Raw genomic sequence first — 57671 nt, 5'->3', positions numbered from 1 at the left:
TCAGAGAAAAATTAAAAGCTGCTGCTTACGGACAGACACAAATTACAGATGCTTCTCAAATATTTATTTTCGCAAACGACTTAAATTTAGGAGCAGATTCTGTTGATGCTTACATCAACAACATCAGTGAAACAAGAGGTGTTCCTGCTGACGCTTTAGGCGGATTCAGTGACATGATGAAAGGTACTATTTCAAATCTTTCTGTTGAAGCTAAAAATATCTGGACAGCAAAACAAACTTATATCGCTTTAGGTACTTTATTGACTGCCGCTTCTGAATTAAAAATCGATGCAACTCCAATGGAAGGGTTTAATGCTGCTGCATTTAATGAAATTTTAGGTTTTGACAAATTAGGCCTAAACGCTTCTGTTATTGCAACTGTAGGTTACAGACATGATGAGGACGAAACTCAACACTACAAAAAAGTTAGAAAATCACACGAGAATTTATTTATCACTATATAATTATTATTAATCAAAATCAATTTTAACAAAATGAAAAATTTAAAGACAATTGCAATAGCATTATTCGTAGCAGTAGCTGGACTTTCAGTAAACGCACAAACTAAAAAAATCGACGTAAAAGCAAGTACTATCAAATGGGTAGGTAAAAAAGTAACCGGAGAGCACTCAGGAACTGTAAACTTCAAAGAAGGAGCTGTAGTTTTCAAAGGAAAAAAATTAACAGGTGGTAACTTCACTGTTGATATGACTTCATTAACAGCAACAGATTTGACAGGAGAGTACCAAGGAAAATTAAACGGTCACTTAAAAGCTGACGATTTCTTTGGAACTGAGAAATTCCCAACTGCAAAATTAGTTTTCAAAACTATCGGAGCAAAATCTACTGATGTTTACACAGTAACTGCTGATTTAACTATAAAAGGAATCACTAAACCTGTAACTTTTGATATCGCTGTGAAAGGAAATACTGCTACAACAGCTTTCAAAGTGGACAGAACTAAATACGATATCAAATACAACTCTGGTAACTTCTTCCAAAACTTAGGAGACAAAACTATCAATGACGAATTTGAATTGACTGTAGCTTTAAAATTCTAATAGCATAAAAAACAGCAATTCTTATTATTATAAGAAAAACCCCAATAGTTTAACACTATTGGGGTTTATTTTTACATTTTTCCCAAAAAAATAACATTCATAATATTCCCCTAACGCTTTCGTAATACCATACTGGGCTTTGATTAACATTGGCCTTCTACTTTTGAACTTATTAAAAATCAAAAACTAGAAATCAAAATCATAGTTATGAAAGCAAAAATACATCTTATAGTTGTCACGGTTCTTAGTACTTTTTTTCTACAGGCACAACAACAGCCTAAAGGTATTATTGGTACCTCAAACTGGATGAACAACTGGACCAATTTTAAACCTGCCAATACCGAATATAGTGAAGCCACAAACATTATTGCAGGTACCATTAACAAAGACACCAAACTCCTTAAACGCAATACGTATCAATTAGTTGGGGTAGTTTACGTTACCAACAATGCCGTATTATCTATCGAACCGGGAACTGTAATAAGAGGCGACGATAAAACATGTGGAACTCTGGTCATTACAAACGGATCAAAAATTGTAGCCGAAGGTTTAGAAACAGATCCTATTGTTTTTACTTCTAATAAAGAAACGACCCAAAGAAAACCGGGAGACTGGGGTGGAATTATCATTTTGGGAAAAGCACCAATCAACACCCTTGGAGGAGTACATACTTTACCTTTTGATCTAGAACCAATGCTAAACCACTACGGCGGTCAGGATGCCGAAGACAACTCGGGAGTTTTAAAATATGTACGAATTGAATATTCCGGACGAAAACTAAGTGCTGCCAAAGAACTTAACGGACTTTCGCTTGCCGGAGTGGGGAAAAAAACTATTTTAAGCAATATTCAGATTAGTTACTCTAATGATGACTCTTTCGAATGTTACGGAGGAGATTTAAACCTGAACAATTTGGTTTCTTATCGCACCACCGATGATGATTTTGATTTCACTCAGGGCGCACAAATCAACATCAATAACAGTATTGCCATTCGTCATCCTTTTTCATCGGATATTTCGGGCTCAAGATGTTTTGAAGTTGATTCTTATGACAAAATTGGAAATACAGACATGAGCAAAAAATTGACTAAAATTAATGCCAGTAATATTACGCTTATAAATCTGGAAGAAAACAATCAGGGACTCGTGAGAGAATCTGTTTACATCAGAGAGAACACTTTTTTTAATTTTACGAACAGTATTGTTTCCGGATTTACACCTTTTGTTCTGCTGGAAGGAAACATTGGAAACGGCGAGGTTAACTTGGGGAAAATTACCTTCAAAAACTTAATCGTAAATAATTGTAATGGTGGAATCACAAGTGAAGCCGGCGGAGCAAATGCTGCAATTGAAAGTTATTACAACAATCCAATTTTTGACATTAACTTTACTAAAATCAAAAACAGCGAATTGTTTACAACACCAAATATCAAAGGAAGTCCGGACTTTAGGATGAACGTAAACAACACCATAGCCATTGGTAACTAAGGCCTTAAAACAACCTCGCAGCAACAAAATTTAACAAATTTTAAAATTTAGAAAAGTTTTTTTTGACTTTTTATGTCTTCTAATTCAAATTACATTTATATATTTGTGAAATCAAAATAAGATATGAAAACAATAATGAACAATACTTGGTGGTGGAAGAATTTACGTCAAACGTCGTGAACAAAGCTTCCTATGGTATTGTAAAACTATAAATATAAAAGGCTTGTCATCACGACAAGCCTTTTTTTTTGGTCTAAACTCTGATAAGAAAATCTATTAAAAATAAAAAAACGAAATACTTTGAAACCATTTACACTCAACACACACTACAAACAAATTCTGGCAGACACCATTACACCAGTAAGTGTTTACTTTAAAATCCGGGACAAATTCCCAAATAGCTTACTATTGGAAAGCAGTGATTATCACGGAAATGACAACAGTTTCTCTTACATCTGCTGCAATCCCATTGCAACCATTAAAATTGAGAACGAAACTATTTCAAAAACTTTTCCTGACGGAACTAAAGAACGAATCTCTATCGACAGTTCAACGAATATTCCGGAAATTATTCAGGAATTTTCAAGCCAATTCCAATCAGAGAAAAATGATTTTAAATTTATCAATAATGGTTTATTTGGATATATCTCTTACGATGCCGTTCGTTATTTTGAAAAAGTTTCGATTGCCAAAAAAGACAGAGCTACTTTAATTCCGGATGTGTTTTATGCTGTTTATCAAAATATCATTGCCATCAATCACTTTAAAAATGAAGCGTACATTTTTTGTCATAGTGTTGATGGAAGAAATAATATTTCGGAGATAGAACAATTGTTACAATCCAGAAATATAGCCTCTTATAAATTCACCAAGGAAGGTGAAGGTTTCTCTAATTTAACCGATGAAGAATTCAAACACAATGTAGCTTTAGCCAAAAAACACTGTTTCCGTGGAGATGTTTTTCAACTGGTACTTTCACGTCGTTTTACACAAGGTTTCAAAGGCGATGAATTCAACGTATATCGTGCCTTACGAAGCATAAATCCTTCTCCGTACTTATTCTTCTTCGATTATGGCGATTTCAAAATATTCGGATCTTCACCTGAGGCACAAATAATTGTAAAAAATAGAAAAGCCGAAATTCATCCTATAGCGGGAACTTTTAAAAGAACCGGAAATGACGAACAGGACGCTGTTTTAGCCAAACAACTTTCAGAAGATAAAAAGGAAAACAGCGAACACGTGATGCTTGTCGATTTGGCCAGAAATGATTTAAGCCGAAATGGACATGATGTAAATGTTGAAAAATACAGAGAAGTTCAGTTTTTCTCGCATGTAATTCATTTGGTTTCAAAAGTAACAGGTTATCTACATGAAAAAGCAACCACTATGCAGGTGGTAGCCGATACTTTCCCGGCAGGAACTTTAAGCGGAGCTCCAAAACACAGAGCCATGCAACTGATCGAAGATTATGAAAAAACAAATCGTAATTTCTATGGAGGAGCCATTGGGTTCATGGATTTTGAAGGTAATTTCAATCACGCTATTATGATTCGAACCTTCCTGAGTAAAAATCATCAATTACACTGCCAGGCTGGTGCCGGAATTGTTGCCAGTTCTGATGAAGAAAGCGAGATGCAGGAAGTTTACAACAAACTAAGAGCCTTGAATACAGCCTTAGAGATGGCGGAGAAAATATAAGTCATTTTGTTTCAGGTTTGCCTGCGTTACAACAACCTGAAACTTGAAACTTGAAACAAAAAGAACCTGAAACTTGAAACAAAACTAAAAAACAACCATAAACACAACCTAAAAAACGATGAAGAACATTATTCCATTTTTGATTGCCATTGTATTATTTACTTCCTGCGAAGTTAAAAAAGAATCGAACACACTTCCTTTAAGCGGAACCTGGCGGTTGATATCAGCTGAAACCACCGAAAAAGATTCTACGTTCTCGACTTTCAATCCAAAAACAAAAATGATTAAAATTATAAATGATAGCCATTTTGCTTTTTTCAATCATGATTTAAATAACGGTAAGGATTCAACGAATGCAGTATTCTTTGGCGGAGGTGGAAAATATACTTTAAAAGACAGTATTTATACCGAAAATCTGGAATACTTCAATAACCGTCAATGGGAAAACAATAAGTTTGAGTTTGTTGTAAAAATTAAAAACGATACGCTGATTCAAAAGGGAATCGAAAAATTAGAAAAATTAGGAATCGATCGAATTATCACTGAAAAGTACGTTCGGGAAAAATAAAAATTAGTTTCAGGTTTTCTTTGTTTCAGGTTTCAAGTTGTTGAAACCTGAAACCTGAAACCTGAGACTTGAAACAAAAAACACAATGAAAAAAATATTAGTTATAGACAATTACGATAGTTTCACTTATAATTTAGTACACTATCTGGAAGATTTGAACTGTGAAGTTACCGTATACAGAAACGATGAATTTGATATTGATGAAATCGCCTCTTTTGATAAAATATTACTTTCTCCGGGTCCGGGAATTCCGGATGAAGCGGGATTATTGAAAGCCGTGATTCAAAAATACGCTCCAACAAAAAGTATTTTAGGCGTTTGCTTAGGACAACAGGCTATTGGAGAAGTTTTCGGAGGAACACTTTCAAACCTGGACAAGGTATACCATGGTGTCGCTACAAATGTAAAAACAGTTGTTTCAGACGAAATTTTGTTCGAAGGTTTAGGCAATGAATTTGAGGTCGGTCGATACCATTCCTGGGTTGTTGATGCCAACTTACCAGATGTTCTTGAAGCCACTTCAGTTGATGAAAACGGACAAATCATGTCGTTAAGACACAAAACTTTTGATGTTCGCGGAGTACAATTCCATCCGGAAAGTGTTCTGACACCAAAAGGAAAACTAATTTTAGAGAATTGGATTAAAAGCTAGTAAAAAATAGTTTCAAGTTTCAAGTTTTAGGTTATTGGAACGTTAAACCTGAAACTTGAAACAAACTCAAAATTCTCTACAACTTAGAACCTTAGCAACTTAAAAAAAATGAAAAACATACTAAATAAATTAATCAATCACGAAGTGCTTTCGAAAGAAGAAGCCAAAGACGTGTTGATCAACATTTCAAGCGGGGCTTACAACCCAAGTCAGATTTCGGCATTTTTGACTGTATTTATGATGCGAAGCATTACCATTGATGAGCTTTCCGGATTCCGCGAAGCTTTATTAGAATTGTGTATTCGTGTGGATTTATCGGCCTACAACGCTATTGATTTGTGCGGAACGGGTGGTGACGGAAAAGATACTTTCAACATTTCGACTTTAGCTTCATTCGTAGCTGCCGGAGCAGGAATAAAGGTAGCAAAACATGGAAATTATGGGGTCTCCTCTATTTCGGGATCAAGCAACGTGATGGAAAAAATGGGAATAAAATTCAGCAACGATCCGTCATTTTTAGAAAAATGTATCGATCAGGCAGGAATTTGTGTTTTACACGCTCCTTTATTTCACCCTGCCATGAAAAATGTGGGACCAATCCGAAAAGAGCTGGCTGTAAAAACATTTTTTAACATGTTAGGTCCAATGGTAAACCCATCTTTCCCTAAAAATCAATTAGTTGGTGTTTTCAATTTAGAATTGGCGAGAATGTATGCTTATTTATATCAAAACACTGATGTTAACTTTACCATCCTTCATTCGCTTGACGGTTACGATGAAATCTCATTAACCGGTCCGACAAAAATCATTACAAGCGATATGGAAGGCATGTTGAAACCAGAGGATTTCAACGTTCGTCTTTTATCACAAAGAGAAATTGAGGGAGGAAGAACCATCGAAGAATCAGCCGATATGTTTGTCAGTATTATTTCCGGAAAAGGAAGTGAGGCTCAGAATAATGTGGTTTGTGCAAATGCCGGAATGGCCATTTCAACCGTAACCAAATGCTCACCTCAGGAAGGTTTTAAGCAGGCCAAAGAAAGTTTGTTTTCCGGAAAAGGACATCAAGTGCTTAAAAAATTACAAGAACTAAGTAAGTAAAAAATATAGTTTCAAGTCTTTTTTGTTTCAGGTTTCAAGTTGTTGAAACCGGGAACTTGAAACCTGAAACCTGAAACCAATAAAACAATGAACATTTTAGATAAAATAATTGTAGATAAAAAACGAGAAGTCGTCCTTAAAAAATCAATCATTCCCGTTTCACAATTGGAAGCTTCTGTGTTTTTTGGAAGAGAAACGATTTCTCTAAGTCAAAAACTGAAGACAAGTTCGACAGGAATAATTGCGGAGCACAAACGCCGTTCACCGTCTAAATCTGTAATCAACCATAGCTTCACAGTAGAAGAAGTTGTTAAAGGTTATGAGAATGCTGGCGCCTGTGGAATTTCAGTTTTAACCGACGGGAAATATTTTGGCGGTTCATTAGACGATTTACTTCTGGCAAGAGCAACTGTAAATATTCCGCTTTTGCGAAAAGAGTTTAACGTCGATGAATATCAGATTTTAGAAGCCAAAGCGTACGGAGCCGATTTAATTTTACTGATTGCAGCCGTTTTAACCCGCGAAGAAATCAAATCGTTATCGGAATTTGCCAAGCAATTAGGGTTAGAAGTTTTACTGGAAGTACACAATCAGGAAGAATTAGAGAAATCTATAATGCCAAGTTTAGATATGATTGGCGTGAATAACAGAAATCTGAAAACCTTTGAAGTAAGTCTGGATTTCAGCAAACAGCTGGCCGCTCAAATCCCGAATGATTTTGTAAAAGTTTCAGAAAGCGGAATTTCATCTATTGAAGCCATTTCAGAATTAAGACCTTATGGTTACAGTGGTTTCCTAATCGGAGAAAACTTTATGAAAACAGACAATGCCGGTCAGGCAGCAACTGAATTTATTAGACAGCTGTAGGCTGTAAGCTTTAAGCCGTAAGCTGAAAACCGAAAAACTTTCTTAACATTACTAATTTAGCCTAAAGCTTATTGCCTAAAGCTTAAAGCATAAAAATAAAAAAAAATGAAACTAAAAATATGCGGTATGAAATATCCCGACAATATACTCGAAACAGGAGCACTCCTGCCCGACTATATGGGATTTATTTTCTGGAAAAAATCCGCACGTTATTTTGACGGAACAATTCCGGAATTGATTCATACCATCAAGAAAACCGGTGTTTTTGTAGATGAAACGGTTGATAACGTACTATCAACAGCAGACAAATATCATTTACAGGCCGTTCAGTTACACGGAAAAGAAACCGTAGAATTTTGCCAGGAACTGAGAGCTAAGATCGATGCCAAAATTGATGTGACTATCGAAATCATAAAAACATTCTCGATAGATGAAAATTTTGATTTTGAAGTTCTGACACCTTTTGAAAAGGTTTGCGATTATTTCCTGTTTGATACAAAAGGAAAATTACCGGGCGGAAACGGAACCACTTTTGACTGGAAAATATTAGAAAATTATAAATCTGAGAAGCCAATCTTTTTGAGTGGTGGCATCGGAATTGAAGAAATACCTGCAATAAAAAACCTCAAAGTGCCTATTTATGCTATCGACGTAAATAGTAAATTTGAGACAGAACCAGGATTAAAGAATACAAGTCTATTAAGAAAGTTTCAGAAAAATCTAAAACCTGCTACTTTAAACCCAAAACAACTATACAATGAATTATAATGTTAACGAAAAAGGATATTACGGAGAGTTTGGAGGAGCCTACATTCCCGAAATGCTTTATCCGAATGTAGAAGAATTACGTCAGAATTATCTAAAAATAACAAGCGAACCAGATTTTAAAGCAGAATTTGACCAATTACTTAGAGATTATGTAGGTCGTCCTAGTCCGCTTTATTTCGCAAAACGTTTGTCAGAGAAGTACAATACCAAAATTTATCTAAAAAGAGAAGATTTAAATCATACTGGAGCACACAAAGTCAATAATACTATTGGACAAATTCTGGTTGCCAAACGTCTGGGTAAAAAAAGAATTATCGCCGAAACCGGTGCCGGTCAGCATGGTGTGGCGAGCGCTACGGTATGCGCTTTAATGGGACTGGAATGTATCGTGTATATGGGTGAAATTGACATCGCACGCCAGGCACCAAACGTGGCGCGTATGAAAATGTTAGGCGCAGAAGTACGTCCGGCACTTTCAGGTTCCAAAACATTAAAAGATGCTACCAATGAAGCTATTCGTGATTGGATTAACAATCCCGTAGATACACATTATATCATAGGCTCAGCAATTGGACCACACCCCTATCCTGACATGGTTACACGTTTTCAAAGTGTTATTTCAGAAGAAATCAAATGGCAGTTAAAAGCAAAAGAAGGACGTGAAAATCCTGATTATGTAGTGGCTTGTATTGGTGGAGGAAGTAATGCGGCCGGAACTTATTATCACTTTCTGCATGAACCTGAAGTGGGGATTATTGCCGTAGAAGCTGCCGGAAAAGGTGTAGACAGCGGTCACAGCGCCGCTACCAGTAAATTAGGAAAAATGGGGATTATTCACGGTTGTAAAACCCTCTTAATGCAAACTCCGGACGGACAAATCACCGAACCGTATTCTATTTCTGCCGGTCTTGATTATCCCGGAGTTGGTCCTATGCATGCACATCTGGCGCAAACCGGTCGCGGGGAATTCTTTTCTGTAACTGATGATGATGCAATGAATGCAGGTTTACAGCTGACCAAACTGGAAGGAATTATTCCGGCAATTGAAAGTGCACATGCCTTTGCTGTTTTAGATCAGAAGAAATTCAAACCAAGCGATATTGTAGTGATCAGTCTTTCCGGTCGCGGAGATAAGGATTTAGATAATTATATTGAATATTTTAAATTGTAATAAAATAGCAACTATGGAAAAGTTATTCTCTTACGGAACATTGCGATCAAAAGAAATTCAGATGCGTCTTTTTAATAAGGTGTTAACCGGAACCCGAGATCAGCTTCACGGTCACAAACTAAAAAGTCTGCAAATCGAAGAAGAATTTGGAATGGCGGACTATGTTGTAGTCGTACCAAGCGCAACCTCTACGGATCCTATACATGGTGTTGTTTTTGACGTCACAAATGCCGATTTGGCTAAAGTAGATCTATTCGAATCTAATGCATATAAAAGAGTTCAGGTAACCTTGAATTCCGGAACAGTTGCCTGGATTTATATCGAAAACAAATAATTCTATACCATGATTCTGGCAGCAGCACAAACAAAACCATTCCGCGAGGATATTGATTCCAACTTATTAGAGCACTATCGTCTTATCGAACTAGCCGTTCAGAATGGAGCAAAATTAATTGCATTTCCTGAAATGTCAATCACAGGTTATGAAAGAGCATACGCTCAAAAACTGGCCTTTCAAAAGGACGATTCGAGATTAGATCATTTAAGAAAATTAGCTTTAAAAAACAATATCGTCATCATTGCAGGAGCGCCAATCCAAATTGAATCAGAATTATTTATCGGCGAATTTATTATTACTCCGGACAATTCTGTTTCGATATACACTAAGCAATTTTTGCATGAAGGAGAAGACGATTTTTTTCAATCTTCGTTTGATTATAATCCGATGATTGAAATTGAAAATCAGAAAATTTCATTTGCTATTTGTGCTGATATCGACAATCCACTGCATCCACAAAATGCATGTAATAGAGAAGCAAGTATTTATATTGCCAGTATTTTCTTTTCGCCAAACGGGATTCCAAATGCTTACAGGCATTTACAAAGTTATGCCGGGAAACACCAATTAAATGTGCTGATGTCTAATTTCAGCGGCGAATCGTGGGGATCACCATCAGCCGGACAAAGTGCTTTCTGGAATAATAAAGGTGAACTTATTGGGCAGATGAACGATACAGATACCGGACTTTTATTGGTAGAATATCAAAACGAAAACTGGACCAGTAAAGTTGTAAAAAATTAGTACAAATCCCTTAATCCGGGAGAAGATAAATTTAAACCTATCTAACTTTTGTTAGGAGAAAAAATAAAAACAATGAACAGAATAACTCAAAAATTACAAGAAGATAAAAAGATTCTTTCTATTTATTTCTCAGCGGGATATCCCAATTTGAATGATACCGTTCCCATCATTCAGGATTTAGAAAAAAATGGTGTTGATTTAATCGAAATTGGCTTGCCTTTTAGTGATCCTTTGGCTGATGGCCCAACGATTCAGGCGAGTTCAACACAGGCACTTCACAATGGAATGACGACTCAAATTCTCTTTGACCAGTTGAAAAACATCCGCGAAAGCGTAAAAATTCCGTTGATTATTATGGGATATTTCAACCCAATGCTGCAATACGGAATCGAAGAATTTTGTAAAAAATGTGCCGAAATTGGTATCGATGGCTTAATTATTCCGGATTTACCAGTTGATGTTTACGCAGCCGAATACAAAGCAATTTTCGAAAAATACGGTTTAATCAATGTCTTTTTGATTACCCCTCAAACGTCAGAAGAACGTATACGTTTTATTGACAGCGTTTCAAATGGATTCATTTATATGGTGAGTTCTGCCAGCGTAACGGGTTCTCAGGCCGGTTTCGGAAATACTCAGGAAAGTTATTTCGAAAGAATTGCCCAAATGGATCTTAAAAACCCACAAATCGTAGGTTTTGGAATTTCAAATAAAGAAACATTCAATCAGGCTACCAAATATGCCAAAGGTGCTATTATCGGAAGTGCTTTCATCAAACATTTAAGCGAAAACGGTTCTGAAAAAATTGAAGAATTTGTTAGCGAGATAAGATAATTAATTTTTCTACTAAATATAGTAATACCGTCTGGTTTGTCATTTCTACGAAGGAGACACGAGCGATAGCGACTGACAAAGTAAATCACACTCGTAATTCGACAAAGATTGACTCTTATGCATCAGGATTTCTTATATGATTTCTCCCTTCGGTCGAAATGACAAAAAAACATTAAAAGCTGAAAACAGTACTGTTTTCAGCTTTTTTTTTGCACAAAATTATCAAACTTATACAATGTTAATATTTTGTTAAAACAAAATTAAACAACTGTTTAAATTAAACGGTTGTTTAATTTTGTACCCGATTAGAAACATTACCATGTCAAACTTCGAATTAAACGATAAAAAAAATTCAAATTCTGGAAGTTGCAGAAAAGCTATTTTCTGAAAAAGGATTTGAAGGAACTTCGATACGGGATATCTCAAAACATGCCAAGATTAACATTGCTATGGTTTCGTATTATTTTGGTTCAAAAGAAAGACTACTTGAAGCCTTAATCATTTACAAGACATCTGATTTAAAGTTGAAGCTCGAAAATTTATTACTGGAAAATATCGAACCTATCGATAAAGTCAATAAATTAATCGAAATTTACATCACCAGAATAAGCTGTAATAAAGGGATTTTCAGAGTTTTACATTTTGAAATCAATGCAAAAAAAAGGGAAAAAAGTTTTATTGCCTTCACAGAACTAAAAAAGGGAAATCTAAAATCTGTTGAAAGTATTATTAAACAAGGTCAGGAAAAAGGGGTTTTCAGAAAAGATGTTATCATTCCGCTCATCACTCCAACAATTATCGGAACCTTTTTTCACTTTCATATGAACAAACCTTTCTTTGAAGAATTATTAAACTTAAATACCGAAGAATTGTATAATAATTATATAAAAACCAGTCTTACAAAGCACATTCAACAAACTATAAAAGCGCTACTTGTTTATGAAAATTAGTCAATTAATGCTCTTTGGGGTTTTCTTCATCGGAATTTCGTCAATAGAAGCACAAGAGAAAACAAGTTTAACCTTAGGCGAGGCCGTACAAATGGCCTGGGAAAAAAGTAACGAAGTTACACTTGCCAACTCTAAGGTAAACACAAAAAAATACGAATTAAAAAGCGTAAAAGACAATCAATATCCGGATATTAAAATTTCCGGTCAATACCAACGTCTTACGAAGGCATCGATTAGTATGCCAAATCAAAGTGAAAATGCCTCTATTGCATCTCCGGACAGAGCAATGTTTGGAATGGCAACTTTGAGCCTTCCTTTATTTTCAGGATTCAAAATTCAGAATAGTATTGAGGCCTACGATAACTTATACGAAGCGGAAAATGCTACAGCTGCCAAAACAAAAGAGGATGTTGCTTTAAAAGTAATTACCTATTACACTGCTTTGTATAAAGCTCAAAAAACATTAGATGTTTTAAATGAAAATCAAAAAAGTGCGAAACAACGTGTTACTGATTTCACAGAATTGGAGAAGAATGGAATTATTCCAAGAAATGATTTATTAAAGTCTCAATTACTGGTTTCAAAAACGCAATTATCTATTGATGAAGCGACTAACAATCTTAACAATATCAACTTCTATCTAACCACTTTATTAAAGTTAGACCCTAACACGAAACTGCAGGTTAATGAAGCTGATTTTTTCAACTTAAAAACAAGCAATGCGCCAACATCAGATGCAATAGCTCTTGAAAACAGAAAAGATTTGGAAGCAATTCGTTTGCAGCAAAAAGCTACTGAGTCAAATATAAAAGTAGCAAAAGCAGCCTATTATCCTACATTAGCCTTACTGGGCGGTTATACAGCTCTGGACCTTAAAGACATTATAACGGTAAGATATGCTATGAACTTTGGATTAGGTTTAACTTATGACTTATCCGGAATTTACAAAAACAGTGCTCATGTACGAGTAGCGGAAAGCAAAGCTCTGGAAGTTAAAAATAGTGAAGCTGTAATGACGGACCGTATTAAAGTTGAAGTTCAAAAATCAATTGAAGATTATGATCTGGCTATAAATCAAAGTGTGGTTTACGATGAAGCTCTTCAACAAGCAAGTGAAAATTACAGACTTGTAAAAGATAAGTTTGACAATGGTTTATCAGATACTAATGATTTGGTTGAAGCTGACGTTGAACAATTAAGCGCTAAAATAAATACAGCACTATCAAAAGCTACTATCATTCAAAAATATTACGAATTACTTTCGGTATCCGGACAATTATCACAATCATTCAATCTTTCTAAAATATAATCGACAGCTCTCATGGAAAAGAAAAAAACAAATACTAAATTCATCATTATACTAGCCGTTTTGGTTTTAGTGGGCGGAACTTACGGAATAACTAAGTACATGCACTCTTTAGCTCACGAAGAAACGGACGATGCTCAAATCGAGAAAAAAATGAATCCGATTATTCCAAGAGTATCGGGATATATTAGTAAAGTATACGTAAAAGATAATGATTTTGTAAAAAAAGGGGATACTTTGTTTACGATTGATAAAAGAGATTACCAGTTAAAAATCGATGAGGCTAATGCTGCTTTATTAGGTGCTGAAGGACAATACGAAGCTGCAAAAGCTGATATCGGAAGCGCCAATGCAAGCATCTCTGTATCGGATGCGCAAATGAAATCTGCAACAGGTTCTATCGAAAGCGCAAAAATCAGATTAAGACAAATTACAAACGACTACAACCGTTACAATAATTTGTACAAAACACATACGATTACAAAACAACAATATGAACAGGCTCTATCTGCAAAAGAAGAAGCTGAAAACCAGGTACGTGTTTTGCAAGATCAACAACGAGCTAGTTCTTACCAGAAATCAGTAATTCAATCGAAATCAAAAGTTTCTGACAAACAAACTGAAGTAGCTTCCGCTAATATCAAAAAAGCGAAAACAATGTTAGACGTTGCTCATTTAAACCTTAGCTATACGGTTGTAACTGCTGCAATTGACGGTCAGGTTTCTAAAGTAGATATTCAACCGGGACAATTAGTTCAACCGGGACAATCTTTATTTTACATCATCAACAACAATGAAGCTTGGGTTGTGGCTAACTTTAAAGAAACACAATTGAACAAAATGGTTGCCGGACAAAAAGTAAGTCTAAAAGTTGACGCTTATCCAAACTATGAATTTAAAGGAACGGTAACTTCTTTTTCTCCTGCAACGGGATCACGTTTTTCTTTATTACCTCCTGATAATGCAACAGGTAACTTCGTAAAAACAATTCAGAGATTACCAGTAAAAATTAGTTTAGACGAATCAAACGATCCGAAGAAAGTAAAATTACTAAGACCAGGGATGAATGTTGATGTAGATGTACATTTAAAATAAAATAATGGCAGCAGTACAAGCAGACGAAGATTTAGTAGAATACGGATACAGACGTGTCATCATTACGATTACGGCAGTACTTTGTGCCTTGCTTGAAATTGTAGATACGACAATTGTAAACGTAGCACTAACAGACATGCGAGGTAGCCTTGGCGCTACTTTAACTGATGTGGCCTGGGTAATTACAGCATACGCCATTGCGAATGTGATTGTAATTCCGATGACGAGCTGGCTTTCGCAACAATTTGGAAGACGTAATTATTTTGTGGCTTCTATCATAATATTTACGGTCTGTTCCTTTTTATGCGGAAACGCCACCAATATTTGGGAACTGGTAGCTTTTAGATTTGTTCAGGGTATGGGTGGAGGTGCCTTGCTGGTAACAGCACAGACCATTATCACCGAAAGTTATCCTGTAGCAAAACGTGGAATGGCTCAGGCTATTTACGGAATGGGAGTAATTGTTGGACCAACTTTAGGACCGCCATTAGGAGGATATTTAGTAGACAACTACTCCTGGCCTTATATTTTTTACATTAATATTCCATTGGGGATCATTGCTACTATTTTAGCGTTAACGTTCGTAAGAAGTCCTAAATATGGAGAAAAATTAAAAGCCAATCAGGTTGACTGGTGGGGAATTATATTACTTGCAGCCTTTATCGGGTCTTTACAATTCGTTCTGGAGCACGGGCAACAAGACGATTGGTTCAACGATTCAACTATCATAACTTTAAGTGTGGTTACGGTTTTAGGATTGGTCTTATTTATCTGGAGAGAACTCACTTATAAACATCCAATCGTAAACTTAAGTGTTCTAAAGGACGGAAATCTTAGAATAGGAACCGTAATGTGTTTCATTCTTGGTTTCGGTCTGTACGGATCTACTTTAATTATCCCAATCTACACGCAGTCTATTTTAGGATGGACCGCAACAGATGCCGGATTATTATTGATTCCAGGGTCTATTACCACAGCAATCATGATGCCTTTTGTGGGGAATATGATTCAGAGAGGAGTTCCTCAGGGATATATGGTTGGAGTTGGATTTTTGGTATTCTTTTTCTTTACCTTTATGATGCAGACCCGTATGACTCCTGATACCGGAGTTGAACATATGTACTGGCCTTTAATTCTAAGAGGAATTGGTTTAGGATTACTTTTTGTACCTATTACTACACTCTCTCTATCTACTTTAAAAGGAAAACATATTGGTGAAGGAGCTGCTTTTACCGGAATGATGAGACAATTAGGAGGTTCGTTTGGTATTGCCATTATCACCACGTTTATTACTCGTTTAGGACAGGAACACCGAGTGAACTTACTAACCAATTTAGATCCTGCAAAATATGAAGTACAGCAGCGTATTGCAGGAATGCAAAGAGCTTTTATGTCTAAAGGATATAGTGCAGACGTTGCATTGAAAAAAGCTTACCAAGCCATTGAATATTCTGTAATGAAACAAAGTACTGTAATGGCTTATATGGATATCTTCATGTATTTGGGAATTATGTTCTTATGCTGTATTCCAATTATTCTTTTAATCAAAAAAGGAAAAAACAAGATTAATCCTGCTGATGCAATGCATTAATAATAATTGATTTATAATACGTAAAAACGCCGAATTCAAAAATCGAATTCGGCGTTTTTCTTTTAAATATATTTGATCCATCATAAAGGGATTAAAATCCCTCCCTACAATATGATTCGAGCCTACTGCTCTTCAAAAAATCTCAGAAACTTAGCATCTTAGTCACTTAGAACCTTAAAAAAAACTATCTGGTAAACACCAAATGATTTCCCTTCGAAAGATTACCATCAAACTGATACCCTTCATAATTAAATCCTTTTAAGTCTTCAATAGTTTCAGCATTAGTATCAATAATATAACGCACCATCATCCCCCTTGCCTTTTTGGCAAAGAAACTGATCATTTTGAGTTTTCCGTCTTTATAATCTTTAAAGTCCGGTGTAATCACAGGAACTTTTAAAGCTTTCACATCTACTGCAGAGAAATACTCATTACTGGCTAAATTGACGAACAGCTCTCCCTTAGACAACTCTTTATTTAATGCTTTTGTCACAGTTGGTTTCCAAAACTCGTGCAGATTTTTATACTCCCCAACTGGCAATTTTGTTCCCATTTCCAGACGGTAAGCCTGCATTAAATCTAATGGTTTCAAAACTCCGTAAAGTCCCGACAGAATTCGAAGTTTGCTTTGAAGAACGTCCAGTTTCTCCACAGGAATAGTATAAGCATCTAAACCAGTATAAACGTCTCCATCAAAAGTATAGACCGCCGGACGGGCATTTTCAGGTGTAAATGGTGTTTTCCAATCCTGATTTCTTTTCCAGTTCAAATCTGATAGCTTAGCTGAAATCGACATTAATTCAGATAACTCAGCAGGTTTTTTAGTCTTTAAGATTTTATGAACTACACGTGCTTCTTTTAAAAAATGAGGTTCTGTATATTGAGTAGTAGGTAATTCTTTTTCGAAATTCAATGACTTTGCAGGCGATATAACAATTTTCATGTGTACATTTTTATATACTCCAAAAATACAAATTGAAATTTTAAAAATAACAGATCTGAATTGATTTGTTCGATCGCATTATAAAGGTTCCTTTTCGTCACAGATTAAAAGGATTTTTTGCAGTTTTTTAATCCTTCTAATCCTTTTAATCTGTGCCGAAATAAAATCGCAAAATTCGCGAAATTCGTGACAAACCAGTTTTCCTCTTTTCCATTTCAACAAAAATTGATGCTTAAAACCACGAATTTCTTCAAAAAAGTGAGCAATAGATTGTATTAGGCATTTTCTATGTTGTAAATTTGCAGTCGTTCATTCTCTTCTTGAATAAACAGATATTTAAAATTAGTGAATTCGTGGCTATACAAACAAATTATAAAACTGCTTTACAACATAAAATCTTCGATATCATTTCGAAGGCATCCCGGGAACTCAACGTTGACAGTTACGTCATCGGAGGTTTTGTTCGGGATTTACTTTTAAACAGAGGTTCTAAAAAAGATATTGATGTTGTTGCTGTAGGCAGCGGTATCGAATTGGCACTTAAAGTTTCTGATTTACTTCCTAATAAACCAAAAGTTCAGGTTTTTAAAACTTATGGAACTGCCATGCTTCGTTTTGAAGATACCGATATTGAATTTGTCGGAGCAAGAAAAGAATCTTACAGTTCAGACAGCCGAAATCCAGTAGTGGAGAACGGAACCCTGGAAGACGATCAAAACCGTCGTGATTTTACGATTAATGCTTTGGCTTTATCATTAAATGAAGAAAACTTCGGAGATCTTTCTGATCCTTTTAATGGTTTGTCTGATTTAGAAAACAAAATCATCAAGACTCCTTTAGATCCGGACATCACTTATTCTGATGATCCACTGCGCATGCTGCGTGCGATTCGCTTTGCCACACAATTGAATTTCGAAATAGAAGAAAATTCATTAAATGCCATCACAAAAAATGCCGATCGCATTAAAATTATTTCAGGTGAGAGAATTGTTGACGAATTAAACAAAATCCTCTCCACTCCTAAACCTTCAACCGGCTTTTTACTATTATACAAAACGGGACTTTTAGATTTAATTTTACCCGAATTAACAGCATTAAATCAGGTAGAAGAAATTGAAGGTCATACCCATAAAAACAACTTTTATCACACATTGGAAGTGGTCGACAATATTTGCCCAAATACAGACGATGTATGGTTACGCTGGGCAGCTTTATTGCACGATATTGGAAAAGCACCCACAAAACGTTTCAATAAAAAACAAGGCTGGACTTTTCACGGGCATGAGTTTTTAGGTGGAAAGATGACTAAAAAGATTTTCGAACGTCTGCACATGCCGTTGAACCACAAAATGAAATTTGTGCAAAAAATGGTTATCATGAGTTCACGTCCTATTGTTTTGGCTGACGACATCGTAACCGATAGTGCAGTACGTCGTTTGGTTTTTGATGCCGGTGAGGATGTCGAAAATCTAATGACTTTGTGTGAGGCAGATATCACCACCAAAAATCCGTCAAAGTTTAAAAAATACCATAAAAACTTCGAGCTCGTCCGCAAGAAAATCGTTGAAGTCGAAGAACGCGATCATGTTCGTAATTTTCAACCGCCCATTTCGGGTGAAGAAATTATGGAAATCTTTGATTTGAAGCCTTCAAGAGAAATTGGAATTTTGAAAGAAGCCGTAAAAGAAGCAATTCTTGAAGGTGACATTCCAAATGAATATCAGGCTGCTTATGATTTTGTGATTAAAAGAGCTGAAAAATTAGGCTTAAAAAAAGTATAAAGAATTAAGTATTATTTTATAAAATGAAAAAAGAAAATAAATCAGTAATCATCTGGTTGCTATCAGGTTGTGTTTTGCTATTTTTAATGGTTGTCGTTGGCGGAATTACCCGTCTGACCAATTCAGGTTTATCCATGACCGACTGGCATTTGGTAACAGATACTTTTCCTCCATTGACAGAAGCAAAATGGAATGAAGCATTTGAACAATACAAGAAATTTCCGGAGTACCAAAAAATTAATATTCACAACGATTTTCAGCTTTCAGATTATAAATTCATCTATTTCTGGGAATGGTTTCACCGCTTTATCGGTCGTATTATCGGACTGGTTTTCTTTCTTCCTTTTGTGTATTTCCTAATTCGAAAAAAACTCGATCGTCCAACCATAAACAAATGTATCGTCCTTTTGGCAATGGGAGGTTTTCAGGGGTTCTTAGGCTGGTTTATGGTTCGCAGCGGATTAATCGACAATCCGGATGTTAGTCATTTCAGACTTTCTCTTCATCTTACTTTTGCTTTTATTACTTTTGCTTATACACTTTGGGTTGCCTTAGATTTAATTTATCCGGAACGCAATGTTTATAAAATAATTCCGCTTCGTAATATCGCAAGAATAGCTCTTGTCGCTTTCCTGATTCAAATTATTTACGGCGGATTTGTAGCCGGTCTTAATGCCGGTTTAATACACAATCACTGGCCTTTAATGAGTGACGGACAATTTATTCACGATTCGGTTTTTATTGAACAGCCTACTTTGGTTAAAAACTTAATCGAAGGAAAAAGCGGAGTTCAGTTTGTACACAGAACTTTTGCTTATGTAGTAGTGGCTCTTATCCTTTTCTTATATTACAAAGGAACTCAATTTTCTCTAACCAGAAATCAGTCTAAGGGAATCAACGTTCTTCTTGTCTTTGTTTTTATTCAGTTCTTACTGGGCGTTTTTACACTTTTATACAGTGTTCCTCTAGCACTAGGATTAATTCATCAAATTATGGCTTTTTTCCTTTTGAGTGCCATGACCTACACTTTGCACCGATTGAGTAAATAATAACTTAAATTATATAGAAAGAGCTGGAAAATTCCAGCTCTTTTTTATTTAAGGATATCGCCCGAGCCCACGGCTCTCCATATTTGATAAACTTTTTTTTAAGCGGATTAAAATCCGCTCCTACAAAATGCGTCGAGCCAATGGCTCTCTCTTAATCATTAAAACCGCTCAAACACATTATAATTTAGAATATGGCCCAAGCCTACGGCTCTCCATATTGATAACCTATTTTTTAAAGCGAATTAAAATCCGCTTTAAAAAATGCGTCGAGCCAATGGCTCTCTCTTAATCATTGAAGCTGTTCAGGCACATTATAAAATTCCGAAGGAATGACAAATATTGTAGCAATGGATTTTGATCCATTGAAAAATAAATTCAACCCGCAAAAAAGTTCCGTAGGAACGATACATTTATTAAATAAGTTTACCCCAGCCAGTTTTTAAAGTCCTGCACTTTCTCACGGCTCACAATTACCTCATCCTCTTTATAAGTTGGCAAAATTACCTTTAACCGTGAATTGGTATAAACCTGAATTTCTTTTATCGCCGTAAGTGGAACAATGAATTTTCGGCTAACGCGAAAGAAATCTTTTTTATCGATTTCCTGCTCCAGGATTTCTAAAGTCGAATCAATTAAATAATTTCTATTATCAAAAGTATGAATGTAGGTTCCTTTATTTTCACTAAAGAAACACTCAATTTCGTCTGTTGTAATGACCTTTAAATGCTGTCCGATTTTAACTGTAAATCGTTTTTTATAATTCTTTTCAAAGGGATTTGACAACATTTGACGAATTTGTTCAAAATCAAGTTGCAAATTTGAATTTTCTGAACTTGTTTTGGGTAATCTGGTTTTGAATTTCGCAACAGCAACCTCCAGATCATCTTCATCAATGGGTTTTAAAAGATAATCGATACTGTTTAATTTAAAGGCTTTTAAGGCATATTCATCATAAGCTGTGGTAAAAATAATGGCGCTCTGAATATTTATTTTTTCGAAAATTTCAAACGACAAACCATCAGACAATTGAATATCCAGAAATATGAGATCCGGATGTTCATTATTTTCAAACCAATAAACGGATTCTTCAACAGAATGCAACATGGTCTTTACAGCAATATCTAACTTTTCGAGTTTTCGTTGTAGTAATCTTGCTGCCGGTTTTTCGTCTTCTATAATTAATGTGGTCATTTCGTAAGATGCAAAATTTAAAAATTCAGTTTAAAATTACTTCCATTTATTTTTATTTTCAGCCTCTTTCTTCATTATTTTTTGAATTTTCTTTTGCTCCCAATCTCTATTGAAAAAAACATCAGGGCCAAAAACAGAAATTCCATGAATCACTAAAGCAATTCCCCAAAAAAATGCAGTCGAATAAATTTCCCAATCACGGAATCCTCTAATGACAAAATGATCTCCTATATAACTTTGATTCAGACTTGAAACAATGATGATAATGTTCACCAATATATAAACTCTTAAATGCGAATAAAAGCCTTTAATTCTCTTTACTTTTTTGTATGCCAAATTGAAACTTTCGTCTGTACTAAACTCATGTGAATACTCTTCGTACATCTGTCTTCTAAACTGTCCCATATTATTTTGATTTAAAAATTATTGCCATTTTGTGTTATTGTTCTGTGCCTCTCTCTCCATATATTTTTGGATCTTTTTTTGTTCCCATTCATTGCTAAAAAAAATATCAGGACCAAATACGGTGAAAGCATGAATGACTAAAGCTACTCCCCAGCATATGGCTGTCGAATAAGTACGCCAGTCTAACAATCCATTTTCATAAACACTATGGCTGAAATAATCTCTGTTTAAATTAGAAACTATAATGATGGCATTCACAATCAGATACACTTTTAAGTGTGTGTAAAAGCCTTTGATTTTTTTCACTTTTCTGTAGGCTAAATTATAGCTTTCGTCTGTACTAATTTCATCTCTGTAAACTTCGTACCTGTCTCTTCTATATCGTCTCATTTTACTTTAATTATTGCCATTTATTTTTATTCTCTCTCTCTTTTTCCATCAGTTCTTTGATCTTTTTTTCTTCCCAGTCTTTTCCAAGAACCGGAAATACATTAAAGACTTTCAAACCGTGAAAAACCACTCCAACTCCCCACCACATTAAGGGCCAGTAAAACCATAAATGCCTTGGTGATGTATAAAGATTGATAAAAATCAGAACAAGATTTACAATAACGTATGCTGTTAAATTGCCATAGAAACCTTTGATTTCCTCCACTCTCTTTTTTGCGAGGTAATATTTATCCTCTTCATTCAAATTTACTTCCATGACTACTCCCATTTTTGTTTTTTTTCCTTTTTCTCTAAGATGCTCTTCATTTTACGCTCTTCCCACTCTTCTCCAAAAATTTTAAAAGAAGCGAATATATCTATCGCCGATACTACAAAAGCAGTGGTCCAGATACACATAACAAATCCGTTCAGATATTGTACAGGAAAAATATTAAGTGGAAGTCCAAAATAATCTTTTAAAATATAAAGTATAAGACCCACACTGTAGAAAATCACATGGGTGTAAAAAGCCTTTAACTTCACCACCTTTTTACTTGCCATCTTTTGAAGTTCGAAATCTTCCTGTTCCTTATTAAAATTAGTTTCCATAATTATTCTCAGGTTTTCTTAATTTTTCTTTTTCCAAAATTTCTTTGATTTTCTTCTCTTCCCAATCTTTACTGAAAAAAGGCGGGATATCAAACACTGTCAGTCCATGAATGACTACTCCTACACCCCAACCTAAAACGCACCAGACAAACCATAAATATTCAGGCGAGGTTATAAGATTTACGGTTATCACAATAATGTTTACCAGTATAAAAACCGCCAGGTGCTCGTAAAACTCTCTAATTTCTTTTACTTTTTTCTTGGCCTGATAAAAACGTTCAGCTTCTATAAAATCCTTTTCCATGGCTACTTCCAGTTTTTTTGTTTGTTTTCACGTTCCAGAATCTCTCTTATTTTTCGTTCTTCCCAATCTGAGCTGTACCCAAATACTTTAAAAGCATGCATGACAACTCCAAATCCCCAGCCTAAAGCCGAGAACCAAAACCACTGAAATCCAGGAGAGTACCTCAAATTTATAAAAATTAAAAATGGTACCACACAACAATATGAAATTACGTTACCGTAAAAACCTTTTAGTTCCTCTACTCTTTTCTTAGCTCTGAAATAAGCTTTATTTTCGTCGCTATATTCTGCACTTGTTTCCATAACTGTAATTTGTTTGGTTAAAATTGGAATTTTAACGGTGAAATTTTCTTCGTTTTGTTCAATCAGAACCTTTCTGTTGGTTACAATTGAATATCGGTTAACAATGTTCTGCAGCCCAACTCCCTGTCTGTCCTGTAAAACTTCTTTCTTCTGAAAATCATTTTGTATCGCCAGATAATCTCCCTCTACAAAAATCCTGATATGCAACGGTTTTTGCTCGCTAACGATATTGTGTTTTACCGTATTCTCCAGTAAAAGCTGCAAGGATAGCGGAACTACTTTTGCATCGGGATTAATATTTGTCGTTGGTAATTCATAAAACAAACTATTCTCGAATCGCATTTTAAGCAAATTCATATAGGTTTTAGCAAACGACAGTTCATCTTCAACAGAAACCAGCTCCTTGTCTTTTTGCTCTAAAACGTAGCGATAGATTTTAGACAAAGAGGTCGTAAATCGTTGTGCATTATCCGGATTTTCTTCAATTAAAGAACTAAGAACGTTTAAACTGTTAAAAAGAAAATGTGGGTCTATTTGATTTTTTAAACTTTCGAATTTTGCATTTGCCGTTCCTGCAATAATTTTTTGCTGTGTTACCTCAAATTTAGATGCCTGCTTCCACTTCACCATAAAGCTTCGGGCCTGCATGAAAGTTGACACTCCGAGAGACAGAATCACATAAAATAGGTGAGCCCAAATCATCCTTTCACTAAAAAACTGATCCGGTGGAAGATGCTGAACAAATACGCAAACAACATAATTGATTCCCAAAACAACCGGAACGGTATACAATATGGTAATCAAAATTCCATAATACACCCTTAAGTTTGTTTGTTCCAGCCAATCCCACTTTTTGTCCAAAAGAACGTTAATAAATCCGTTACCAAAGCCCAATCCAAAAGAGTAAAGGCAGCTTATCCCGAAGGTTAGCAATACATTTTCAATATTTAAATCGTGACCAAGAAAAGCGCAGAATAAAATGGTAAAGACCATAGAAATCTTGAAACACATAAGGGTTCCACTTTTTAATTCAGCAAACGAGTTTCTATGATCTTTCATTCTATTCTGTTGGTATTAAATTTATTTTTTACAATTCTTTTGCGTTTCCAAAGCTCTTTCTAATCCCCATTTTGGAGAAAAAGGTGTCGCTGGTTTAAAAGTAGCAAAAAGTTCGACAGCTTTATCCACCTGTGCACATAACGGTTTGGTATCAACCCCGGACCATTTTGCTCCTCCAATCTGGTAATCCGCTTCACCAAAAACAATTCTCGGATTATTCGGGTCTATCGCTTTTCCTTTTGCATAAGCTTCCATTACTTTAGCCGAATATTTCATTCCGTTTGTCATTGGATCAGCTACTACCCAGGCTGTATAGATTAAAGCCTGCATCGCATATAATTCGGCATTATTTTGATCTTTAACAAATTCTGTATCCAGTGCATCTTGCGCTTTCGTAAGCAGCAAATCAATTTTTGTTTTATCTTTTTCAGAAAATGCAGCTGTAGTGTTGATTAAGGCTACATAGTAATTTGGCAAGTAACTGTTTTTTTCTGCTGCAGCAATTCTTTCAAACATAGCCGAAGCTTCAGTATTTTTTCCTTCTTTCCAAAGTCCGAAAGCTTTTCCCATTCCTTGTTCAAATTGTGTTTGTGCAGATATTAAACTGCAGATAAATAAAGTAATAATGGTAATAATCTTGGTCATGATTTCTTGTTTTTAAAGTTGTTAAATATTTTAAATTTTGATATTCTAAGTTTTTATTGATGATTAAAACTCTCTTTTTTTTAGGTTCAAAGGTTCAGAGTTCCAAAGTGGCAAAGTTTTTATTTTCTTATCCGTTAACCTTTGTCTATTTGTTCCTTGTTAATTTATACTTCAAAAGTATATCGGATTTTATTCTTTTAAAATTAAATGATACCGAGTTGTTGATTTTGATGACTGAATTGTTTTTTTTCTGAGTTGCAAAGGTGCAAAGCGACAAAGGTGCAAAGATTCCAAAACTGGATAAAGCATTTCTTACACTAACCTAATTATGTCCTTCAATTTTCAAAACCCTTAGGCCTCTGAACCTTTGAACCTCTGAACCTTTGAACCTCTGAACCTTTGTAACTATGTCGCTTACAAATTTTTCAACTGATTCTCGTTTTTATTCTGACTGATGGTCCAGAAGAAACCAACGAAGAAAAAGCGATCGGCGGTTGGTATAATGGCTTGTCTATTGTAAACTCCGTTGGTATCGGGATTTCTTGCGTAATCATATCCAAAAACATTTTGAGTTCCCAATACATTTGAAACAGAGAAATACAGAATTTTTTGAGTGGTTAATAAATAAGCCCAGTTGAAGCTCAAACTATTATACGCTTTTGTTCTTCCATTCATGAACTGCGTCTGATTTGGATCGTTGTACGGACGTCCGGAACTGAAACTGTTCGTAAAACCAATCTGAGATTTCCAATCGGTAATAAAATATTTGGTTACGACAGACAGGGTATGATGAGCCACAAAACTAGGAGTTACCATCGCTGGAAAATTCTTGTACTGTCTCTCTGAATCGATATAGGAATAAGAAATCCAGTATTCCAGATTTTTATGCAGATTGCTGTCTCTCCAAAACAAATCCAATCCTTTTGCATAGCCCGAACCGTTGTTGTTGAAAACCGAATTGTACTGAATATCTCGCGTATTGTATTGTACTAAATTGCTATAGTCTTTATAGTAAGCCTCTGCTCTAAAAGTTTGTCCCGGTTTGGTGAACTGATAATTTAAGATATAATGTCTCGCTTTCTCACTTTCAAACTGATGGTATTTGGAGTATTTAATATAATCGACTACCGGTGTCTGTGTAAAATCTCCGTAAGCAAACGAAAACTGACTGGTTTTTGAAATTTTATACGCAAGAGAAGCTCTTGGCGCAATGTTTGTTTCGTTTAGCAAACTGTTATTCGAAAGTCTGAAACCTACTTTTGCAGCCAGTTTTTTCGAGAATAGAATATCTCCTTCCGTATAAAAAGCAGCAATATTAGAATCGTAGCCATTTGCTGTTTTTATAGTATTATTATCTGTATAATTTTCATTAAACTTTGTGATGAAATAATCGGCTCCAAATGACAACTTGAAATAATTCGAGATGTTTTTTCTCAATTTTAATTTTAGCTGAGCTGCATTTTCATTATTGTCCACATCATTAATATCAAACTTAATTTTGTTTTTGCTGTACCCGTAACTAACTCCTGATGTGAGTTGCCAGCCTGTTCCAAAATCTCCCTTATATGATGCATTCAGATAAAAGTTATTATTGTCCAGATCCGTTCGGATAGGATTCGCAAAGTTGACATTTTTCTGATTCAAATCGAATTTCTCTGCATCAAAAGCAGCGTAGAATTTAAAAATTCCTCTTTCAAAATTATAACGATATACTGCCTCACCACCCAAAGACTGATACGGATTATTCCAATCTACGTTTTGCGGAATTACAGCCTGATAAGGTGCCAGATTAATATAATTGGTATTGATACTGAACGAGCTTTTTTTCCATTTTTGAGTATTCCCTACTCCTAAACCTACAGTCATTAAAGCAATATCCGTTTTATTCTGATCCGGTTCATCCTGAGTGTTTAGCAACAAAACACTTGATAAAGCTTCACCATATTCTGCGGAATATCCTCCGGTTGAAAATGCAATTCCGCTAAACAAAAATGGAGAGAATCGGCTTCGGGTTGGCAAATTATTAGTCGTTGCGCCATAAGGCTGTGCTACACGAAGTCCGTCTACAAAAGTTTGTGTTTCGCTTGCCTCACCTCCACGAACAAATAAACGTCCGTCTTCGCCAACACTTTGTGTTCCCGGTAAAGTTTGTAAAGCTGCAATAATGTTTCCCGCAGATCCGGCGGTAGTCACAATATCCAGAGGTTTTAAAACTGAAACTCTTGCTTTATCCCCTGATTCTAAAGTCCCGGCGGTGATAACAACAGCATCAAGTGCATTTACATTCTCTCTGAGTTTTACCGTTTGATCTTTATAATTGGCAACATCTATTTCCTGTTTGAATGTTTCGAAAAGCAAAAAACTCACTACCAAAAATTTATTTCCTTTTTCGCTGGTTTCGAATGAAAAACTACCGTTTTCAGCACTTGTGGCTCCGTCATAAGTTCCGTCAATGTAAATATTAGCGCCCTGAACCGGCTTTCCTTTTTGATCAACAACTTTTCCTGAAATCGTATTCTGGGCAAAAGTAAAAATGGTAAAGAATAATAAAATAAAAGTAATTTTGGTTTTCATGATTTTGGTTTTTGATAGAGCAAATGTATTTTAACATTTCCTGTTAAAAAATATTAAATAACCCAATTGTAGAATTTTAAGGATGAGTTGTAAATATCTAATTTGTATCTTAGCTATGAATTCTAAAATCTTCACTTATGTCAGAAAGCAAAAGAATTTCAAATCTGTATCAATCCATTTATAATGGAGATCCATGGCTGGAAGTTAACTTAACCAAAACTTTAGAAAACGTAACTGCCGCACAGGCCTACCGGAAAATAAATCCTAACTTAAATACCATTTGGGAAATTACCAACCATTTGATCCAATGGAGGAGAAACATTCTAAACCGTATGCAGGGAGAGACTGTAATAACACCGGATCACAACTATTTTGTGCCTGTTTTAGACCCATCAGAAGCAGCTTGGGAGCAATCGCTTCAAAGTCTGGCAAAATCACAGGAAGCCTGGAGTACTTTCTTTCAGGATTTTGATGATGCCGATTTGGCTAAAATTTATGTCCATAATGGTCATACTTATTATGAACATCTTCACGGAATTATTCAGCATGATGTGTATCATTTAGGACAAATTGTTATCTTGAAAAAACTTCTTTAAAATAAGTATGCTATGAAAAAATTGTTTTCAATTTTCGCTTTATTGTTTGTAATCGCTATTGGATTCGCTCAGGAATCAGAAACTAAATTTGATGAAAAACTGGCTAAATCTCTGAATGCGGATGAGTATGGAATGAAAAAATATGTCTTCTGTCTTTTAAAATCAGGAAGCAACACCACCGCATCCAAAGAAGAAAGCAAGAAACTGTTTGAAGGTCATATGGCAAATATTGGAAAATTAGCCAAAGAAGGAAAACTGGTTGTTGCCGGTCCTTTTATGAAAAACGACCGAAATTATCGAGGCATCTATATTTTTAATGTTGAAACTATAGAGGAAGCAAAAGCATTGGTAGCAACAGATCCTGCCATAAAAGCCAATTTGCTTGAAGCCGAATTAACCCCTTGGTATTCCAGTGCTGCTTTGCAGGAAACTTTAAAAATACACGATAAAATTGCCAAGAAAAAAATATAAAAACACTTTATGAAAACTGAGAAGGAAAAAATGATTGCCGGAGAATATTATCTGGCAGGTGACCCTATTTTAGTAAAAGAACGCCGAAAAGCCAAAAACTTACTGCACCGCTTAAATGTTACTGAATACCGAATGACCAAAAAAGCAAAGGAAATTTTAGCAGAATTAATTCCGAATGCAGGCAAGAGTTTTTATATAGAACCTCCTTTTCATTGTGACTATGGTTACAATATTTCATGTGGCGATAACGTTTATTTTAATGTAAACTGTGTTGTTTTGGACTGTGCTCCGGTAAATATTGGATCAAATGTGTTCTTTGCACCAAACGTTCAAATTTATACCGCCACCCATCCGCTTGACGCTGAACTCAGAAAAACACTCGAAAATGCCTTACCCATTTCTATCGGAGATGATTGCTGGATTGGCGGAAATACGGTAATTTGTCCGGGGATCACCATCGGAAAAGGCTGTGTGATTGGTGCGGGATCAGTAGTGACCAAAGACATTCCGGACAACTCGCTGGCCGTTGGAAATCCGGCAAAAATTATTCGAAAATTAAATCAGGAACCCCAATAAAAAATCAATGCTTACCTTAAATAAAGTTCACCATATTGCCATTTTATGCTCGGATTATCAAAAGTCTAAAACTTTCTATACGGAAGTTCTGGGACTTACCATCATTAGAGAAATCTATCGTGAAGAACGTCAATCCTACAAACTAGATTTGGCTCTGAATGGTATTTATATTGTCGAATTGTTTTCGTTTCCCAATCCGCCAAAAAGACCTTCAAGACCCGAAGCTGTCGGCTTGCGTCATTTGGCTTTTGAAGTCATTAACTTAGAGGAAACCATCGCTTTTTTAAACACTAAAAACATCGAATCAGAGCCTATCCGAATCGATGAATTTACCGATAAGCGATTCACTTTTATTGCCGATCCTGACGAATTACCCATTGAATTTTATGAAAGATAAGATCAAAACGAACAGAAGATATTTTCTTTAACTGATAATTTTAACACAATATATGGAGCGATTTGTATTAAAAACCGAATTTGATTAGCTAATTTTGTAATCCGCATAAAAAAATGCGATTTCAAAATCAATCTCTGATGAACAAAACGGCGAAAATCAAAAAAAATCATCAATTTATTGTCCTCAAAAAATTAGTTATTGTTTCCATATTAATAGGCTTTCTTTCTGCCTTTTTAGGAATCTCCCTTAAAAAAATTACCGAGTATTACGAAGAAATTTTCTTTCATGAAGTCTCCGTAAATCCTGTTTTTTATATCATCTTCCCCGTTTTTGGATTGTCTGTTATTTACTTTCTTAGACAATATCTCTTTAAGAAAAAAGAAAACAAGGGCATTAAAGAGGTTTTCGAAAGCACCAAATCCTCTTCCAAAAACTTGCCTTCTTATAAAATTCCGTCCCATTTTATCAACGGATTACTGACGGTAATCTTTGGAGGCTCTACCGGAATTGAGGTTTCAACCGTAGTGGCCACCGCCACCATTGGCTCTGTTGCACAGCAAAAAGAAAATGTGTTTCGCCAATACAAGACCGAACTAATATGTGCAGGAGTTGCAGCGGGAGTAACCGCTTTATTCAGCAGTCCGATTGCGGGAATTTTATTTGCTTTAGAAGTAATCTCCAGAAAAGTAACCCGTGCTTTTATTATTTCCAATATTATTGCCGTTTCCATTGCTTTTGGTTTGCTCTCTATTTTAAAAGAAGAACCTTTATTCACAGTCTCCATTACAACTTGGCATTTAAAAGCGATTCCCTACTTTATACTTTTAGGAATTTTAGCTGGACTAAATTCAGTTTATCTCACACGTTGCGTGCTGTTTTTTAAATCTCAATTCGGAAAAATCGATACACATTATTATAAAATCTTAATTGGTTCAGTGGTTTTAAGCATTTCTCTTTTTATTTTCCCTCAATTGTATGGAGAAGGATATCACGCTATAAAAGGGATATTCAGCACTACATCTGAAATTCCATTAACCATAACTTTATCGCTAACATTGATTGGTGTATTGATTCTTAAACCAATTGTAACCTCTATCACACTGGCTTCCGGAGGCGATGGTGGAGTATTTGCACCAAGCTTGTTTATTGGAGCTTTTTTAGGATTACTATTGGCATCTGTATTGAATACCTTTTTTCACGTACATGTAATTCCTGTAAATTTTATGATTATCGGAATGGCGGCTGTTTTAAGCGCCAGCATTCATGCTCCTTTTACAGCAATATTCTTAGTTTGCGGATTAACTAACGATTACACATTGTTTATCCCAATCTTGGTCGTTTGTTTGATATCAAAATATACCGCAAAAATGATTTATCCTTATACCGTTTATACTTATTCGCCAGGTTTACTAAAATAAATTTTCAAACACTGATATAACACATCAGTTCAGGTTTTAGTCCTGAATTTAAAAAATACCACATCAAATATTTAGCAAATATGCCAACTCCAAAAATAAAAAGAGGCTATCGTAAAACCCGTTATATACTTTACAAAGAGACTTTAATCGATTATAAAGAACATTTTTGGTCATTTATTGGATCTTTTATTGGTATTGGAATCCTTTCTTATCTGGAATCTATTCGCTTTTCCGGCACCGATATTGTTTTCTTAATTGGTTCTTTTGGAGCCTCGAGTGTATTGGTTTACGGAATCATTCAAAGTCCGTTCTCCCAACCCCGAAATTTAATTGGAGGGCATGTAATCTCAGCAATTATCGGAGTAACCGTAAACCAACTAATTCCGGACATTGTTTGGCTGTCTGCACCTTTGGCTGTTTCCTTATCGATTATATTTATGCAAATTACCAAAACGCTTCATCCTCCCGGAGGAGCCACTGCACTTATTGCGGTTACAGGTTCTGCTCAGATAAAAGACCTGGGTTATATGTATGTATTTTCTCCCGTTTTAGACGGTGTCCTTATTTTATTCATAACGGCATTAATTTTCAATAATATGACTTCGAGCAGAAGCTATCCGAGCCACAGTACCTACCACAAACATTATCACAAGATCAGGAAAAGATTAATCGGAAAGTAATTGCTTTTCTCACGACAGTCATCTGAGCCGGAGTCAGAGCTTATTTATTACAAAAGACTCATACTGTGCTACCTCCGACGAATAAAAAATCTTTTCAACAATTCGTAAATCAAAATTCGTAAATCGTTAATTATACTTTACCTTTGCCCTTTCAATAAAAACAACGATTATGGTTTATAAATTTAGAGTAATTCTAGACGCCGAAGAAGATATTTTTAGAGACATTGCTATTCTTGAAGACGATACTCTTGAGGATTTACACAATGCTATCTTCAACGCTTTTGGTTTTGACGGAATGGAAGTGGCTTCGTTTTATACCTGTGATGAAACCTGGAATCAGGAAGACGAGATTCCGCTTTTTGATACTGGTGACGTTCCTGGTGAGCAAAGAACGATGGGCGATTATCCGTTATCTTCTATTTTAGACGAACAAAATACCAAAATTATCTATGTATATGATTTCATCAATATGTGGACATTCTTAGTTGAATTAGCTGCTATTGAAGATCAAATCGCAGGAGCTCCATACCCAGAAACGCTATTCTCACACGGAGAAATGCCGGACGAAGCTACAGAAAAGAACTTTGAAGCCGACATGCACGACGATATCTACGGAGAATTTGAAGACGATCTTGATGAGGATGATCTTGACATGTTCGAAGGCGATGACAGCTTTGAAGATTATGGATTTGAGGAGAATTGGAATTAGTGTAAGTTACTTAGGTTCTGAGGCACTAAGGTTCTAATATTTTTATTTTTGAAAGTTTTTTCTTATTTTTAATTTTTCAAATTAAAAATATTTTCATGAGTAATTTTAGAAATCTGCTTATCTGGCAAAAGTCAATGGCTCTCACTACCAAAATTTATTTTTCAACAAAACATTTTCCAAAAGAAGAAATCTTCGGATTGACTTCACAAATTAGGCGCTGCTCCATCTCTATCCCCAGCAATATTGCCGAAGGATTTGGAAGAGAAAGCGACAAAGATCTTTTACGTTTTTTGGGTATTTCCATTGGGTCATTGTTTGAAATGCAAACCCAACTTGAAATTGCAAAAAACATATCTTATTTAAAAGAAGACGATTTTAACAATCTATACGAGGACAGTCGCGAAGTAGAAAGAATGTTAGTTTCTTTTATAAAAAAAATAAAACAAAGAAACTAAACCTTAGTAACTTAGCATCTGAGAACCTCAGCACCTAAAAAATATGATCAACTTATTCAACACCCACATCGATACGCTTGCGATACACCGCGTAGGGAACAAAAGCAGAAACGAAGCGATTTTTTTATCGGAACAACCATTTAATTTAAATGATGAAATTGTTCCTTTGATCAAAGAGTACTTTTTTAAGCCTTTCAGAGAGAAAGAGGAAAACTATTATCAGTTTGCGCACGAAGTTGATTTAGACTACAACGACATGTTTAAATATGCGACAGAAATTTTTAGCAACCCTGGAAATTTACACGAGGTTTCAAAAAAAATCACCACGCATTTATTCGAACAATCCAATCACCCGCACATTAAAAACGGAGAGGTTTATATCACGTACCTGACCAATCTAAGTATCGACAATAATGTTGTAGATGCTATTGGAATCTTTAAAAGTGAGTTACAAGCTGATTTTTTACAATTTGAAGAGAAAGAAAGTAATCTTGAAATGATCCTGCAACAAGGAATCAACTTAAGCAAATTAGATAAAGGATGTTTGATTTTTAACTATAAAAAAGAAGAAGGATACAAAATCCTAACCGTTGACAGTAACCGTTATGACGCGCGCTACTGGTTAGAGCACTTTTTATCTGTTGATGCTTTTGAGGATGAAAACTTCATCACTAAAAAATACTTAAAATTCTGCCAGAACTTCGCCAAAGATGTAGTTTTACCAGCAGAAGACAAAAAAGAAGAAGTAATGTTCATGAACCGATCTGTGAATTATTTTGCAAAAAACGATCAGTTTGAAGAACAAAATTTCTTAAACGAAGTATTAGACAATCCTGAATTAATTCCTGAATTCAAAAACTATAAAGTGGATAAGGGAGAAAAATACAGCATCGAAGATGTAACCTCATTCCCTATTGCTAACGCAGCAGTTTCAGACGCCAGAAAATCGATCAAAAATGTGATCAATCTGGACACACACATTCAGATCAAAATGGATTTTATTAACCCTGAAAGTGCTGAAAAATTTGTTGAAAAAGGCTGGGATGAAGAAAAACAAATGTATTACTACTTAGTGTATTTCAATAAAGAAGAGAAAAGCTAAGGGTCATTCATTTTCTATTACTTACTTAAAGCAAAAAACGGCAACTACACTAGTAATTGCCGTTTTTTTATGCTTCACTCCAAAGTTACAGTACTGAAAACATCGCTTTCAGAATATCATCGTAAACCTTTTTATCGTTCTCTCCGGAGCGAGCTAACACCCTGATTCCGGTATAATTATTAAAGATAAAACGAGCCAGCATTCTTGCTTCTAATTGCTTTGAAATTTGTCCAGCCTGCTGTCCTTTTTTTACTGCCGTCAAAAAAATCTCCTCCACCGTTTGCCGGTTATCGCTCACAATTTTAGCAATCTCTTCGTCATGCATCGCGAGTTCAACAGCAGCATTTACAACAAAACATCCCTTTGTCATTCGGTCATCCAGACTTTCAATAACCGCCTGTTTAAAAATCTCGGTTAAGGTTTCTTTTATATCTTTGGATTGGTTTAAAAGGTTTCTTGTGGCTTCCTGCCCATGTTCCAGATACCTTCTTAAAGCTTTTGAAAAAAGTTTCTGTTTGTCTCCAAAAGTATCATACAAACTTGAACGGCTTAACCCCAAATGCGTTACCAGGTCCTGCGCCGAAGTACCGTTATATCCTTTACACCAAAAAATTTCTATCGCTTTATCCAGAGCCTTATCCTCATCAAATTCTTTTGTTCTGGCCATAACTTCATAATTAAATTCTCTTACAAAGATACGAAAAATTACGGAACGATTGTTCCGTAATTAGAGCAAAAAATTAAACCACCGTGTTTACAGTAAGCCCGCCATCTACCACAATTTCGGTTCCTGTAATAAACGAAGCATCGTCTGACGCAAGAAAAGTAACTGTCTTAGCAATCTCTGAAGCTTTACCAAAACGTTTCAATAAAATTTTATCACTTAACGCTGCACCAAATCCTTCGATTTCTGCTTTTTCTAATCCTAATTTTCCAAAAATAGGCGTTTCAATAGGTCCCGGTGAAATTGCATTAATTCTGATATTTCTGGGTGCCAGTTCTGTTGCAAAAACTCGGTTTAAAGATAACAGAGCTGCTTTACTTGCCGCATAAACTCCTGAATTTTCCATACCAACATTGGCATTTATAGAGGTATTAAAAATAACAGAACCTCCGTCATTTAAAATAGGCAACAACTTTTGAAGTGTAAAATAAACTCCCTTAACGTTCACATCCATAATCGAATCGTAATGACCTTCGGAAGCAGATTCCAAGGGAGCAAAAGAAGCGATTCCGGCATTTAAAAACAGGATATCAATTTTACCAAATTGGTCTTTCACTTCGGCAACTAAACCGTCAATTGATTTTAAATCGGATTGGTCCGATGCAATTCCGGTTACTTTCAATTCAGCTTCTGCTTTTGCCAAGGCTTCTTTGTTTCTTCCCGTCACAATTACTTTTGCCCCATTTGCTGCCAAATCCGCTGCAGCTGCATACCCTATTCCGCTATTTCCACCTGTTACAATGGCTACTTTATTCTCTAATTTTTTCATTTCAATTGTTATTAAATTACTGATTATTTGATTATTCTGATACAAAGATATAATAACGGAACAATCGTTCCGTTATTAATTACGTTAATATTTTGTTAAACAAAAAAGATTGCGTTTTACCCCTGTTATTGACAAGCTTTTGCTCTATGCTATTATAAAGGAAAGAAATAATGAAATGCTAAAAATTCTTAATTTATGCTTAAATTTACAGTCTAAATCAATTCAGATGGATATTCATTTATACAACGAAAGTCCTTTCGAAACGATCATCTCCTTTCATAAGCTTATCGAATCTTTCGAAGAAATTGCTTTGTCGGATGTTGATTACAGGGCTAACTACGCAAAAGCCATTTTAAAACAAATAGAATCAATTCCTGAGCTTAGAACGGGAATTAAGGAATATGCCCTTATTAAAGACAATGAAGCTTTAATCAGGAATCTTTTGGCTGATATCTTCCCAACTGCTTTGACAAATAACGAAATAAAAGCGGTTACTATCCCCTTTCAGAATTTATATTTCAACTATACAGAACGCTTTAAAAAAATCTTAAGCAACGCAGGATCAGAGTTTGATATGGAAATTCGGGATTTTGACGATCATCAGTTCTATGTCAACAACTGCTGTATTATTTTAGGTGCTTATTACAAACAGCGTATCGATTTTAACAACCCTTTTTTCTATGATATTCCCGATGAAAATGGAATAGAAAAGCACTATCGTATTCTATACAATGCCGATTTCATGGAAGTTATTCCAACAGAAAAATCAATAGCTTTAACTCAGGATGATATTGACTTACTGCTGGACAACTACCACGATCTTGAACTCTGGAAATCGAAATTCCCTGCTGGAAGCTGGATTTTAAAAGGTTTTGGAATTGTTTCTTTGTTCGACGCTACTACAGAAAGTGCAATTTCAAACCTGAAAAGCAACTTATTGAAACCTGATTCAAAAACGGCTGCTACAAATGAAATTGTATTCAATATTTTTAAATCGATTTTTAAAATTCCAGATTTAAAGGTGGGATTTATTGTATACAATCCGGAGGAAGAAAAATTTATCAGACCTGTTAAATTTGACACTCAGATGCAGAGTTTTCTACTTTCAAAAGATCAGGAAATTGATTGCAAGAATGCTTTTTTCGGATGTACCTTCGAGAAATTACTAAACGATAAAGAACCTTTGGTGATCTCTAATGTCGAAAAATTTATTGCCGAATCACATAATATAAAACTGGGGGAGCACCTGCTAAAACAAGGAATCCAAAGCTGCGTTTTTGCTCCTATCATAAAAGATGGGCAGTTACTGGGCGTTGTAGAATTAGTTTCTTCCCAAATAAAAGCGCTCAATACGATTAATGCTACTAAACTGGAACTGGTACTGCCTTATTTAACTGATACAATTGATCGTTACAATACGGATATGCAGCATCAGATTGAAGCCATTATTCAGCGCGAGTACACCACCATTCACCCAAGTGTGTACTGGAAATTCAAAAAAGAATCGCAAAACTATTTTCAAAATATCAATCATACCAAGGATTATATTTTTAAAGAAATTGTGTTTAAGAATGTATATCCACTTTATGGGCAAATTGATATCAAAGGCTCTTCCGAACATCGAAATGAAACGGTTAAGATCGACCTTAAAAATCAATTGACTGCTTTGCTGAAAATTTTCGAATCTCAGAATACAAACCACAATCTGGTCCTCTTGGAACAGCGTAAATTTGAACTGGAATCTTTTCGCGATGAGCTTGACGCTCCTTTAAAAGCAGATACCGAGCAATATATTCAGCGTTATATTGAAGAAGAAATTCATCCTCTTCTAAAAAATACGAAAGAAACCGAAAAAAGCGAAAAACTGGAACGGAAGTACTTTGAGAGTCTTGACTCAAAAAGTGGACTGTTTTATCAGGAGCGAAAGAAGTTTGATAATGCGATGTCTATTATCAACAAAAAATTAGCCTCGGTTCTGGACAAAAAACAACTTGAAGCACAGCAGATTTACCCACACTATTACGAACGATTTAAAACAGATGGTGTTGAGCATAACCTCTATATCGGAGCTTCTATTGCGCCAAATCAACCCTTTGATATGATGTATCTGCACAACTTGCGTTTGTGGCAGTTACAAACCTTGTGCGAAATGGAACTTGAACATCATCAGCTTAAAGAATCACTCCCGTACGAACTGGATGTGACTTCTTTAATTTTAGTGTTTACTTCTCCGCTTTCGATCCGTTTCAGAATGGATGAAAAACGCTTTGATGTTGACGGAACCTACAATGCAAGATATGAAGTGGTGAAAAAACGCATCGACAAATCGAATATCAAAGGCACAAAAGAACGTATTACGGAGAAAGAGAAAATTACAATTGTGTATTCTCAAAACAGTGAGGAAGCTGAATATTTGAAGTACATCAAATACTTGCAGCACAAAAAAATTCTCGAGCCTTCCATCGAACAATTTGAAGTCGAAGACCTTCAGGGAGTTTCGGGTCTAAGAGCCATTCGTGTTAAAGTAATCAACAACAATACAAATCCCGTAGCGAAAAAAATTACCTATCAGGACTTATTAGATGAGCTCAACTAATTTTTAGTTGAGCTTTTATATGGATTTAAACGCAATTACAAAAGAGATTACGGTAACAATGATACCGATCATAAAAAGATTGTAAGCAATACGCAGTAAATTATATTTGCGCTGTAACACCAATCCTAAATAATATAAATCTTTTATCATGGTTGAATACAGGTAATCTTTGTCTTTCATCATTTCGTTCATCGCCCAGTCATATTCTTCAAGAGGCATTTTGTAGAAGTTTCCAAAGAATAATAAATTAATTTTCTTGGCTTCGATATCCTCACGTGTAAAAACACCGGTTGTTACTTTTGGTCGCGTAGATAAAATAGCAAAAATAATGGTCACTACACTTGAAATCAGCATGATAAAAGTGGGAACAACCAAATGCGCATTCTTCGGACTGTCTAATTTAGGGATAATCGTAGAAAGTGCAATCGAAATGATAATAGCATTTACAGACAATAAAATATTTGCTTTACTATCGGCAATCCCGCTTAAACGGGTATGATTTCCTAAGGTAACACGAAACAATGTGTCGATACCACGATCCGGTTTTTCTATTTTATCTCTCCTTCTATTCTCTTCTTCAATTTTTTCGGCTTCTTTTTTTTCCTGCTTTTCAATCTTTTTCTGAACCATCAACAAATTCCTCTCTTTTAAAGGCTGCCATTTTCTAAGCGCATAATCCGTATAAAAACGGTGCTTATTCATTAGAAAATTCAGGTTTTCTTTTGCCCATTCGGCATTTGAAAAGTTTAAATTCCAGGTATTCTTTAATTCTATTCGCAATAATTCGCAGGTCGTTGCATACTCAGTACCCATAAGATGAGCAAAATCGGCATCCTTGATTATTTTCTCCAAATGTGTTTTAGGAATATACTCTTTTACGGTGGCCAGAATCAAACCGGAAACCTGTGTTATGACTTCATCCGACAGTCCTTTTTCCTTCAAAAAAGTCGTAACAATTTTCACGCTCTCCTGTTCGTGATTCTCATAACCATTAATATATCCGGTATCATGAAACCAGGCCGCTACTAAAAGTACTTCCTTCTGCTCAGCCGTAACATCTTCCTTTTTGCAAAGCTCTTTTACAGCATTTACGACCGTTAAAGTATGGTTAAAATTATGATAAGAATATAAATTAGAAAGTTTATCTTTGAGTAAATTACTAACAAAATCTTCGGATTGTTCTATTAAATTCATAAAGAATATTTTTACACCACTAAATTATGAAATTGTTTTTGGATAATCATTTTATTGCGAAAATTAAAACCTGTTCTTTGGCAATAGCTGTCTTGCTGCTCCCCTATTCCTGTGCGACTCATAAAGCACAATATGGTAAAAATGTCAGTGCTAACGAAACGGAAAACGCAACAGATACCATAAAAATTGCACACACTTTTTATTTAGTGGGTGATGCCGGAAACGCCGACGAAGAAAAAGCACAGCAAACTCTTGAATTACTGCATCAAAAGCTAAAAAAAGCGAGTAAAAAATCGACCTTACTTTTTTTAGGAGATAATATCTATCCGAAAGGTTTTCCTGCCCATAATGAGGGACCAGAAAAGACTTTGGCCGAAACGAAACTGACCAATCAATTAAAACTTACCGAAGGATTTAAAGGAAAAACGATTGTCATTCCCGGAAACCACGATTGGTACAATGGTATCAAAGGTCTTGAACTTCAGGCTGAATTTGTTACTAAATATTTAAACGATAAAAAAGCCTTTTTACCCCGAAAAAGCTGTGCTATAGAAGCTGTTAAAATAGACAGCACAACTGCTTTAGTAACGATTGACAGTGAATGGTTTCTGGAAGACTGGAACAACCACCCTACTATAAATGACAATTGTGATATTAAAACCAGAGAAGATTTCTTTGACGAACTGGAAAGTGTTCTTAATAAAAATCAGGAGAAAACGGTCATTCTTGCCATACATCATCCCCTCATGAGCAACGGATCGCATGGCGGTCAATATTCGTTGGAAAAGCAACTGTTCCCTCTGGAACAAAAAATTCCGCTTCCGGTAATTGGTTCCTTTATTAATTTACTGCGAAAAACTACAGGTGCCAGTCCGCAAGACATTCAAAACAAACAATATACTGCTTATGCCAAGCGCATTAAAACGCTGCTGCAAAAACAAAAAAATGTGATTGTCGTTTCCGGCCACGATCACAATCTGCAGTATGTAAACAAGGAAAATATTAAGCAGATTATTAGTGGTGCCGGATCAAAATCTGAAGCTGCAAGGGCCATTAATTCAAATGATTTCTCTTATGGAGGAAACGGTTATGCTACCTTAACTTTATTCAAAAGCGGAGATGCGAAAGTTTCTTTCTTCGGAAATGAAAACAATCACGAAAAGCTACTTTTTGAGCAGGAAATCATAAAGGCTAAAGAAATCAACTGGGCTGCTGATGTTCCGAATAATTTCCCTCCTAAAATTACGACTTCTATCTATTCTCAAAAAATGACTCAGAAAAGTCTGTTTCATAAGTTTCTTTTCGGAAACCACTATAGAAAATATTACAGCTTACCCATTGAGGCTAAAACCGCAACTCTGGACACTTTAATGGGAGGTTTGAAACCTATTCGTGAAGGTGGCGGACACCAGTCTAAATCTTTAAGAGTATCTGATCCTAAAGGCCGTGAATATGTGATGCGTGCTATGAAAAAAAGCGCTACACAATTTTTACAATCTGTAGCTTTTAAAGATCAGTACATTGTTAATGATTTTGAAAACACCTATGCAGAGAATTTCTTATTGGACTTTTATACTACTTCACATCCCTATACTCCCTTTGCAGTGGGCAATCTTGCCGATAGAATAGGGCTGGCACACAGCAACCCTATTTTATATTACATTCCGAAACAAAATACTTTAAAAGAATTCAATTCGAATTTTGGAGATGAATTGTATATGGTTGAAGAAAGACCTGCCGACAATCATCTGGAAGGGAAGAATTTTGGAAATCCAACCAATATTATCAGCACATCTGACATGATGAAAAACCTTCATAAAGATGAAAAATATACCGTTGACGAAAACCAATACATAAAAGCCCGTTTGTTTGACATGCTTATTGGCGATTGGGATAGACATGACGACCAATGGCGTTGGGGAGAATATAAAAAAGAGGGAAAGGTCATTTATAAACCTATTCCCAGAGATCGCGATCAGGCTTTTTCAAAATATGACGGGACTTTGCTTTCGCTATTGATGAACATTCCTGCACTGCGCCACATGCGTACTTTTAAAGACAAAATCGACAATGTAAAATGGCTTAACAGAGAACCTTACCCACTTGATTTGGCTTTCTTAAGAACTGCCGAAGAAAAAGACTGGATTGCTCAGGCAAAATACATTCAGGAAAACTTAACCGATGCTGACATTGACAATGCTTTTAAAAGTCTGCCAAAAGAAGTTCAGGATGAAACGATTAAAGACATACAACAGAAGTTGAAAAGCAGAAAGAAAGAACTTCAAAAATATGCTTCTGAATACTTTGATGTTTTAAGTCATACCGTAATGATCGCCGGAACAGATAAAAAAGACAAGTTTGTAATTCGCCATAACGCCAAAAAAACACTCGAAATTCAGGTTTTCAGAGTTAAAAAAGAGGGCGACGAATTGGTATATACTAAAACCGCTACCGATGCTAAAACTTCCAACTTATGGATTTACGGTTTAGATGATAATGATACTTTCCAGGTAACCGGTACTGAAAAATCGAAGATAAAAATTCGTTTAATTGGCGGACAAAACAATGATACGTATAACATTGAGAACGGAAAAAGAGTGATCGTTTATGATTTTAAATCAAAACAAAACACCTATAATCTGGATTCAAAAACCGGAACTCAACTAACCGATGACTACGACGTTAACCTTTACAATTACGAAAAGCCAAAGTATAATGTGATTTCAGGGCTTCCAAATATAGGGTACAATCCTGACGATGGTGTAAAGCTTGGCTTTAATTTAAACTATACCGTAAACAATTTTAAACAAAACCCTTACACACAAAAACATGTGTTAAACGGTTTTTATTATTTCGCAACGGAAGGTTTCGAATTGAATTATGCCGCACATTTTCCGGGTTTGCTTGGCAAGTGGGTTATTGACGTTGAATCGCAATATACAACTCCAAATTTTACAGTGAATTACTTCGGATATGGAAATGAAACAGTCAATAATACAGAGCAATTCGGAATGGATTACAACCGCGTTCGCATTCAGAAGTTTAATGTTTCAGCGGCGATCCGACATGTTGGACGATATGGAAGCGAATTTAGCATCCAGCCCATGTTTCAACAAATGAGAGTAGAAGAAACTAAAAACCGATTTATTGATATTCCAAACATCATTAATCCCGAGATTTTTCAAAGTCAGACCTTTGGTGGTGCGAAAATCAAGTACCATTTCAAAAACTCCGACTTTGCTGCAAAACCTACTTTGGGAGTTACTTTCATGATCTCGGCAGCGTGGTTAGCCAATCTAAATGAAACCAGGCAAAACTTCCCGACTCTTGAAAGCCTTTTAGGATTTACCCATAAAATTGATTCTAACGGAAAGCTGGTTTTGGCCACACTTTTAAAAGGAAAAGCGATCCTAAATAACAATTATGAATTTTATCAAGGTGCGGCTTTAGGAGGCGATACTGACTTACGCGGCTATCGGAACGAACGCTTTCTGGGAAGTTCTTATTTTTCTCAAAGTACTGACTTACGTCTTAGCATTGGTAAAATCCAAAAAACAATTGCTCCGTTAACCTACGGGATTCTGGGTGGTTTTGACTATGGAAGAATCTGGCTTGACGGTGAAAATTCCCGAAAATGGCATCAGGATTATGGCGGCGGACTTTGGCTGAACGCAATCAATGTACTAACGGCAAGAATCACTTATTTCAAATCACCTGACGAAACCGGAAGAGTCATTTTTGGAGCGGCTTATAGTTTTTGATGGGAGGTTCTGAGATGCTGAGTTACTAAGATGCTAAGTTTTTTTTGCCACGAATTTGTAACAAACTTAGCATCTTAGTAACTCAGTACCTTAGTCCCTTTTTATTTTAGCTTAAACTCATAAACATTCCCACCAGTCTTGTTTGCCTTTTCATCGGCAATCAGCAAGGTGCTGTTATCTTTAAAAACGACAGCTTCTTTTTGCGAAAAGTGATCCAATTTAATTTCCGTTTGCGATCCTTTATGGAACAAATCATTTTTATACCCTTTAAACAAAACGATTTTATCATGACTCAGCAAAGCTACTTTTTTACCATCGGGGCTAATGGTTGCACTTGTTAAAACACAATGATTGTAATTATCACAAGTTTTAAACTCCCCTATTTTAATCGCTTTCTGAGTTCCCGGAGCATTTAAAATCTTATAAATAAAAGCCGTTCCATCGAAATTCTTACTACGGTTTTTGGTAAACAGATAAAAATAATTCCCGTGTTCAAAAAAGCCTTCGACATCATAGAACATTTCTTTTTTCTTCGGAGGAAATTCTGTTTGTTCCGGGTAGGAAAATAAAACCTTATACTCTGCCACAGCTGAATCTTTATTCAACTGATTCTTATTGACTTTATAAATACACAAATCTTTGCGCTCGTTGTCGTTATTTCCAAAATCTCCTATATAAACATTCCCGCTTTTATCTCTGGTAATATCTTCCCAATCTACATTAGTCGCATTTGAAACAACAATCGATCTGGCAATCTTCCCATCTGATTTTATCGCATAAATTTCATTTTTATTGCCACTGTCTTCTATCGCATAAATTAAATTCGTTTCAGGAAAATAAGTAATTCCCGAAACTTCTTTTAGTTTCTTCGGAAGTGCGTACAACGTTTTTAAATTTGGATTAGATTGTTGCTGACAAGCCAGTAAGGCTATAGAAGCCCCGAGTAAAAAAAACTTTTTCATAATATCTTCTTTTAATTTAACCTAACTAAAACCTGTTACCCGCCAAAGATTTTTATTGAGTGCAGTACTTAAAGTAGGTTTGTATTTTTAAAATTGCGTGTAATAAATTCAAAAGCAGCAAACATAATATGTCCCATAGATTTAGCATTCTTGAACTTCATATCATTGGTATAACGGTACAATTCCATTTTTAGTTGATTCAGATGCTCTTCTGTCGAAATCGTATCGTGACACATGATATTCAGTAATTTTTTGATTCTGGTTTCGGCTGAATGGATACGTTTTGCCAAAATCGCTCTTTCCTCATCCTTGTACTGAATAATGGACCGGTCCTCCAATTTTTCTTTAATCAATTTGATCATCGGATAATTTTCTTTGAAAAACTGGGGACGATACACTTTAAAGTTTCCTTCGTAACATTGCTGATCAAAATCAATTGGACGGATTTTATAAACTACCTGATCGAAGTCATGAATGGGAACAATCACATAATTATAAGCACGCATATCACCCAAAAGCCTAATCATACAACGTTCGTTGAACTTCACAAATTCTTTTGCAATCTGTGATTTTTCCATTTCCGTACAACTATCCAATAAAGTATCCATAAAAACGTCACCCGGGATCCCGATAATATGCTCTTCAATTAAAGTATCCTTAAAAACCAAAAAATTGATTTTATCCGGTGAAAGAATATCCTCCAACTCTAATCCGTAAATTCTTGAAGCATCTGCTTTTTTGATATAAAAATGAACATAATTATCATTGAGAATATTACGAACTTTTATTCGGAAAGGTTTAGAATTTCCAAAAGTACAGTAATCAATTGCATCAATATTCAAATACTGAATGATCTCGTTATTTCCATCAGAATGTAAAAGGGAATAGATTTTTTTCAGATTCAGATCGATCTCATTTCTCTCAAACTCGCTGTAATACACTCTGATCCATAAAGTATCCGTTTCATTTTTATCATAAACATTAACCGAGCCTGAAAATCGCAATAGATCATCATAGAACACCGATACTTTCGAAATACGTTCGTATCGCTCTAAATAACTAAGAAGAGACGGCATTAAAGGATAAGACGGTTTTTTCAAAACCATTAAAGGTTCGCTCATATTTTTGAATATCTTTATTACAAATTTAAATGAATAGCATCATATAAATAAATTTAGCGTAACAAAATAAAAGTTGAATCGTCTTACATAAAACTAAAACCGAAATAAATTTGGAAACCATACTTACTATCGAGAATCTTCATAAAAGATACGGGCGTATTCAGGCCTTAAAAAATGTATCTTTTGAAATACAAAAAGGCCACGTTTATGGCATATTAGGCCCTAACGGAAGCGGTAAATCGACCACTTTAGGAATTGTCCTGAATGTTGTAAACAGAACTTCGGGAAACTATACCTGGTTTGGAGGAAAGGTACAAACACATGAAGCACTAAAAAAAGTAGGCGCCATCATCGAAAGACCCAACTTTTACCCGTACATGACTGCCGAAGAAAACCTGAAACTGGTTTGCAAAATAAAAAGCATCAATTATTCTAAAATCAGTGAAAAGCTTGATTTAGTTGGGCTATCCGAGAGAAAAGACAGCAAGTTCAGTACCTTTTCTTTGGGAATGAAACAGCGTCTTGCCATTGCTTCGGCACTCTTAAATGATCCGGAAATTTTAATTTTAGACGAACCAACAAATGGTTTAGATCCACAGGGAATTCATCAGATCAGAGACATTATCCGAAAAATTGCGTCACAAGGAACCACTATTTTACTGGCCTCTCACCTTTTAGACGAAGTAGAAAAAGTATGTTCGCATGTAGTTGTTTTACGAAAAGGAGAAATTTTATACTCCGGATCTGTCGATGGAATGTCAGCCAATGAAGGTTTCTTTGAACTTCAGTCTGATGATAATCTGGCGTTGAAAACCATACTGGAAACACATCCGGCAGTTGAAAAAATTACCGAAGAAGACGGTAAAATCCTGGTTTATTTGAACTCTGATTTATCCGCTTCTGAACTCAATCATTTTCTGTTTTCTAAAAATATTGCTTTGAGCCATCTGGTAAAACGCAAAAACAGTTTAGAAGCGCAATTTTTAGAATTAACCAAGAACGCCATTATCCAAAACAACTAAACCATGAACAGACTAATTTCTATAGAACTACAAAAAATCTGGAAAAACAAAGCCAGCCGCATCCTCACTTTGACTTATTTCATACTGCTTTCGTTCATCGCTTTAATGGCTTCGATCAAATTTGACATAGGTCCTTTTAAATTCCATTTGGCAGAAATGGGTATTTTCAACTTCCCTTTCATTTGGCATTTCAATACTTATGTAGCCGCCTTACTTAAACTTTTCCTTGCAATCGTTATTGTTTCTATGATGGCCAATGAATACAGTTACGGAACTTTAAAACAAAACCTGATTGACGGTTTAAGCAAAAAAGAATTCGTTCTGTCCAAGTTCCTAACAGTTGTACTGTTTGCATTAGCCTCTACCATTTTCGTATTCGTTATGAGTGTAATTCTTGGACTGTGCTTTTCATCCTATACCGAATTTGATGTTATTCTGATGGATTTAGACTATCTTCTTGCCTTTTTCGTAAAACTCACCGGCTTCTTTGCATTCTGTTTGTTTTTAGGAATTTTGGTAAAGCGTTCGGCTTTTGCATTAGGTTTTCTTTTGGTATGGAGTATAATAGAAGGAATTATGAAAGGAGTTTTGATCTTTAAGATTTTCCCTGAAAGTTCAGTAGGTCAAACGATCATGAATTTTTTCCCGCTGGAAGCCATGTCAAATCTAATCATTGAGCCTTTTTCAAGATTATCCGTAATTCGTTCAATAGGAACACAAATTGGGGTAGAAAATACCAAAGATTATGGCGTACATTATACTTCGGTTTTAATCGTTCTGATCTGGACATTCTTATTTGTTTACTTCTCATACAAGCTATTAAAAAAGAGAGATTTGTAGTATATTTGTTGTACTATGAACTATTTTAAAATCTTATCACTAGTCTATTTTGTGTGTTTACTCTCTTTAAAAGTAAACGCACAAAATATTAGTATAGACGATACCAGAACTGCTGAAGATTTAGCAAAAAATATTTTAATTAACAGCGCTTGTATCAATGTTACTAGTGTTAATGCAACTGGAAATCCTTCTAATACGGGTAATAGTTATGCTTATTTTAATTCGGGCGGAGGTAGCTTTCCCTTTTCAGGAGGTATTGTTTTAAGTACATCACCAAGTACAAATGCTTCAGGTCCATTTATACGATCAAACTCTATTGGCGTTACTAACGATAAGTGGCTGGGAGACTCAGACTTAAATCAGGCCTTAAACAACAACTCGAGTAAACAGGCAACTGTTCTGGAATTTGATTTTATCGCTTTAGCCAACTCCATCAGCTTTAATTATATTTTTGCTTCAAACGAGTATCAAACCTACTATCCGTGCATCTATTCTGATGGTTTTGCTTTTTTAATAAAAGAAGCAGGCACTAGCGACCCTTATAAAAATTTAGCCGTCTTACCCAATACGACAACCCCGGTTTCTTCTACAACAGTTCATACTAAAATCGAACCTGTTTTTGTTAATGGTACAAATTATCCGGGATGTGACCCTTTAAATGAGAGTTTTTTCAATGGCTACAATACCATTAATAGCCCCATAAATTACGCCGGGCAAACTGTAGTTATGAATGCTCATACAGATGTAATTCCCAACAAAAAATACCACTTAAAACTGGTAATTGCCGATGATCCTACAGGGCAATTCAACTCTGCTGTTTTTATAGAAGCCGGTAGTTTTATCTCCAGAATAAACCTTGGAACCAACAAAACAATTGCCGATAAAAACCCAGCCTGTTTTGGAGAAAGTATTGTCTTAGATACACGTCTGGACAGCAATCTTTATACTTTTAAATGGTTTAAAGAAACTACCACTAATAACTATGTAGAAATTTCTCCGGCAGAAACCGGTTCTGCCTATACTGTTACAACATCTGGCAATTATAAGGTTGAAGCCACGCTAATCGGAACAACTTGTGTGGCCACCGGAAAAATTAAAATTGAGTTTGCTCCTGAGATTCTGTCCACCAACACTTCATTAGTGCAATGTGACGATGATACCGACGGAATATCGGTTTTTGACTTGACAAAGGTCGCTAATATTGTGAAAAACAATGTTGCCGAAACGCTGAACAAAGGATACTACGAATCACTAGCTGATGCTCAAACTAAGACGAATCCAATCTCAACTCCTGAAAAGTACACTAATAAATCCCAAAATCAGGTCATTTACGTCCGACTTGAAAACCAATATGGCTGTAGTAAAATCGCAGAAGTAACGTTGCAAATTTCCAACACCACAATTGCCCCTCAAAATCCATTTGCAACTTGCGACGGAGATGACAAACAAGACGGATTTTATCAATTTGATCTTAATGCACAGGTAACCCCTCAACTTTCGACAGGTTTACCTGCGGGCATCACTTTCAGTTACTTTTTAAATGCAAATGATGCTCTGGTAGCTACAAATACATTACCTAATATCTTTAAAAACACTACCGCTTTTACTCAGACCATTTATGCTAAAGCCACAAATGGGTCTGATTGTTACGACATTCTTCCCATAACTCTGGTCGTAAACACTTTTGATCCCGCTAATTTTCAAGACGAATCAAAATACTTGTGTAAAGGGGAGCAGATTACCCTGGATGTCGCCACTGGTTTCGCCAGCTATTTATGGAATACCGGAGCTGCATCAAATTCCATTACAGTAAACACAGCCGGTGATTATTCCGTACTTGTAAAAGACATTAACGGCTGCGAAAAAACCAAAAAATTTAAAGTAATACTGTCTGAATCTGCAATTATAAGTGGTGCAGATACAAAAGATTTCTCTGGCGATGAGAACTCGGTCTTAATTCAATACACAGGGGTTGGTAATTATGAATTTTCATTGGATGGAAGTGTTTTTCAAGATAACCCATTATTCACTAATGTCAAACCCGGAATTTATAATACGATCGCAAGGGATAAAAACGGTTGCGGGCTTTCAAACCAATATGAGGTTTACATTGCAGACTATCCGAGATTCTTTACTCCAAATGGAGACGGTTATAATGATTTATGGCTAATTAAAAACTCTGATCAGCTTCCGGCTTTTAAAATCTTCATTTTTGATCGTTATGGAAAATTACTCAAACAAATGGATCAAAATACTCTGGGCTGGAACGGCCAATTTAATAACCAGCAATTGCCCGCAGATGACTATTGGTTCAACATTCAATTTGTTAACGGCAGAGTCATAAAAGGTCACTTCAGCTTAAAAAGATAAAAACTTTACACTTTCTTATTCCGGAAATCTGTAAAGAAATTCCTGTCCGAAAATTCCAAGACAAAAAAAAGCCAAATTCCACTGATTGGAATTTGGCTTTTTATATTGAATTTTAAACTTCTTAGAATTTAAATCTTTTTCTATCAGTTTCTGTCAAATAGATTTTTCTCAAACGAATAGATTTTGGAGTAACCTCTACATATTCATCTTTTTGAATGTACTCTAATGCTTCCTCTAAAGAGAAAATGATTGGAGGAATAATTCTCGCTTTATCATCAGCTCCGGAAGAACGAACGTTAGATTGTTTTTTCTCTTTCGTTACGTTAACACACATATCATCACTACGAGAGTTTTCTCCAATTACCTGACCTTCGTAAATTTCGGCATTTGGTTCAACAAAAAACTTACCACGATCTTGTAATTTATCAATAGAATAAGGAATAGCTTTTCCTTTTTCCATAGAAATTAACGAACCTTTGTTACGTCCGGCAATTTCTCCTTTATAAGGCTCATATCCAATGAAACGGTGTGCCATAATAGCCTCACCAGCTGTTGCAGTAAGTAATTGGTTACGCAATCCAATAATTCCACGTGATGGAATATTAAATTTAACGATCATACGTTCCCCTTTAGTTTCCATACTCAACATTTCACCTTTACGCATGGTAACAAACTCTACCGCTCTACCTGAAAGATTCTCTGGCAAATCGATTGTCAATTCCTCAATTGGCTCACATTTTTGACCATCAATTTCTTTGATGATAACTTGTGGCTGACCAATTTGCAACTCATACCCTTCTCTTCTCATTGTTTCAATAAGAACAGATAAGTGAAGTACTCCACGACCAAAAACCATGAATTTATCAGCAGAATCAGTTTCACCTAACTTCATCGCTAAGTTTTTCTCTAATTCTTTTGTCAATCTTTCTCTAATGTGACGAGAAGTTACAAATTTACCTTCTTTACCAAAGAAAGGAGAGTCATTAATAGTAAACAACATACTCATTGTAGGCTCATCAATAGCAATAGATGCTAAACCTTCAGGATTTTCAAAATCAGAAATAGTATCACCAATTTCGAAACCTTCAACACCAACAATAGCACAAATATCTCCTGCAATTACTTCTGTTACTTTTTTACGTCCAAGACCTTCAAAAGTATGTAATTCCTTAATTCTCGATTTTGTTACGGCACCATCTCTTTTTACCAAAGATATTGGCATTCCTTCTTTTAAGACACCTCTTTCTAAACGACCGATAGCAATACGTCCTGTAAAAGCAGAGAAATCTAAAGATGTAATCAACATTTGAGGATTTCCTTCTGAAACTTTAGGAGCAGGTACATTATCAACAACCATATCCAATAATGCTTCAACATTATCCGTTACGTTTTCCCAGTGGTCAGACATCCAGTTGTTTTTAGCAGAACCATAAACTGTTGGGAAATCCAACTGCCATTCTTCAGCACCTAATTCAAACATTAAGTCAAAAACTTTTTCATGAACTTCTTCAGGAGTACAGTTTTCTTTGTCCACTTTATTGATAACTACGCAAGGCTTAAGACCTAAGTCAATCGCTTTTTGTAATACGAAACGAGTTTGTGGCATTGGGCCTTCAAAAGCATCCACTAGCAAACATACACCATCGGCCATGTTCAATACACGTTCTACTTCACCTCCAAAATCCGCGTGGCCAGGAGTGTCAATAATATTGATTTTTGTTCCTTTATATTGAACTGATACGTTCTTTGAAGTAATAGTAATACCTCTCTCACGCTCTAAATCGTTATTATCAAGAATTAAATCACCTGTGTTTTCGTTGTCACGAAATAATTGACAGTGATACATAATTTTATCAACCAAAGTGGTTTTACCGTGATCGACGTGGGCAATAATTGCAATGTTTCTAATAGATTCCATCTGTGATTTTTAATGGGTGCAAAGGTACACTTTATTTTGATATAAAAAACGTTTCTGCGATAGTTTGCGTAGAGACAAGTAATTAGTAACCCAAAAACAATGTAAATTTAAGTCTAAATTGAACTTTTGTTATTGTTTAATTATAGTTAATTTAACTATATTTGAGTGATGAAAAGTAAAACTCTCCAAATTACTCTAGTTTATATTATCATATCGTTATTTGTGGCAATCATCTGTCATAAATTACTTACGACTTACTTTTCAAAGACCGATTACTACATTGTTTTTTTTTTAAAGGACATTTTTTTCATCCTGAGCACTGCACTGTTTTTCAAATACATACTTTCTAAAAACGAGAAAAAAAACATTGCTATTTTCAAAAAATTAAAGGAAACAAACGAAGAAATAAAAGAATCAAACGAAAAATATGACATTGTAGCCAAAGCAACAAGTGATACCATTTGGGATTGGAAAATCCAGGAAGACAGCATCAATTGGAACAAAGGAATAGAAAACGTTTTTGGGTACAATCCGACAGAGGTTGGAAAAACATCCAAATGGTGGTTTGACAAGATTCATCCGGAAGATAGCATCAGAATGTCTATCAAACTATACTCTTTTATAGAACAAAAAACAGAAAAATGGCAGGATCAGTATCGTTTTAAATGTGCCGACGGGAGTTACAAATATGTTTTGGACAGGGGTTTTCTTCTCAAAGATGAAAACGGAAGAGCCATCAGAATGATTGGAGCCATTCAAGACATTACCAAACAAAAGGAAGAAGAACAACGATTAAGACTTTTAGAAACTGTAATTACACAATCTAAAGATTCCATATTAATAACAGAAGCCAATTCTCCGGATCGAAAAATACCTAAAATTGTTTACGTTAACCCTGCTTTTTCACAAATGTCAGGATACATGTCAAATGAAATAATTGGAAAATCTCCCAATATTTTCAAAGGTCCAAAATCCGATTCAGAAGAACTAAAAAAACTCTTAAGAGCTATAAAAAATGAAGAAGAGTGCCTAATTGAGACTATAACCTATACTAAATCAAAAGAAGAATACTGGGTAAGATTCTCTATGATCCCTATTTTTAATACTGAAGGCATCATTTCACACTGGATCTCCATTCAAAGAGACATTACCGATGAAAAGAAACTAGAGACGGAAAAAGAACACTTAATTAGAGAATTAACTCAAAACAACAAAGACTTAAAACAATTCTCCTACATTACCTCACACAATTTACGTGCGCCATTATCCAATTTAATCGGACTACTAAACCTTATTGAGGACATCCCTGTCGAAAACGAAGAACTAGAAGAAATCCTGTCTGGTTTTACAAAATCAACACATTTGCTAAACGAAACCATTAACGACTTAGTAAAAGTAATCATCATCAAAGACAACCCTTCTATGCAAAAAGAGGAAGTCTCACTACAAGAAGTTTTTGAAAATGTATTTAGCCAGCTATCATTTCAAATCGAACTGCACAAACCCATTATCAAACTCAAATTCGATAAAGTTCCGTTGCTAAACACAAACAAAGCCTATATCGAAAGCATTTTATTAAACCTACTTACCAATTCTATAAAATACAAATCAGAAAACAGAAAATTAAAAATATCCATTACAGCAGAACAGATCGACCAAAAAGCAGTTCTAACTTTCAAAGACAACGGAATTGGAATTGATTTAGAAAGAAACCGCGACAAAGTCTTTGGACTATACCAACGATTCCATAACTACCCCGACAGTAAAGGACTAGGCTTATATCTTGTAAAATCACAAGTCGAAACCATGGGAGGAACCATCAGTATTGATAGTGAAGTCAACAAAGGCACCACATTTACAATAACATTCAAAAACTAACTCATATGCTGGAGCAAATTTTATGTATAGACGATGATCCAATCACGCTGATGTTATGCAAAAAAGTAATTTCGAAATCATCATTCTCAAAAGAAATCATCACAGCTCAGAATGGCGAAGAAGCATTACACCATTTCAACACACTTAAATACACCAATAACAAAAACAAAGCAAACAAAAAACCGGAACTGATTTTTTTAGATCTAAACATGCCCGTAATGGGCGGCTGGGAATTTCTGGATCATTTCACCTCTCCGGCTTACAAAGAATTCAATACTGCAAATGTAATTGTCCTATCCTCTACTATTGATCCTGAAGATTTGGCCAAGGCAAAAAAATACCCCATTATAATCGATTTCCTTTCAAAACCAATCACCCTTCCAATGCTGGAGTATCTTAAAAAGAAAATCGGAATCTAACCCTGGAATTTCAAATTCCAAACCATAATCAAATACTATTAAACCTTAAAAATCTTCGGAATAATACAAACAAAAAAAAGTCCTCAAAGAGGACTTTTATATTTTTATCAAATTGTAATTAATTACAATTTAGCAACATGTTTAGTTAATTTAGACTTCAAGTTAGAAGCTTTATTATCATGAATGATGTTCTTTTTAGCTAATTTATCAATCATAGAGATAACAGTTGATAATTTAGAAGATGCATCAGCTTTATCAGTAGCTAATCTTAACGCTTTAATAGCATTACGAGTAGTTTTATGCTGGTATCTGTTAAGAACTCTTCTTTTTTCGTTACTTCTGATTCTTTTTAATGCTGACTTATGATTTGCCATTTTCTTTTAATTTTTAGATGTAATAATTATTATAAATACTAGTTAAAAAAGAAAAACCTCCCACAATTATAAAACAATCACTTTGGTTTTAACTAATAAAACAAAAACCGAGACACCAATTTTTATTTTATAAAACTTATTTACAACTAATTTTTGTAGTCTGTAAGGGAATCGAACCCCTGTTACCAGGACGAAAGCCTGGAGTCCTAACCCCTAGACGAACAGACCATCATCGTACTAAGTTTTCTTCAATTTAAAGAAATTGAAATTTGTAGTCCGTGGGGGAATCGAACCCCCCTTACCAGGATGAAAACCTGGCGTCCTAACCGATAGACGAACGGACCATTACATCAAGTTAAATAACTTTGTCGCAGAAAAAAAAGTAGTCCGTGGGGGAATCGAACCCCCCTTACCAGGATGAAAACCTGGCGTCCTAACCGATAGACGAACGGACCGTGTGTTTCTCTAATGCGGATGCAAAGATACATCTATTTTTTAGTTGCACAATAGCTGATGCAATTTTTTTTATTTTTTTAATATGCCTTAGCAAAAAGCACTCTTTTAGAAGATGGATTCCCAGTAAACACACAGGTTCCCGCTTCTTCAACAGCATCCAAAGGAATACAACGAATCGTTGCTTTTGTCAGGTCTTTTATCTTCTCTTCAGTAGCCGCTGTACCATCCCAATGAGCCGATACAAAACCACCTTTTCCATCTAAAATTTCTTTAAATTCCTCAAAGCTATTTACTTCCGTAATATGCGTATCACGATAATTCAATGCTCTATTGAATAAATCAACCTGAATCTGCTCTAAAAGATCATTTACATAATTCACAATTCCGTCGTTAGAAACAACCTCTTTAGTCAGTGTATCACGTCTGGCAACTTCAAAAGTTCCATTTTCTAAATCTTTTGGTCCAACCGCGATTCTAACCGGCACCCCTTTCAATTCCCATTCCGCAAACTTAAATCCAGGCTTCTGAGTAGTTCGGTCGTCATATTTAACAGAAATCTTCAGCTTTCTTAATTTAGCCGTCAATTCATTAACTGCAGCTGTAATTTCAGCCAATTGCTCGTCTGTTTTATAAATCGGAACAATCACCACCTGTATTGGCGCTAAATTTGGAGGCAATACCAATCCCTGATCATCAGAATGTGTCATAATCAGCGCTCCCATTAAACGAGTCGAAACTCCCCATGAAGTCCCCCAAACATGCTCCTGTTTTCCTTCGGCATTGGCAAACTTAACATCAAATGCCTTAGCAAAATTCTGTCCTAAAAAGTGAGAAGTCCCTGCCTGCAATGCTTTTCCATCCTGCATCAAAGCTTCAATACAATACGTTTCATCAGCACCTGCAAAACGTTCTGTTTCGGTCTTCAATCCTTTTACAACCGGAATTGCCATAAAATTCTCTGCAAAATCAGCATATACATGCATCATTTTTTCAGATTCCTCTAAAGCTTCAGCTTTTGTAGCATGAGCCGTATGCCCTTCCTGCCACAAGAACTCAGCAGTTCTCAAAAACAAACGTGTACGCATCTCCCAACGCACCACATTCGCCCATTGATTAATTAATAAAGGTAAATCTCTGTAAGACTGAACCCAGCCTTTATAAGTAGACCAAATAATCGCTTCACTCGTCGGACGAACAATAAGCTCTTCCTCCAGCTTCGCATTTGGATCTACAATAAGCTTTCCGGGTTTCTCCGGATCATTTTTTAATCTATAATGTGTTACAATAGCACACTCTTTCGCAAATCCTTCTGCATTTTTCTCTTCCGCTTCAAACATGCTCTTAGGCACAAATAAAGGAAAATACGCATTCTGATGTCCTGTTTCTTTAAACATTCGATCCAATTCCGCCTGCATTTTTTCCCAAATAGCGTATCCGTAAGGTTTAATAACCATACAGCCTCTAACTCCTGAATTTTCAGCTAGATCCGCTTTTACAACCAGCTCGTTATACCATTTTGAATAATCTTCTGATCTTGTAGTGAGGTTCTTACTCATATCGAATAGTTTGGCACAAATTTTGTTTTAATAATTTTAACTAAATAGTTTGACAAAACTAACTATTTTTGTAATGTGCAACAATAAAAAACACCACAGATATGAAAACTTCTATTTCTTTCCGCCAAAACTCAAGTCATTTTTACTTAATTGGATTATTGAGTTTTCTATTAGCATCGTGTGGTTCTTACCAAAACACTTCCTATCATGACAACGATGGAATTTACGGAGGTTCACCAAGAACGTATGCTCAAGCAAATACCACAAACAATCAATATAAAGATTATTTTAGATCCTTACAAGACGACAATCAGCCAACGGAAATTTTTACAGATGTTGACAGCTATGGCAATTATGCTGTAAATGACAGCACAAAAACAGTTAGCAACTACCCTGCCTGGGGAAGTGCAACCACTGATGTTTCTGTAAACGTATATTCTAACCCTTCATGGTCGTTAGGATTTGGTTTTGGCTACGGATACCCTTACTATGGTTGGGGTTACGGAGGATACTGGGACAACTATTGGGGATACCCTGGCTACTGGGGAGGCGGATGGGGATATCCGGGATGGGGATATCCGGGATGGGGTTACCCTGGCTATTGGGGATCTGGTCATAGATACGGATACAACAACTACTCTTATAACTATGGAAGAAGAGGTTCTGCAGCTTATTATGGAGGAAGAAACTATTCTTCCGGAAACTATATTACAAACAGAGGCTACAGCACCAACAGAACTTACAACTCTAACAGAGACTACACCACTACTAACCGCAGCTATAACAGTAATAGAACCTATAGCACAAACAGAAGTGATTTCTCTGATTCAAGAAGAAATGCGTCTGTAAACGGAAGAACATACAACAACTCCTCACCAACCTTTACCAACAGAGGAAACACAACTCAATACAATAGTGCTGATTACAGCAACAGAAGATCATCAAGCAATTACAACACTAACAGAAGCTACAATTACAACAATAATAATTCTGCACCAACAAGAAGCTACTCTCCTAGCCCATCCCGTTCTATGAATAGCGGCGGTGGCGGCGGAGGAAGATCGTATAGCGGCGGCGGTGGCGGCGGTGGCGGAAGATCATATGGTGGCGGAGGAGGCGGAAGAAGATAATCGCCTCTTTCATTAATCACAAAATCACAATAAAAACTATCCAAATGAAAAAAATATTATTCCTACTTATTACAGGACTAACTGCCAGCGTCTCACATTCTCAGGAAGTATCAGATGCTGTACGTTATGCGCAAGACAATTTAACCGGAACTGCAAGATTCAGAGCCATGAGCGGTGCTTTTGGAGCCGTTGGAGGAGATTTCTCAGCTATTTCCGTAAACCCTGCAGGATCGGCAATATTCTCTAATAATCAGGTTGGAGTAAGTTTTAGCAATCAAAACATCAAAAACAACTCCAACTATTTTGGAACAGGAATTAGTGAAAGTAAAAATTCTTTTATACTCAATCAGGCGGGTGCTGTTTTTGTTTTTCACGACCACAACCCAAGCAACAACTGGAAAAAAATTACAATTGGAGCCACTTATGAAAATACCAATAATTTCGACAACAGAATTGTTTCAGTAGGAACAAACCCAACAAATTCTATTGATAAATATTTCCTAAAATTTGCAAACGGAATTCCTTTGAACGTGATAGATGGACTTAATTACAAAGATTTGTTTTATAACGAACAACAAGCATATATGGGATACTGGGGACATGTAATTGACCCTGTTACCACAAATAGCAACAACACACAATATATCAGTAA

At 35.6% G+C, this 57671-nt stretch carries 55 protein-coding genes and 3 tRNA genes (2 of these 58 running past the window's edge); 37 read left to right on the top strand and 21 right to left on the bottom strand.

The genetic code is table 11. From position 1 onward, the window contains the following. From C245_RS0103865 to C245_RS0103780, 17 genes are all read left to right on the top strand, one after another. Positions 1–464: the 3' portion of an NAD(P)H-dependent oxidoreductase gene (locus tag C245_RS0103865; RefSeq protein WP_017495264.1), read on the top strand. It extends 169 nt beyond the left edge of the window; the window shows 464 of its 633 coding nt (coding positions 170–633); its start codon lies beyond the left edge, outside the window; it ends in the stop codon at positions 462–464. Between the two features lie 30 nt (positions 465–494). Next, a complete protein-coding gene (locus C245_RS0103860) occupies positions 495–1061 on the top strand; it encodes a YceI family protein (RefSeq protein WP_017495263.1) in 567 nt (188 codons plus the stop codon). Positions 1062–1268: 207 nt separating this feature from the next. After that, positions 1269–2549 (top strand): hypothetical protein, encoded by a 1281-nt coding sequence (locus tag C245_RS0103855; protein WP_017495262.1) that lies wholly within the window; start codon positions 1269–1271, stop codon positions 2547–2549. 300 nt (positions 2550–2849) lie between these two features. Then, a complete protein-coding gene (locus C245_RS0103850; protein WP_026109852.1) occupies positions 2850–4250 on the top strand; it encodes an anthranilate synthase component I family protein in 1401 nt (466 codons plus the stop codon). Positions 4251–4368: 118 nt separating this feature from the next. Next, positions 4369–4818 (top strand): hypothetical protein, encoded by a 450-nt coding sequence (locus tag C245_RS0103845; RefSeq protein WP_017495260.1) that lies wholly within the window; start codon positions 4369–4371, stop codon positions 4816–4818. An 85-nt stretch (positions 4819–4903) separates the two neighbouring features. After that, positions 4904–5470, top strand: coding sequence for an aminodeoxychorismate/anthranilate synthase component II (locus C245_RS0103840; RefSeq protein WP_017495259.1), 567 nt, complete (start codon positions 4904–4906; stop codon positions 5468–5470). A 108-nt stretch (positions 5471–5578) separates the two neighbouring features. Next, a complete protein-coding gene (trpD, locus tag C245_RS0103835) occupies positions 5579–6571 on the top strand; it encodes an anthranilate phosphoribosyltransferase (protein ID WP_017495258.1) in 993 nt (330 codons plus the stop codon). Between the two features lie 87 nt (positions 6572–6658). Beyond that, positions 6659–7438 (top strand): indole-3-glycerol phosphate synthase TrpC, encoded by a 780-nt coding sequence (gene trpC / locus C245_RS0103825; RefSeq protein ID WP_017495257.1) that lies wholly within the window; start codon positions 6659–6661, stop codon positions 7436–7438. 105 nt (positions 7439–7543) lie between these two features. Further along, positions 7544–8206 (top strand): phosphoribosylanthranilate isomerase, encoded by a 663-nt coding sequence (locus C245_RS0103820; protein ID WP_017495256.1) that lies wholly within the window; start codon positions 7544–7546, stop codon positions 8204–8206. Further along, positions 8196–9377, top strand: coding sequence for a tryptophan synthase subunit beta (trpB, locus tag C245_RS0103815; RefSeq protein ID WP_017495255.1), 1182 nt, complete (start codon positions 8196–8198; stop codon positions 9375–9377). Before C245_RS0103820 ends, trpB begins: the two co-directional genes overlap by 11 nt. Before the next feature lie 13 nt (positions 9378–9390). Further along, on the top strand, positions 9391–9711 hold the full coding sequence (locus tag C245_RS0103810) for a gamma-glutamylcyclotransferase family protein (protein ID WP_017495254.1): 321 nt from the start codon (positions 9391–9393) through the stop codon (positions 9709–9711). A 9-nt stretch (positions 9712–9720) separates the two neighbouring features. After that, positions 9721–10458 (top strand): carbon-nitrogen hydrolase family protein, encoded by a 738-nt coding sequence (locus tag C245_RS0103805; protein WP_017495253.1) that lies wholly within the window; start codon positions 9721–9723, stop codon positions 10456–10458. A gap of 72 nt (positions 10459–10530) precedes the next feature. After that, positions 10531–11292: a tryptophan synthase subunit alpha gene (gene trpA, locus C245_RS0103800; RefSeq protein WP_017495252.1), complete on the top strand. Its 762-nt coding sequence runs from the start codon at positions 10531–10533 to the stop codon at positions 11290–11292. A 341-nt stretch (positions 11293–11633) separates the two neighbouring features. Then, positions 11634–12242: a helix-turn-helix domain-containing protein gene (locus tag C245_RS0103795; RefSeq protein WP_035746151.1), complete on the top strand. Its 609-nt coding sequence runs from the start codon at positions 11634–11636 to the stop codon at positions 12240–12242. Further along, positions 12232–13551 (top strand): TolC family protein, encoded by a 1320-nt coding sequence (locus C245_RS0103790; protein WP_017495250.1) that lies wholly within the window; start codon positions 12232–12234, stop codon positions 13549–13551. Before C245_RS0103795 ends, C245_RS0103790 begins: the two co-directional genes overlap by 11 nt. A gap of 12 nt (positions 13552–13563) precedes the next feature. Beyond that, positions 13564–14643 carry an HlyD family secretion protein gene (locus tag C245_RS0103785; protein ID WP_017495249.1) on the top strand — a complete coding sequence of 360 codons (1080 nt, stop codon included), beginning with the start codon at positions 13564–13566 and terminating at the stop codon, positions 14641–14643. Between the two features lie 4 nt (positions 14644–14647). Continuing rightward, positions 14648–16234, top strand: a complete 1587-nt coding sequence (locus tag C245_RS0103780) for an MDR family MFS transporter (protein WP_017495248.1) — start codon at positions 14648–14650, stop codon at positions 16232–16234. A 184-nt stretch (positions 16235–16418) separates the two neighbouring features. On the opposite strand, the gene yaaA is transcribed toward C245_RS0103780, so the two are convergent. Next, a complete protein-coding gene (gene yaaA, locus C245_RS0103775) occupies positions 16419–17177 on the bottom strand; it encodes a peroxide stress protein YaaA (protein WP_017495247.1) in 759 nt (252 codons plus the stop codon). 353 nt (positions 17178–17530) lie between these two features. Between yaaA and C245_RS0103765 the strand changes: the two genes are divergently transcribed. Both C245_RS0103765 and C245_RS0103760 read left to right on the top strand, forming a co-directional pair. Continuing rightward, positions 17531–18958, top strand: coding sequence for a CCA tRNA nucleotidyltransferase (locus C245_RS0103765; protein WP_026109850.1), 1428 nt, complete (start codon positions 17531–17533; stop codon positions 18956–18958). A 23-nt stretch (positions 18959–18981) separates the two neighbouring features. Next, positions 18982–20007, top strand: a complete 1026-nt coding sequence (locus C245_RS0103760; protein WP_017495244.1) for a COX15/CtaA family protein — start codon at positions 18982–18984, stop codon at positions 20005–20007. A 423-nt stretch (positions 20008–20430) separates the two neighbouring features. Here the strand turns inward: C245_RS0103760 and C245_RS0103755 are convergent, their stop codons facing one another. The 9 genes from C245_RS0103755 to C245_RS0103710 all read right to left on the bottom strand — a co-directional run bounded on the left by C245_RS0103755 (position 20431) and on the right by C245_RS0103710 (position 27525). Next, positions 20431–21198, bottom strand: a complete 768-nt coding sequence (locus C245_RS0103755; RefSeq protein ID WP_017495243.1) for a LytTR family DNA-binding domain-containing protein — start codon at positions 21196–21198, stop codon at positions 20431–20433. A 36-nt stretch (positions 21199–21234) separates the two neighbouring features. Then, entirely contained in the window at positions 21235–21603 is a 369-nt protein-coding gene (locus C245_RS0103750; protein ID WP_017495242.1) for a 2TM domain-containing protein, read from the bottom strand. Positions 21604–21621: 18 nt separating this feature from the next. After that, a complete protein-coding gene (locus C245_RS0103745) occupies positions 21622–21993 on the bottom strand; it encodes a 2TM domain-containing protein (RefSeq protein WP_017495241.1) in 372 nt (123 codons plus the stop codon). A gap of 10 nt (positions 21994–22003) precedes the next feature. After that, entirely contained in the window at positions 22004–22309 is a 306-nt protein-coding gene (locus C245_RS0103740) for a 2TM domain-containing protein (RefSeq protein WP_198288037.1), read from the bottom strand. Between the two features lie 2 nt (positions 22310–22311). Then, positions 22312–22641, bottom strand: a complete 330-nt coding sequence (locus C245_RS0103735) for a 2TM domain-containing protein (protein WP_017495239.1) — start codon at positions 22639–22641, stop codon at positions 22312–22314. Beyond that, entirely contained in the window at positions 22631–22945 is a 315-nt protein-coding gene (locus C245_RS0103730; protein ID WP_017495238.1) for a 2TM domain-containing protein, read from the bottom strand. Before C245_RS0103730 ends, C245_RS0103735 begins: the two co-directional genes overlap by 11 nt. 2 nt (positions 22946–22947) lie before the next feature. Beyond that, positions 22948–24306 carry a 2TM domain-containing protein gene (locus C245_RS0103725; RefSeq protein ID WP_017495237.1) on the bottom strand — a complete coding sequence of 453 codons (1359 nt, stop codon included), beginning with the start codon at positions 24304–24306 and terminating at the stop codon, positions 22948–22950. A gap of 21 nt (positions 24307–24327) precedes the next feature. Beyond that, positions 24328–24951, bottom strand: a complete 624-nt coding sequence (locus tag C245_RS0103720) for a hypothetical protein (RefSeq protein WP_017495236.1) — start codon at positions 24949–24951, stop codon at positions 24328–24330. A 414-nt stretch (positions 24952–25365) separates the two neighbouring features. Beyond that, a complete protein-coding gene (locus C245_RS0103710) occupies positions 25366–27525 on the bottom strand; it encodes a TonB-dependent receptor (protein WP_017495234.1) in 2160 nt (719 codons plus the stop codon). A gap of 137 nt (positions 27526–27662) precedes the next feature. On the opposite strand from C245_RS0103710, the gene C245_RS0103705 reads away from it, so the two are divergent. The 9 genes from C245_RS0103705 (at position 27663) to C245_RS0103665 (ending at position 33929) form a co-directional block, all read left to right on the top strand. Then, positions 27663–28121, top strand: a complete 459-nt coding sequence (locus tag C245_RS0103705) for a DinB family protein (protein WP_017495233.1) — start codon at positions 27663–27665, stop codon at positions 28119–28121. A 12-nt stretch (positions 28122–28133) separates the two neighbouring features. After that, the gene (locus C245_RS0103700; RefSeq protein WP_017495232.1) at positions 28134–28592 is read left to right on the top strand and encodes a YciI family protein; all 459 of its coding nucleotides are present in this window, start codon (positions 28134–28136) and stop codon (positions 28590–28592) included. A gap of 9 nt (positions 28593–28601) precedes the next feature. After that, positions 28602–29168: a sugar O-acetyltransferase gene (locus C245_RS0103695; RefSeq protein WP_017495231.1), complete on the top strand. Its 567-nt coding sequence runs from the start codon at positions 28602–28604 to the stop codon at positions 29166–29168. Between the two features lie 7 nt (positions 29169–29175). Next, entirely contained in the window at positions 29176–29565 is a 390-nt protein-coding gene (locus C245_RS0103690) for a VOC family protein (protein ID WP_017495230.1), read from the top strand. Between the two features lie 137 nt (positions 29566–29702). Further along, a complete protein-coding gene (locus C245_RS0103685) occupies positions 29703–30983 on the top strand; it encodes a chloride channel protein (RefSeq protein WP_035746199.1) in 1281 nt (426 codons plus the stop codon). 80 nt (positions 30984–31063) lie between these two features. After that, positions 31064–31663 (top strand): HPP family protein, encoded by a 600-nt coding sequence (locus C245_RS0103680; protein ID WP_017495228.1) that lies wholly within the window; start codon positions 31064–31066, stop codon positions 31661–31663. Between the two features lie 169 nt (positions 31664–31832). After that, positions 31833–32372 carry a hypothetical protein gene (locus tag C245_RS0103675; RefSeq protein WP_017495227.1) on the top strand — a complete coding sequence of 180 codons (540 nt, stop codon included), beginning with the start codon at positions 31833–31835 and terminating at the stop codon, positions 32370–32372. Between the two features lie 95 nt (positions 32373–32467). Next, on the top strand, positions 32468–32827 hold the full coding sequence (locus C245_RS0103670; protein WP_017495226.1) for a four helix bundle protein: 360 nt from the start codon (positions 32468–32470) through the stop codon (positions 32825–32827). A gap of 43 nt (positions 32828–32870) precedes the next feature. Next, positions 32871–33929, top strand: coding sequence for a nucleoid-associated protein (locus C245_RS0103665; RefSeq protein ID WP_017495225.1), 1059 nt, complete (start codon positions 32871–32873; stop codon positions 33927–33929). 85 nt (positions 33930–34014) lie between these two features. Here C245_RS0103665 and C245_RS0103660 read toward each other — a convergent pair whose 3' ends face one another. After that, the gene (locus C245_RS0103660; RefSeq protein ID WP_017495224.1) at positions 34015–34596 is read right to left on the bottom strand and encodes a TetR/AcrR family transcriptional regulator; all 582 of its coding nucleotides are present in this window, start codon (positions 34594–34596) and stop codon (positions 34015–34017) included. A 73-nt stretch (positions 34597–34669) separates the two neighbouring features. After that, complete coding sequence (locus tag C245_RS0103655; protein ID WP_017495223.1) at positions 34670–35422, bottom strand: SDR family oxidoreductase; 753 nt, start codon at positions 35420–35422, stop codon at positions 34670–34672. Positions 35423–35648: 226 nt separating this feature from the next. Here C245_RS0103655 and C245_RS0103650 point away from each other — a divergent pair, with 226 nt between their 5' ends. After that, positions 35649–38018 (top strand): GAF domain-containing protein, encoded by a 2370-nt coding sequence (locus tag C245_RS0103650; protein WP_026109848.1) that lies wholly within the window; start codon positions 35649–35651, stop codon positions 38016–38018. A 15-nt stretch (positions 38019–38033) separates the two neighbouring features. On the opposite strand, the gene C245_RS0103645 is transcribed toward C245_RS0103650, so the two are convergent. Continuing rightward, complete coding sequence (locus tag C245_RS0103645; protein ID WP_017495221.1) at positions 38034–39212, bottom strand: Pycsar system effector family protein; 1179 nt, start codon at positions 39210–39212, stop codon at positions 38034–38036. Positions 39213–39238: 26 nt separating this feature from the next. On the opposite strand from C245_RS0103645, the gene C245_RS0103640 reads away from it, so the two are divergent. Continuing rightward, complete coding sequence (locus tag C245_RS0103640) at positions 39239–42973, top strand: metallophosphoesterase (protein WP_017495220.1); 3735 nt, start codon at positions 39239–39241, stop codon at positions 42971–42973. Positions 42974–43074: 101 nt separating this feature from the next. On the opposite strand, the gene C245_RS0103635 is transcribed toward C245_RS0103640, so the two are convergent. After that, a complete protein-coding gene (locus tag C245_RS0103635) occupies positions 43075–43935 on the bottom strand; it encodes an SdiA-regulated domain-containing protein (RefSeq protein WP_017495219.1) in 861 nt (286 codons plus the stop codon). A gap of 68 nt (positions 43936–44003) precedes the next feature. After that, positions 44004–45056, bottom strand: a complete 1053-nt coding sequence (locus C245_RS0103630) for a hypothetical protein (RefSeq protein WP_017495218.1) — start codon at positions 45054–45056, stop codon at positions 44004–44006. 110 nt (positions 45057–45166) lie between these two features. Here C245_RS0103630 and C245_RS0103625 point away from each other — a divergent pair, with 110 nt between their 5' ends. Genes C245_RS0103625 through C245_RS0103615 form a run of 3 tightly spaced genes read left to right on the top strand, consistent with a single transcriptional unit; the run spans position 45167 to position 49288 of the window. Further along, complete coding sequence (locus C245_RS0103625; protein ID WP_017495217.1) at positions 45167–46078, top strand: ABC transporter ATP-binding protein; 912 nt, start codon at positions 45167–45169, stop codon at positions 46076–46078. 3 nt (positions 46079–46081) lie between these two features. After that, positions 46082–46918, top strand: a complete 837-nt coding sequence (locus tag C245_RS0103620) for an ABC transporter permease (protein ID WP_026109847.1) — start codon at positions 46082–46084, stop codon at positions 46916–46918. A 15-nt stretch (positions 46919–46933) separates the two neighbouring features. Continuing rightward, entirely contained in the window at positions 46934–49288 is a 2355-nt protein-coding gene (locus tag C245_RS0103615) for a T9SS type B sorting domain-containing protein (RefSeq protein ID WP_017495215.1), read from the top strand. Between the two features lie 121 nt (positions 49289–49409). Here the strand turns inward: C245_RS0103615 and typA are convergent, their stop codons facing one another. Further along, on the bottom strand, positions 49410–51206 hold the full coding sequence (gene typA, locus C245_RS0103610; protein WP_017495214.1) for a translational GTPase TypA: 1797 nt from the start codon (positions 51204–51206) through the stop codon (positions 49410–49412). A 168-nt stretch (positions 51207–51374) separates the two neighbouring features. Between typA and C245_RS0103605 the strand changes: the two genes are divergently transcribed. Beyond that, positions 51375–53084 (top strand): PAS domain-containing protein, encoded by a 1710-nt coding sequence (locus tag C245_RS0103605; RefSeq protein ID WP_017495213.1) that lies wholly within the window; start codon positions 51375–51377, stop codon positions 53082–53084. A gap of 5 nt (positions 53085–53089) precedes the next feature. Then, entirely contained in the window at positions 53090–53503 is a 414-nt protein-coding gene (locus tag C245_RS0103600) for a response regulator (RefSeq protein ID WP_017495212.1), read from the top strand. Positions 53504–53625: 122 nt separating this feature from the next. On the opposite strand, the gene rpsT is transcribed toward C245_RS0103600, so the two are convergent. The 5 genes from rpsT to proS form a co-directional block, all read right to left on the bottom strand. Continuing rightward, positions 53626–53877, bottom strand: coding sequence for a 30S ribosomal protein S20 (rpsT, locus tag C245_RS0103595; RefSeq protein WP_017495211.1), 252 nt, complete (start codon positions 53875–53877; stop codon positions 53626–53628). Positions 53878–54033: 156 nt separating this feature from the next. Further along, a tRNA-Glu gene (locus C245_RS0103590) sits at positions 54034–54105 on the bottom strand. A 44-nt stretch (positions 54106–54149) separates the two neighbouring features. After that, positions 54150–54221: transfer RNA gene (locus C245_RS0103585), tRNA-Glu, on the bottom strand. Between the two features lie 39 nt (positions 54222–54260). Further along, positions 54261–54332 (bottom strand) — tRNA-Glu (locus C245_RS0103580). 78 nt (positions 54333–54410) lie between these two features. After that, positions 54411–55889, bottom strand: a complete 1479-nt coding sequence (proS, locus tag C245_RS0103575; RefSeq protein WP_017495210.1) for a proline--tRNA ligase — start codon at positions 55887–55889, stop codon at positions 54411–54413. A gap of 101 nt (positions 55890–55990) precedes the next feature. Here proS and C245_RS24100 point away from each other — a divergent pair, with 101 nt between their 5' ends. Together C245_RS24100 and C245_RS0103565 are read left to right on the top strand one after the other, a co-directional pair. Further along, on the top strand, positions 55991–57019 hold the full coding sequence (locus tag C245_RS24100; RefSeq protein ID WP_017495209.1) for a hypothetical protein: 1029 nt from the start codon (positions 55991–55993) through the stop codon (positions 57017–57019). A gap of 44 nt (positions 57020–57063) precedes the next feature. Further along, positions 57064–57671, top strand: the 5' end (the start) of a protein-coding gene (locus C245_RS0103565; protein ID WP_017495208.1) for an OmpP1/FadL family transporter. It continues 895 nt past the right edge of the window; only the first 608 of its 1503 coding nucleotides appear in the window; it begins with the start codon at positions 57064–57066; its stop codon lies beyond the right edge, outside the window.

Source organism: Flavobacterium sp. WG21 (assembly GCF_000335775.1).
In the GTDB taxonomy this organism is placed as follows: domain Bacteria; phylum Bacteroidota; class Bacteroidia; order Flavobacteriales; family Flavobacteriaceae; genus Flavobacterium; species Flavobacterium tructae.
Note: the sequence above shows the minus strand (reverse complement) of the source record. Positions and strands in the feature narration are given on the sequence as shown.

Coding starts and splice junctions, on each gene's coding strand:
- C245_RS0103855 (WP_017495262.1), top strand. CDS start 1,269: ATGAAAGCAAAAATACATCTTATAGTTGTCACGGTTCTTAGTACTTTT.
- trpB (WP_017495255.1), top strand. CDS start 8,196: ATGAATTATAATGTTAACGAAAAAGGATATTACGGAGAGTTTGGAGGA.
- C245_RS0103720 (WP_017495236.1), bottom strand. CDS start 24,951: ATGACCAAGATTATTACCATTATTACTTTATTTATCTGCAGTTTAATA.
- C245_RS0103760 (WP_017495244.1), top strand. CDS start 18,982: ATGAAAAAAGAAAATAAATCAGTAATCATCTGGTTGCTATCAGGTTGT.
- C245_RS0103700 (WP_017495232.1), top strand. CDS start 28,134: ATGAAAAAATTGTTTTCAATTTTCGCTTTATTGTTTGTAATCGCTATT.
- C245_RS0103650 (WP_026109848.1), top strand. CDS start 35,649: ATGGATATTCATTTATACAACGAAAGTCCTTTCGAAACGATCATCTCC.
- C245_RS0103780 (WP_017495248.1), top strand. CDS start 14,648: ATGGCAGCAGTACAAGCAGACGAAGATTTAGTAGAATACGGATACAGA.
- C245_RS0103680 (WP_017495228.1), top strand. CDS start 31,064: ATGCCAACTCCAAAAATAAAAAGAGGCTATCGTAAAACCCGTTATATA.
- C245_RS0103820 (WP_017495256.1), top strand. CDS start 7,544: ATGAAACTAAAAATATGCGGTATGAAATATCCCGACAATATACTCGAA.
- C245_RS0103710 (WP_017495234.1), bottom strand. CDS start 27,525: ATGAAAACCAAAATTACTTTTATTTTATTATTCTTTACCATTTTTACT.
- C245_RS0103705 (WP_017495233.1), top strand. CDS start 27,663: ATGTCAGAAAGCAAAAGAATTTCAAATCTGTATCAATCCATTTATAAT.
- C245_RS0103645 (WP_017495221.1), bottom strand. CDS start 39,212: ATGAATTTAATAGAACAATCCGAAGATTTTGTTAGTAATTTACTCAAA.
- C245_RS0103665 (WP_017495225.1), top strand. CDS start 32,871: ATGATCAACTTATTCAACACCCACATCGATACGCTTGCGATACACCGC.
- C245_RS0103730 (WP_017495238.1), bottom strand. CDS start 22,945: ATGGAAAAGGATTTTATAGAAGCTGAACGTTTTTATCAGGCCAAGAAA.
- C245_RS0103860 (WP_017495263.1), top strand. CDS start 495: ATGAAAAATTTAAAGACAATTGCAATAGCATTATTCGTAGCAGTAGCT.
- C245_RS0103605 (WP_017495213.1), top strand. CDS start 51,375: ATGAAAAGTAAAACTCTCCAAATTACTCTAGTTTATATTATCATATCG.
- C245_RS0103750 (WP_017495242.1), bottom strand. CDS start 21,603: ATGGGACAGTTTAGAAGACAGATGTACGAAGAGTATTCACATGAGTTT.
- C245_RS0103725 (WP_017495237.1), bottom strand. CDS start 24,306: ATGAAAGATCATAGAAACTCGTTTGCTGAATTAAAAAGTGGAACCCTT.
- C245_RS0103695 (WP_017495231.1), top strand. CDS start 28,602: ATGAAAACTGAGAAGGAAAAAATGATTGCCGGAGAATATTATCTGGCA.
- C245_RS0103740 (WP_198288037.1), bottom strand. CDS start 22,309: ATGGAAGTAAATTTGAATGAAGAGGATAAATATTACCTCGCAAAAAAG.
- C245_RS0103630 (WP_017495218.1), bottom strand. CDS start 45,056: ATGAGCGAACCTTTAATGGTTTTGAAAAAACCGTCTTATCCTTTAATG.
- C245_RS0103685 (WP_035746199.1), top strand. CDS start 29,703: ATGAACAAAACGGCGAAAATCAAAAAAAATCATCAATTTATTGTCCTC.
- C245_RS0103735 (WP_017495239.1), bottom strand. CDS start 22,641: ATGGAAACTAATTTTAATAAGGAACAGGAAGATTTCGAACTTCAAAAG.
- C245_RS0103790 (WP_017495250.1), top strand. CDS start 12,232: ATGAAAATTAGTCAATTAATGCTCTTTGGGGTTTTCTTCATCGGAATT.
- C245_RS0103745 (WP_017495241.1), bottom strand. CDS start 21,993: ATGAGACGATATAGAAGAGACAGGTACGAAGTTTACAGAGATGAAATT.
- trpD (WP_017495258.1), top strand. CDS start 5,579: ATGAAAAACATACTAAATAAATTAATCAATCACGAAGTGCTTTCGAAA.
- yaaA (WP_017495247.1), bottom strand. CDS start 17,177: ATGAAAATTGTTATATCGCCTGCAAAGTCATTGAATTTCGAAAAAGAA.
- C245_RS0103635 (WP_017495219.1), bottom strand. CDS start 43,935: ATGAAAAAGTTTTTTTTACTCGGGGCTTCTATAGCCTTACTGGCTTGT.
- C245_RS0103675 (WP_017495227.1), top strand. CDS start 31,833: ATGGTTTATAAATTTAGAGTAATTCTAGACGCCGAAGAAGATATTTTT.
- C245_RS0103755 (WP_017495243.1), bottom strand. CDS start 21,198: ATGACCACATTAATTATAGAAGACGAAAAACCGGCAGCAAGATTACTA.
- C245_RS0103840 (WP_017495259.1), top strand. CDS start 4,904: ATGAAAAAAATATTAGTTATAGACAATTACGATAGTTTCACTTATAAT.
- C245_RS0103655 (WP_017495223.1), bottom strand. CDS start 35,422: ATGAAAAAATTAGAGAATAAAGTAGCCATTGTAACAGGTGGAAATAGC.
- C245_RS0103660 (WP_017495224.1), bottom strand. CDS start 34,596: ATGGCCAGAACAAAAGAATTTGATGAGGATAAGGCTCTGGATAAAGCG.
- proS (WP_017495210.1), bottom strand. CDS start 55,889: ATGAGTAAGAACCTCACTACAAGATCAGAAGATTATTCAAAATGGTAT.
- trpA (WP_017495252.1), top strand. CDS start 10,531: ATGAACAGAATAACTCAAAAATTACAAGAAGATAAAAAGATTCTTTCT.
- trpC (WP_017495257.1), top strand. CDS start 6,659: ATGAACATTTTAGATAAAATAATTGTAGATAAAAAACGAGAAGTCGTC.
- C245_RS24100 (WP_017495209.1), top strand. CDS start 55,991: ATGAAAACTTCTATTTCTTTCCGCCAAAACTCAAGTCATTTTTACTTA.
- C245_RS0103810 (WP_017495254.1), top strand. CDS start 9,391: ATGGAAAAGTTATTCTCTTACGGAACATTGCGATCAAAAGAAATTCAG.
- C245_RS0103600 (WP_017495212.1), top strand. CDS start 53,090: ATGCTGGAGCAAATTTTATGTATAGACGATGATCCAATCACGCTGATG.
- C245_RS0103690 (WP_017495230.1), top strand. CDS start 29,176: ATGCTTACCTTAAATAAAGTTCACCATATTGCCATTTTATGCTCGGAT.
- C245_RS0103805 (WP_017495253.1), top strand. CDS start 9,721: ATGATTCTGGCAGCAGCACAAACAAAACCATTCCGCGAGGATATTGAT.
- C245_RS0103670 (WP_017495226.1), top strand. CDS start 32,468: ATGAGTAATTTTAGAAATCTGCTTATCTGGCAAAAGTCAATGGCTCTC.
- C245_RS0103620 (WP_026109847.1), top strand. CDS start 46,082: ATGAACAGACTAATTTCTATAGAACTACAAAAAATCTGGAAAAACAAA.
- C245_RS0103640 (WP_017495220.1), top strand. CDS start 39,239: ATGAAATTGTTTTTGGATAATCATTTTATTGCGAAAATTAAAACCTGT.
- C245_RS0103615 (WP_017495215.1), top strand. CDS start 46,934: ATGAACTATTTTAAAATCTTATCACTAGTCTATTTTGTGTGTTTACTC.
- typA (WP_017495214.1), bottom strand. CDS start 51,206: ATGGAATCTATTAGAAACATTGCAATTATTGCCCACGTCGATCACGGT.
- rpsT (WP_017495211.1), bottom strand. CDS start 53,877: ATGGCAAATCATAAGTCAGCATTAAAAAGAATCAGAAGTAACGAAAAA.
- C245_RS0103845 (WP_017495260.1), top strand. CDS start 4,369: ATGAAGAACATTATTCCATTTTTGATTGCCATTGTATTATTTACTTCC.
- C245_RS0103785 (WP_017495249.1), top strand. CDS start 13,564: ATGGAAAAGAAAAAAACAAATACTAAATTCATCATTATACTAGCCGTT.